Origin of the sequence: Streptomyces changchenzhani, assembly GCF_039766235.1 — a bacterium.
Lineage (GTDB): Bacteria > Actinomycetota > Actinomycetes > Streptomycetales > Streptomycetaceae > Streptomyces.
In genome coordinates this window covers 1,627,369-1,684,296 of sequence record NZ_JBDHNH010000001.1, presented here as the reverse complement: position 1 = coordinate 1,684,296, position 56,928 = coordinate 1,627,369, and the positions used below count along the sequence as shown (strand labels likewise).

General features: G+C 70.2%; 50 protein-coding genes and 2 pseudogenes (1 of these 52 only partly in view). 19 read left to right on the top strand and 33 right to left on the bottom strand.

What is annotated here, in order from left to right; all coding sequences use genetic code 11:
• The 7 genes from ABCR94_RS07910 to ABCR94_RS07880 all read left to right on the top strand — a co-directional run.
• Positions 1–410, top strand: partial view of a CoA transferase subunit A gene (locus ABCR94_RS07910; RefSeq protein WP_347118348.1) — the end only. Its footprint begins 418 nt before the window's first position; the window shows 410 of its 828 coding nt (coding positions 419–828); its start codon lies beyond the left edge, outside the window; it ends in the stop codon at positions 408–410.
• Positions 407–1,201: a CoA-transferase subunit beta gene (locus ABCR94_RS07905; RefSeq protein ID WP_347118347.1), complete on the top strand. Its 795-nt coding sequence runs from the start codon at positions 407–409 to the stop codon at positions 1,199–1,201. The genes ABCR94_RS07910 and ABCR94_RS07905 overlap by 4 nt, the downstream gene beginning before the upstream one ends.
• Positions 1,202–1,215: 14 nt before the next feature.
• Positions 1,216–2,004, top strand: coding sequence for a protocatechuate 3,4-dioxygenase subunit beta (gene pcaH, locus ABCR94_RS07900; protein ID WP_347118346.1), 789 nt, complete (start codon positions 1,216–1,218; stop codon positions 2,002–2,004).
• Complete coding sequence (gene pcaG, locus ABCR94_RS07895) at positions 2,001–2,531, top strand: protocatechuate 3,4-dioxygenase subunit alpha (protein WP_347118345.1); 531 nt, start codon at positions 2,001–2,003, stop codon at positions 2,529–2,531. Before pcaH ends, pcaG begins: the two co-directional genes overlap by 4 nt.
• Positions 2,518–3,963 carry a 3-carboxy-cis,cis-muconate cycloisomerase gene (gene pcaB / locus ABCR94_RS07890; protein ID WP_347118344.1) on the top strand — a complete coding sequence of 482 codons (1,446 nt, stop codon included), beginning with the start codon at positions 2,518–2,520 and terminating at the stop codon, positions 3,961–3,963. The genes pcaG and pcaB overlap by 14 nt, the downstream gene beginning before the upstream one ends.
• Positions 3,956–5,128: a bifunctional 3-oxoadipate enol-lactonase/4-carboxymuconolactone decarboxylase PcaDC gene (gene pcaDC, locus ABCR94_RS07885; RefSeq protein ID WP_347118343.1), complete on the top strand. Its 1,173-nt coding sequence runs from the start codon at positions 3,956–3,958 to the stop codon at positions 5,126–5,128. The genes pcaB and pcaDC overlap by 8 nt, the downstream gene beginning before the upstream one ends.
• Positions 5,129–5,248: 120 nt before the next feature.
• The gene (locus tag ABCR94_RS07880; protein WP_347118342.1) at positions 5,249–6,406 is read left to right on the top strand and encodes an alkaline phosphatase PhoX; all 1,158 of its coding nucleotides are present in this window, start codon (positions 5,249–5,251) and stop codon (positions 6,404–6,406) included.
• Positions 6,407–7,870: 1,464 nt separating this feature from the next.
• Here ABCR94_RS07880 and ABCR94_RS07870 read toward each other — a convergent pair.
• The 3 genes from ABCR94_RS07870 to dusB all read right to left on the bottom strand — a co-directional run bounded on the left by ABCR94_RS07870 (position 7,871) and on the right by dusB (position 14,616).
• Positions 7,871–10,126 carry a glycoside hydrolase family 20 protein gene (locus ABCR94_RS07870; RefSeq protein WP_347118341.1) on the bottom strand — a complete coding sequence of 752 codons (2,256 nt, stop codon included), beginning with the start codon at positions 10,124–10,126 and terminating at the stop codon, positions 7,871–7,873.
• A gap of 234 nt (positions 10,127–10,360) precedes the next feature.
• Positions 10,361–13,078 (bottom strand): pyruvate, phosphate dikinase, encoded by a 2,718-nt coding sequence (gene ppdK / locus ABCR94_RS07865; RefSeq protein ID WP_347118340.1) that lies wholly within the window; start codon positions 13,076–13,078, stop codon positions 10,361–10,363.
• A gap of 410 nt (positions 13,079–13,488) precedes the next feature.
• Positions 13,489–14,616: a tRNA dihydrouridine synthase DusB gene (dusB, locus tag ABCR94_RS07860; RefSeq protein WP_347118338.1), complete on the bottom strand. Its 1,128-nt coding sequence runs from the start codon at positions 14,614–14,616 to the stop codon at positions 13,489–13,491.
• 72 nt (positions 14,617–14,688) lie between these two features.
• On the opposite strand from dusB, the gene ABCR94_RS07855 reads away from it, so the two are divergent.
• A complete protein-coding gene (locus ABCR94_RS07855) occupies positions 14,689–16,200 on the top strand; it encodes an MFS transporter (RefSeq protein ID WP_347118337.1) in 1,512 nt (503 codons plus the stop codon).
• 39 nt (positions 16,201–16,239) lie between these two features.
• Here the strand turns inward: ABCR94_RS07855 and ABCR94_RS07850 are convergent, their stop codons facing one another.
• The 3 genes from ABCR94_RS07850 to ABCR94_RS07840 all read right to left on the bottom strand — a co-directional run bounded on the left by ABCR94_RS07850 (position 16,240) and on the right by ABCR94_RS07840 (position 18,440).
• A complete protein-coding gene (locus tag ABCR94_RS07850) occupies positions 16,240–16,500 on the bottom strand; it encodes a DUF6243 family protein (protein WP_347118336.1) in 261 nt (86 codons plus the stop codon).
• 234 nt (positions 16,501–16,734) lie between these two features.
• Entirely contained in the window at positions 16,735–16,947 is a 213-nt protein-coding gene (locus ABCR94_RS07845) for a hypothetical protein (RefSeq protein WP_347118335.1), read from the bottom strand.
• Positions 16,948–17,054: 107 nt separating this feature from the next.
• Complete coding sequence (locus ABCR94_RS07840; RefSeq protein ID WP_347118334.1) at positions 17,055–18,440, bottom strand: glycine--tRNA ligase; 1,386 nt, start codon at positions 18,438–18,440, stop codon at positions 17,055–17,057.
• 224 nt (positions 18,441–18,664) lie between these two features.
• Between ABCR94_RS07840 and ABCR94_RS07835 the strand changes: the two genes are divergently transcribed.
• From ABCR94_RS07835 to ABCR94_RS07820, 4 genes and pseudogenes are all read left to right on the top strand, one after another.
• Entirely contained in the window at positions 18,665–19,630 is a 966-nt protein-coding gene (locus ABCR94_RS07835; RefSeq protein WP_347118499.1) for a metal ABC transporter substrate-binding protein, read from the top strand.
• A 50-nt stretch (positions 19,631–19,680) separates the two neighbouring features.
• Positions 19,681–20,451 (top strand): annotated as a pseudogene (locus ABCR94_RS07830) (metal ABC transporter ATP-binding protein); the annotation flags it as partial.
• Positions 20,452–20,456: 5 nt separating this feature from the next.
• Positions 20,457–21,386: a metal ABC transporter permease gene (locus tag ABCR94_RS07825; RefSeq protein WP_347118333.1), complete on the top strand. Its 930-nt coding sequence runs from the start codon at positions 20,457–20,459 to the stop codon at positions 21,384–21,386.
• Positions 21,387–21,412: 26 nt separating this feature from the next.
• Entirely contained in the window at positions 21,413–21,889 is a 477-nt protein-coding gene (locus tag ABCR94_RS07820) for a Fur family transcriptional regulator (protein ID WP_347118332.1), read from the top strand.
• A gap of 66 nt (positions 21,890–21,955) precedes the next feature.
• Here ABCR94_RS07820 and ABCR94_RS07815 read toward each other — a convergent pair whose 3' ends face one another.
• Together ABCR94_RS07815 and recO are read right to left on the bottom strand one after the other, a co-directional pair.
• Entirely contained in the window at positions 21,956–22,822 is an 867-nt protein-coding gene (locus ABCR94_RS07815; protein ID WP_347118331.1) for an isoprenyl transferase, read from the bottom strand.
• 53 nt (positions 22,823–22,875) lie between these two features.
• Positions 22,876–23,622, bottom strand: coding sequence for a DNA repair protein RecO (recO, locus tag ABCR94_RS07810; RefSeq protein ID WP_347118330.1), 747 nt, complete (start codon positions 23,620–23,622; stop codon positions 22,876–22,878).
• 245 nt (positions 23,623–23,867) lie between these two features.
• On the opposite strand from recO, the gene ABCR94_RS07805 reads away from it, so the two are divergent.
• Positions 23,868–25,247, top strand: coding sequence for an FAD-dependent oxidoreductase (locus ABCR94_RS07805; RefSeq protein ID WP_347118329.1), 1,380 nt, complete (start codon positions 23,868–23,870; stop codon positions 25,245–25,247).
• A gap of 16 nt (positions 25,248–25,263) precedes the next feature.
• Here ABCR94_RS07805 and ABCR94_RS07800 read toward each other — a convergent pair whose 3' ends face one another.
• Positions 25,264–25,959 carry a TerB family tellurite resistance protein gene (locus tag ABCR94_RS07800; RefSeq protein WP_347118327.1) on the bottom strand — a complete coding sequence of 232 codons (696 nt, stop codon included), beginning with the start codon at positions 25,957–25,959 and terminating at the stop codon, positions 25,264–25,266.
• A gap of 207 nt (positions 25,960–26,166) precedes the next feature.
• Positions 26,167–27,933 carry a 2-isopropylmalate synthase gene (leuA, locus tag ABCR94_RS07795; protein ID WP_347118326.1) on the bottom strand — a complete coding sequence of 589 codons (1,767 nt, stop codon included), beginning with the start codon at positions 27,931–27,933 and terminating at the stop codon, positions 26,167–26,169.
• A 292-nt stretch (positions 27,934–28,225) separates the two neighbouring features.
• Here leuA and ABCR94_RS07790 point away from each other — a divergent pair, with 292 nt between their 5' ends.
• Genes ABCR94_RS07790 through ABCR94_RS07780 form a run of 3 tightly spaced genes read left to right on the top strand, consistent with a single transcriptional unit; the run spans position 28,226 to position 30,448 of the window.
• A complete protein-coding gene (locus tag ABCR94_RS07790; protein WP_347118325.1) occupies positions 28,226–29,287 on the top strand; it encodes a M4 family metallopeptidase in 1,062 nt (353 codons plus the stop codon).
• A gap of 25 nt (positions 29,288–29,312) precedes the next feature.
• Entirely contained in the window at positions 29,313–29,579 is a 267-nt protein-coding gene (locus ABCR94_RS07785) for a protealysin inhibitor emfourin (protein ID WP_347118324.1), read from the top strand.
• A 29-nt stretch (positions 29,580–29,608) separates the two neighbouring features.
• Positions 29,609–30,448, top strand: a complete 840-nt coding sequence (locus tag ABCR94_RS07780) for a GNAT family N-acetyltransferase (protein ID WP_347118322.1) — start codon at positions 29,609–29,611, stop codon at positions 30,446–30,448.
• A gap of 44 nt (positions 30,449–30,492) precedes the next feature.
• On the opposite strand, the gene ABCR94_RS07775 is transcribed toward ABCR94_RS07780, so the two are convergent.
• From ABCR94_RS07775 to hrcA, 19 genes and pseudogenes are all read right to left on the bottom strand, one after another.
• Complete coding sequence (locus ABCR94_RS07775; RefSeq protein WP_347118321.1) at positions 30,493–30,942, bottom strand: DUF4279 domain-containing protein; 450 nt, start codon at positions 30,940–30,942, stop codon at positions 30,493–30,495.
• 58 nt (positions 30,943–31,000) lie between these two features.
• Positions 31,001–31,951 carry a GTPase Era gene (gene era, locus ABCR94_RS07770; protein WP_521976389.1) on the bottom strand — a complete coding sequence of 317 codons (951 nt, stop codon included), beginning with the start codon at positions 31,949–31,951 and terminating at the stop codon, positions 31,001–31,003.
• On the bottom strand, positions 31,932–32,261 hold the full coding sequence (locus ABCR94_RS07765) for a hypothetical protein (protein WP_347118319.1): 330 nt from the start codon (positions 32,259–32,261) through the stop codon (positions 31,932–31,934). The genes era and ABCR94_RS07765 overlap by 20 nt, the downstream gene beginning before the upstream one ends.
• Positions 32,262–32,337: 76 nt before the next feature.
• Positions 32,338–32,694 (bottom strand): cytidine deaminase-like protein, encoded by a 357-nt coding sequence (locus ABCR94_RS07760; protein WP_347118318.1) that lies wholly within the window; start codon positions 32,692–32,694, stop codon positions 32,338–32,340.
• An 83-nt stretch (positions 32,695–32,777) separates the two neighbouring features.
• The gene (locus tag ABCR94_RS07755) at positions 32,778–33,131 is read right to left on the bottom strand and encodes an MmcQ/YjbR family DNA-binding protein (protein WP_347118317.1); all 354 of its coding nucleotides are present in this window, start codon (positions 33,129–33,131) and stop codon (positions 32,778–32,780) included.
• Complete coding sequence (locus ABCR94_RS07750) at positions 33,128–34,414, bottom strand: hemolysin family protein (RefSeq protein WP_347118316.1); 1,287 nt, start codon at positions 34,412–34,414, stop codon at positions 33,128–33,130. Before ABCR94_RS07750 ends, ABCR94_RS07755 begins: the two co-directional genes overlap by 4 nt.
• Entirely contained in the window at positions 34,411–34,908 is a 498-nt protein-coding gene (gene ybeY, locus ABCR94_RS07745) for an rRNA maturation RNase YbeY (RefSeq protein ID WP_347118315.1), read from the bottom strand. Before ybeY ends, ABCR94_RS07750 begins: the two co-directional genes overlap by 4 nt.
• Positions 34,909–34,920: 12 nt before the next feature.
• Positions 34,921–37,065 carry a PhoH family protein gene (locus ABCR94_RS07740; protein WP_521976385.1) on the bottom strand — a complete coding sequence of 715 codons (2,145 nt, stop codon included), beginning with the start codon at positions 37,063–37,065 and terminating at the stop codon, positions 34,921–34,923.
• Between the two features lie 133 nt (positions 37,066–37,198).
• Positions 37,199–38,332, bottom strand: a complete 1,134-nt coding sequence (locus ABCR94_RS07735; protein WP_347118313.1) for a carbohydrate kinase family protein — start codon at positions 38,330–38,332, stop codon at positions 37,199–37,201.
• Between the two features lie 123 nt (positions 38,333–38,455).
• The gene (locus ABCR94_RS07730) at positions 38,456–39,757 is read right to left on the bottom strand and encodes a glucarate dehydratase family protein (RefSeq protein WP_347118312.1); all 1,302 of its coding nucleotides are present in this window, start codon (positions 39,755–39,757) and stop codon (positions 38,456–38,458) included.
• Between the two features lie 109 nt (positions 39,758–39,866).
• On the bottom strand, positions 39,867–40,856 hold the full coding sequence (locus tag ABCR94_RS07725; protein ID WP_347118311.1) for an adenosine deaminase: 990 nt from the start codon (positions 40,854–40,856) through the stop codon (positions 39,867–39,869).
• 52 nt (positions 40,857–40,908) lie between these two features.
• Positions 40,909–41,817, bottom strand: a complete 909-nt coding sequence (locus tag ABCR94_RS07720) for a ribonuclease Z (protein ID WP_347118310.1) — start codon at positions 41,815–41,817, stop codon at positions 40,909–40,911.
• 10 nt (positions 41,818–41,827) lie between these two features.
• The gene (locus ABCR94_RS07715; protein ID WP_347118309.1) at positions 41,828–42,187 is read right to left on the bottom strand and encodes a histidine triad nucleotide-binding protein; all 360 of its coding nucleotides are present in this window, start codon (positions 42,185–42,187) and stop codon (positions 41,828–41,830) included.
• A gap of 118 nt (positions 42,188–42,305) precedes the next feature.
• Positions 42,306–43,259, bottom strand: a complete 954-nt coding sequence (locus ABCR94_RS07710; protein WP_347118308.1) for an ATP-binding protein — start codon at positions 43,257–43,259, stop codon at positions 42,306–42,308.
• Positions 43,260–43,365: 106 nt separating this feature from the next.
• Positions 43,366–43,587: pseudogene (locus ABCR94_RS07705) on the bottom strand (response regulator transcription factor); the annotation flags it as partial.
• A 12-nt stretch (positions 43,588–43,599) separates the two neighbouring features.
• A complete protein-coding gene (locus ABCR94_RS07700; protein ID WP_347118307.1) occupies positions 43,600–44,349 on the bottom strand; it encodes a 16S rRNA (uracil(1498)-N(3))-methyltransferase in 750 nt (249 codons plus the stop codon).
• A complete protein-coding gene (locus ABCR94_RS07695) occupies positions 44,346–45,446 on the bottom strand; it encodes a nitronate monooxygenase (RefSeq protein ID WP_347118306.1) in 1,101 nt (366 codons plus the stop codon). The genes ABCR94_RS07700 and ABCR94_RS07695 overlap by 4 nt, the downstream gene beginning before the upstream one ends.
• Before the next feature lie 96 nt (positions 45,447–45,542).
• Entirely contained in the window at positions 45,543–46,676 is a 1,134-nt protein-coding gene (dnaJ, locus tag ABCR94_RS07690) for a molecular chaperone DnaJ (protein WP_347118305.1), read from the bottom strand.
• Positions 46,677–47,693 carry a heat-inducible transcriptional repressor HrcA gene (gene hrcA, locus ABCR94_RS07685; protein WP_347118498.1) on the bottom strand — a complete coding sequence of 339 codons (1,017 nt, stop codon included), beginning with the start codon at positions 47,691–47,693 and terminating at the stop codon, positions 46,677–46,679.
• A 185-nt stretch (positions 47,694–47,878) separates the two neighbouring features.
• On the opposite strand from hrcA, the gene ABCR94_RS07680 reads away from it, so the two are divergent.
• Together ABCR94_RS07680 and ABCR94_RS07675 are read left to right on the top strand one after the other, a co-directional pair.
• Positions 47,879–48,601, top strand: coding sequence for an MBL fold metallo-hydrolase (locus tag ABCR94_RS07680; RefSeq protein ID WP_347118304.1), 723 nt, complete (start codon positions 47,879–47,881; stop codon positions 48,599–48,601).
• 26 nt (positions 48,602–48,627) lie between these two features.
• Positions 48,628–49,461, top strand: a complete 834-nt coding sequence (locus tag ABCR94_RS07675) for a DUF3097 domain-containing protein (RefSeq protein WP_347118303.1) — start codon at positions 48,628–48,630, stop codon at positions 49,459–49,461.
• A 254-nt stretch (positions 49,462–49,715) separates the two neighbouring features.
• On the opposite strand, the gene hemW is transcribed toward ABCR94_RS07675, so the two are convergent.
• The 3 genes from hemW to lepA all read right to left on the bottom strand — a co-directional run bounded on the left by hemW (position 49,716) and on the right by lepA (position 55,177).
• A complete protein-coding gene (gene hemW, locus ABCR94_RS07670; protein ID WP_347118302.1) occupies positions 49,716–50,948 on the bottom strand; it encodes a radical SAM family heme chaperone HemW in 1,233 nt (410 codons plus the stop codon).
• 182 nt (positions 50,949–51,130) lie between these two features.
• Positions 51,131–53,020: an AMP-dependent synthetase/ligase gene (locus ABCR94_RS07665; protein ID WP_347118301.1), complete on the bottom strand. Its 1,890-nt coding sequence runs from the start codon at positions 53,018–53,020 to the stop codon at positions 51,131–51,133.
• Positions 53,021–53,302: 282 nt separating this feature from the next.
• Positions 53,303–55,177 (bottom strand): translation elongation factor 4, encoded by a 1,875-nt coding sequence (gene lepA / locus ABCR94_RS07660; protein ID WP_347118299.1) that lies wholly within the window; start codon positions 55,175–55,177, stop codon positions 53,303–53,305.
• A gap of 215 nt (positions 55,178–55,392) precedes the next feature.
• Here lepA and rpsT point away from each other — a divergent pair, with 215 nt between their 5' ends.
• Entirely contained in the window at positions 55,393–55,659 is a 267-nt protein-coding gene (rpsT, locus tag ABCR94_RS07655; protein WP_347118298.1) for a 30S ribosomal protein S20, read from the top strand.
• Between the two features lie 235 nt (positions 55,660–55,894).
• Here rpsT and holA read toward each other — a convergent pair whose 3' ends face one another.
• On the bottom strand, positions 55,895–56,878 hold the full coding sequence (gene holA, locus ABCR94_RS07650) for a DNA polymerase III subunit delta (protein ID WP_347118297.1): 984 nt from the start codon (positions 56,876–56,878) through the stop codon (positions 55,895–55,897).
• Positions 56,879–56,928 lie beyond the last annotated feature (50 nt).

Sequence of the window (56,928 nt, the reverse complement as noted above, 5' to 3'; positions counted from 1 at the left end):
CCGTCTCCTGCCCCTTCACCGGCGAGGAGCTGGCCGCCGTCGCCGCGCTCAACCCGGACGTCACCGTGATCCACGCCCAGCAGGCCGACCACCTGGGCAACGTCCAGCTGTGGGGCCTGACCGGCGTCCAGAAGGAGGCCGCGCTGGCCGCCGACCGGGTGCTGGTCACGGTTGAGGAGATCGTCGACGAGCTGGCACCGCGGGCCGGCGGCGTCGTCCTGCCGACCTGGGTGCTGGACGCGGTCGTGCTGGTTCCCGGCGGCGCCCATCCCTCGTACGCCTCCGGGTACTCGGTGCGCGACAACGACTTCTACCAGGCATGGGACCTGATCGCCCGGGACCGCGACACCTTCACCCGCTGGATCGAGACACACGTACACACCCAGGTGGAAGGCACGGCGGCCCGATGAGCACTTCCTCCCCCTTCGGCCAGAGCTTCGGCCAGAGCTTCGGCCAGGACTTCAGCCAGGACGAGTTGATGGAGGTCAACGCGGCCCGCGCCCTCGCCGGGGCGCGTACCTGCTTCGTCGGCATCGGTCTGCCCTCCACCGCGGCCAACCTCGCCCGCGCCACCGTCAACCGGGACCTCGTGCTGATCTACGAGTCCGGCACGATCGGTTCCAAGCCGACCCGGCTGCCGCTGTCCATCGGTGACGGCGAGCTGGCCGAGACCGCGGACGCGGTGATTCCCGTCCCCGAGATGTTCAACTACTGGCTCCAGGGCGGCCGGATCGACGTCGGTTTCCTCGGCGCCGCCCAGGTCGACCGCTTCGCCAACATCAATACGACGGTCGTGGACCGCGGCCCCGGCAAGCCGGAGGGCCGCCTGCCGGGCGCGGGCGGCGCACCCGAGATCGCGGCCAACTGCGGCAAGGTGCTGATGGTGCTGCGGCACTCCACCCGCGGCTTCGTGCCGAAGCTGGACTTCGTCACCACGATCGGTCACGGCTCGGGCCCCGGTGACCGCGAGAAGCTGGGCATGCCCGGCGCGGGCCCGGTCGCCGTGATCACCGACCTCGGCATTCTGCGCCCCGACCCGGCCACCGCCGAGCTGGTCCTGACCGAGCTGCACCCCGGTGTCACCGTCGAGCAGGTACGGGCCGCCACTGGCTGGGAGCTGAGGAGTGCGCGGAACGTGGGCGCCACCGAGCCCCCGACCGTCGAGGAACTCACCGCACTGCGCGCCCTCAAGTCGGCGTGAAGGGAAGAAGACCGATGGTGTCCACCCAACCCGTCCAGCCCGTCCGGTCCACCCAGTCCGACATCGATGACGAACTCGCCCGGATACAGGCGCGGATACGTGCCACGGGCGCCCCCGCCGGGCACCATCCGCCACGCGACTTCCCGCCGTACCGCAGCAGCGTGCTGCGCCACCCGAAGCAGCCCCTGGTCGCCGTCGCCGGGGATCCCGAGACGGTCGAGCTCTCCGGGCCCGTCTTCGGCCACACCGACGTCTCGGAGCTCGACAGCGACCTGACCCGTGGGCACCAGGGCGAGCCGCTCGGCGAGCGCATCACCGTGTCGGGCCGGCTCCTTGACAGCGCGGGCCGGCCGGTACGCGGCCAGCTCGTCGAGGTCTGGCAGGCCAACGCGTCCGGCCGCTACGCGCACCCCCTCGACCAGCACCCCGCGCCGCTCGACCCCCACTTCACCGGCGTCGGGCGGGCGCTGACGGGCCAGGACGGCTCGTACAGCTTCACCACCATCAAGCCGGGCGCCTATCCGTGGCGCAATCACCAGAACGCGTGGCGGCCCGCCCACATCCACTTCTCGCTCTTCGGCCCGGCCTTCACGCAGCGACTGGTCACCCAGATGTACTTTCCGGGCGACCCGCTCTGCGCCTACGACCCGATCCTCCAGTCGGTGACGGACGACGCGGCGCGCGAGCGGCTGATCGCGGCGTACGACCCGGCGCTCTCCCGCCCCGAATGGTCGCTCGGCTATCGCTGGGACATCGTCCTGGACGGGCCGTCCGCGACCTGGATCGAGGAAGGCCGCACATGAAGCCGCTGCCCCCCACCCCCTCTCACACGGTCGGCCCCTTCTACAGCCACGCACTGCCTTTCCCGGGCGGCGGGGATGTCGCGCCGCCGGGCCACCCGGACGCGTTCACCTTGCATGGGTACGTGTACGACGGCCGGGGGGCGCCGGTCCCGGACGCAATCGTCGAGTTCTGGCAGGCAGCCCCGGACGGTTCCCTGGCCGGAGAGCCCGGGTCGATGCGCCGCAACGGCGTCGGCTTCACGGGCTTCGGCCGGGTCCCGACCGACCCGGACGGCCACTACACGCTCCGCACGCTCCCGCCGGGGGCGCCCGCGATCCCGTACCTCAGCCTGTGCGTGTTCGCGCGCGGCCTGACCCACCACCTGTTCACCCGCGCGTACCTCTCCCCGGCCCCAGACGCGCTGCTCGCCTCGCTGGAGCCCGAGCGCCGCGCGACACTGATCGCACAGCCAGAACCACATCGCACCCACCGCTTCGACATCCGCCTCCAGGGCGAGGGAGAGACGGTCTTCCTTGACTTCGCCTGACACGGCTTCGCCCGGTACGACTTCGCCTGATACCGGCCACCTCGACGAGGGCCTCCTCTCCCCCGTACGGGCGGGAACAGCGGCGGAGGCCGCGACCGGCGACCGGCCCCTGCTCCAGGCGATGCTGGACGCGGAGGCCGCGCTGACCCGGGCGCAGGGCCCGCGATGGGCAGCCGACGCGGTGACGGCGGCGGCGAGGGCCGACCGCTTCGACGTACGCGACCTGGCGCTGCGGGCCAGGTCGGGCGGCAACCCGGTGATCCCCCTGGTGGCCGACCTGACGGCGGCGGCGGGCGAGGAGGCGGGTGAGTACGTGCACCGGGGCGCGACCAGCCAGGACATCGTCGACACCGCGATGATGCTGGTGGCGACGCGCACGCTCCCCCTGATCACGGCCGACCTGACCCGCACGGCGCAGGCCCTGGCGACCCTGGCGAGGGAGCACCGGGACACCCCCATGCCGGGCCGCACCCTGACCCAGCACGCGGTCCCGACCACCTTCGGCCTCAAGGCAGCGGGCTGGCGAAGCCTGGCCCTGGACGCCCAGGACCGCCTGCGGGCATTGCACCTACCGGCCCAACTGGGCGGCGCGGCAGGCACCTTGGCCGGCTTCGGCGCGCCCACTGGCCCGCGCGGGGGTGGCCCGGGCCCGGGGGTGCAGCCCACCCCCGCCGTATCCCCCCTGACCCTCCTCACCACCTACGCCGAGGAACTCGCACTCCCCGTCCCCCACCTCCCCTGGCACACCCTCCGCACCCCCACCACCGATCTGGGCAGCGCCCTCGCCTTCACCTGCGTCGCGCTCGGCAAATTCGCCACGGACATCCGCATCCTCGCCCGGACGGAAATCGCGGAGGTCACCGAAGCCGCCCCCGGCGCCTCCTCCGCCATGCCCCACAAGTCCAACCCCGTGCACGCCACCCTGATCGCCTCCGCCGCCCAGCAGGCCCCCGCCCTCGCCGCCACCCTCCTCGCCTCGCTGGCCGCCGCCGAGGACGAACGCCCCGCGGGCGCCTGGCACGCCGAGTGGCAGCCCCTGCGCGAGCTGCTCCGGCTCGCGGGCGGCGCTGCCGCCCACGCGGCGGACCTGGCCGAGGGGCTCCGCGTCCACCCGGCCCGGATGCGCGAGAACCTCGCCCTCACCGACGGCCTGATCGTCAGCGAGCGCGTTGCCGCCGCCCTGGCCCTCACTCTCGGCAGAGCCCGCGCCAAGCAACTCGTGACCGCGGCCTCCCGCCGTGCGGCGGCCGAGCGCATCCTCCTGGCCGAAGCCTTGGCCGGCACGCTCCCCGCAGCCGACCTCTCCGGCCTCGCCGACCATCCCAGCCCCTCCGACCTCGCCGAACTGACCGACCCCACCCGCTACACCGGCTCCGCCGCGGCCCTGGTCGACCGAGCCCTGGAACGCGCCCCGGAGGCCCCCCGTGCCTGACGCCACCCGCCTCCCCCACCTGCGCCTGGACGGCCCCGCCGACGCCGCCCCACTTGTCCTGGGCCCCTCCCTCGGCACCTCCCTGGCCGTCTGGGAGCCCCAGCTGGCCCCCCTGATTCGCACCCACCGCGTGCTGCGCTGGGACCTGCCGGGCCACGGCGGCACCCCCGCCGACCCCGCCCTGCTCCCCCAGGACGGCACCGCCACCGTCGCCGACCTGGCGGCGCTCGTCCTGCGGGCCGCCGACGCCCAGGGGTGGGAGTCCTTCGCGTACGCCGGTATCTCACTCGGCGGCGCCGTGGGGCTCCACCTGGCCGCGCACCACCCGGAGCGGGTCTCCGCGCTCGCGGTGGTCTGCTCGGCCGCCCGCTTCGGCGACCCGGCGGCCTGGCGGGAAAAGGCCGACCTGGTGCGGGCCGAAGGCACCGGGGCCATGGTCGCGAGCCGCCCCGGCACCTGGTTCGCGCCCGCCTTCGCCACCTCGGGGGCGGCGCGGTCCCTCATCGCCGACCTGCGCGCCACCGACCGCGCGGGCTACGCCGCCTGCTGCGACGCGCTGGCGGCGTACGACCTGCGCGGCGCACTGCCCGCGATCACCGCACCGACGCTGGTCGTCGCGGGCCGCGACGACCCCGCGACCCCGCCCGCGCTGGCCCGCGAGATCGCCGACGGCGTGCCGGGCGCCGGCCTCCTGGAGGTCGCGGGCGCGGCCCATCTGGCCAACGTGGAGAAGCCGGAGGCCGTAACGGCCGCGCTGGTGGCGCACTTCGCCCCGCCCCCGGTCCGCGACGACGCGACCCGGCACGCGGCAGGCCTGGCCACCCGCAGGGAGGTGCTCGGGGGCGCCCATGTGGAGCGCGCGATCAGCCGCACCACCCCGTTCACGGCCCGCTTCCAGGACTTCATCACCCGCTACGCGTGGGGCGAGATCTGGACGGAGGGGACGCTGGACCGCCGCACCCGCAGCTGCATCACGCTCACCGCGCTCGTCGCCCTCGGGCACGAGGCGGAGCTGGCGCTGCATGTGCGGGCCGCGCTGACCAACGGCCTGACCCGCGACGAGATCGGCGAGGTCCTGCTCCAGACGGCCGTCTACTGCGGGGTCCCCGCGGCGAACTCGGCGTTCTCCGTCGCGCAGCAGGTCTTCGACGACCTGGACACGTGAGCCGGAAAACCAAGCACACCCCCTGACTCCACACCTTCCGCTCACCCGTTGTTGATGCCGCGTCAATTCGGGAGTCCTACATTCCGGGGGATTCACCGTCCCCCATCTCTGGAGTGAGACATGGAACGTCGTAACTTCCTGCGCGGCGCCGTCATCGGCACCTCCGTGGCGGCCTTCGGCGGCACCCTCTGGCGCGGCGCCGCCTTCGCCGCTCCCGCCCAGCCGGGCGCCGGCCCGTACGGCGCGCTGGGTACCGCCGACGCCAACCGCATCCGGCTGCCCGCCGGTTTCAGCAGCCGCGTCATAGCCCGCTCCGGCCAGCAGGTCGGCTCCACCGCGTACACCTGGCACAACGCCCCGGACGGCGGTGCCTGTTACGCGGACGGCACCGGCTGGATCTACGTCTCCAACTCGGAGATCAACCCTTCCGGCGGCGCGGGCGCGGTCCGCTTCTCCTCGGCGGGCGCGATCACCGGCGCGTACCGCATCCTGTCCGCCACCCGGCAGAACTGCGCGGGCGGCAAAACCCCGTGGAACACCTGGCTGTCCTGCGAGGAGGTCGACCGCGGTTACGTCTACGAGACCGACCCGTGGGGGGTGAAGGCGGCCGTACGCCGGGACGCGATGGGCCGCTTCAAGCACGAGGCGGCCGCCGCCGACCCCGTACGCAGAACGATCTATCTCACCGAGGACACGACCGACGGCTGCTTCTACCGCTTCACGCCCACCACCTGGGGCGACCTCTCCGCGGGCCGCCTTGAGGTGCTGAAGATGGGCTCGGGTACGTCCGGGCCCGTCACCTGGGCCACCGTCCCCGACCCCAGCGGTGCCTCGACCGCCACCCGCAACCAGGTGTCGGGTGCCAAGCGCTTCACGGGCGGCGAGGGCTGCCACTACGCCGACGACACCTGCTGGTTCACCACCAAGGGCGACAACCGCGTCTGGCAGTACAACGCGGCGGCCCAGACGATCGAGCTGGCCTACGACGACTCCCTGGTCTCCGGCACGGCCCCGCTCACCGGCGTCGACAATGTCACCGGCACGTCCTCCGGCGACCTGTTCGTGTCGGAGGACGGCGGCAACATGGAGATCTGCGTGATCACCCCGGACGACGTGGTGGCGCCGTTCCTGCGGATCGAGGGCCAGTCAGGATCGGAGATCACCGGGCCGGCCTTCTCGCCCGACGGGCTGCGCCTGTACTTCTCCAGCCAGCGCGGTACGAGCGGCAGCTCGTCCGGGGGCATCACCTACGAGGTGACGGGCCCGTTCCGGGCGTAGCGGCCGGCCGCTACGGGGCGTTGCACGGGCCCGCTCACGAGGCTTCGCCCAGCTCCCCTCCGCCGTGGCACCGCCCCGCAGCAGGGCGGTGCCCAGCGGGGTCAGTGAGTGCAGGACGGCGTTGCCGTGCCGCAGGGTGACGAGGAGGCCCGCCTCCCGCAGCACGCAGGCGTGCTGGCTCGCCGAGGCCAGGGACACCCCGGCCCGGCAGGCCAGTTCGCTGGTGGTGCAGCCGCTGCCGATGGCGCCCAGGATCGCCGAGCGGGTGGCGCCGACCAGGCGGGCGAGGGGCGGGCCCGGGTCCGCGCCCGTACCCGGGGACCCGGTGTGGGTCACCGGGTAGACCAGGACGGGCGCCAGCCGCGGGTCGCGGTAGACCACGGGCGTGCCCCGGCAGAAGAACGACGGCTGGAGCAGCAGGCCCCGCCCGTCCAGATGCAGCTCGCGGTCGACCGGGTAGTCGGCCTCCAGGACCGGCGGGCGCCAGCGCAGCACCGGCGGGAGCGAGGCGAGGAGTTCGTCGGCGCCGCCGTCGAGCAGGGCCCGGCCGCGGGCCGCCCGGTCCGCCTCGACATGGGCCTGGATGTGCGGCCAGTACGGCTCGACGGCCGCCCGGTGGTAGCCGCGCAGAGCGCCGTTGAGCCGGCCCACGGCGCTGCTGCGGCCCTCGGCGAGCGGCGCGAGCCGGTCGGGTGGGGCCGTGCGGTCCGTGGCGAGCAGGGCGAGTTCACCACGCAGCCGCTCGGGTGCGGTGGCCCGTATCGCTTCGAGACCCGTCTCCATGCCGTTCAGGCCTTCACGGGGGGTCAGGAAATCCGGGAAATAGCCCCGGTTGGGTACCACGGCGGCGAGCAGTCGTGTTTCACCTTTCAACCGTGTACGGGATTCCTTGCGCCATTCTCCGAAGACCTGCGCGCCGCGCCGGTCCCTTATTCGGTGAAAGCTGAGAATCGTTTCCCACAACGCGTCGGGCCGAGCGGCCAGCCGCACCCTCGACAAGTCCGCATCGGAGAAATGGACACGTAGCACCGAACCCCCACCTGTTGCATCCGCAATCGCCCCCCGCAACTGAGTATGCATGCCATCACAGGCCGTCACCACGGTCTTTCAGCCACAGATGAAACGTATCGCGGCATCCCTGTGCCGAACGAAATGCTGTACCGAGCCGGGCACGTAACCGGAGCGACCGAAAAAAGCACAGTGAAGGCCGTGGGGGGCTTTGCTGGGCTTGGCGGCGGTCGGCGAAGGTGCGGCTCCGTGGCCGGCAGGGGTATCAGGATGTGGTCGGCGGATGGGTGTCCGCCGACCACATCCTGCCCCGTTCCACCGGAGAACGGCGGGGAAAATGGCGGAATTGCACTGCCGTTGTTTCCTTTTGTTGCTTCGAGTTTCACTCCGGTGGTTCACGCCGTTAGACCAGCGTTCGCCCGGCCGGACGGATTCGGTGGTTGGGCAGTACACGGTTCAGCCGCGGACTTCGAAACGCCACAGGGAATATCCGTACCGCGTCTGCCGTGCGAGGCCCAGCATCCGCACGAACCGCGCCGCCACCGGCTCGATGTCCGCCGCGTCCTGCCCGGCGGTCCGTCGGCCGCGCCGCTCGACGACGCTCCGCCAGTGCGTGCCGTCCTCGGAGACCTGGACGTCGTAGTCGCGTCCGGCGGCGGCCTCCCAGTGGAGCAGGACGCGCCGCACCGTCCGTGTGGCCCCGAGGTCCACCGCGATCCACTGCTGGTCGGTGTACTTGGAGGCCCAGCGGGTGACCGGGTCGCCGTCGGTGGCGTACTGCGGGACCAGGGCCGCCGTCTCCGACGACGAGGCGGTGGTCGGCCCGCCGCGCGCCAGGTCGGGGGCGTCGTAGATGTCGAAGGACCAGAGCGTGTACCGGGTCCGGCCCGCCTCGCGTCCGCGGACCCGGACGTATCGCCCGGTCACCGGGGTGAACTCCAGCTCGTCCACCCCCGGCCCCGAACAGCCTCGCCGGGTGGCCACGGTCCGCCAGGCCGCCGCGTCGTCCGACACCTCGATGTCGTACGAACGCCCGTATTCGCGGCCCCAGTCCAGCCGTACCCGCGCGACGACCCGCACCTGCCCGAGGTCGACGGCCAGCCACGGCCCGCGCTCGCGGGCGCCGGACCAGCGGGTCGCCGGGTTGCCGTCGGTGGCGGCCGATGCGGTCCCCGAGGCCGTGGAGGATGCGGTGGCGGGGACGCCGAAGGAGATCTGGTCGGGTTCGGCGACGGCCGGGGCGACGGCCTTCAGCCCGGGGCCGAGGCCGACGCGCCGCCGGTGCAAGGTGAACTCGCCGTAGGTGACGCCCGCGGCGGCCCCGCTCCACATCTTCTGGCCGAGAACGCCGAAGGTCTTCTCCACCAGCCGGTGCACGTCCAGCTCGGTGTACTTCACCCGCACCAGGTCATTCCACACGGCGGACATCGCACCGCGCAGCTGTGGGTCGAAGGGCGTCAGGCTCTGGGCGCCGGGGAAGACATGCGGGGCCCAACTGTCGTACAGATAGCGACCGTCGAGCCCGCCCGGGTGGTAGTAGGTGGCGGACGGCACGATGTAGAGCAGTTGGTCGTTGGTGTTGACGATCTCGTAGCCGTCGGCCTTGGCGGCCCGCGGCCCGTACCAGCCGTTGCTCCAGCTGTGGATGGTCACATCACGGTCGTAGCCCGCCGCGCCGCCCGCGATGTCGGTGAGGCTGCCCCAGGCCCGCGGGTGCTTGCCGAGGGTGCGCAGATGGGTCGCCATGCCGTTGAAGTAGGCCCGGTAGTGCGGCTCAGGGCCGGTGTACTCGTCGGCCCCGTAGTGCACTTCGGGGCTGCGGAACCACGGGGTGAACGCGTCGAAGACCTCCTTCAGGAAGGGCAGCGTGTCCGGGTTGCCGAGGTCGAGCTGATCGGTGTTGGGGCCGCCGAGGCCGATGTCCGGGCGGAAGCGCACGAAGGAGCGGGCGTGCGCGGGGGCGTCGATCTCGGGGGTGAGCTGGACGGCGTGCGCCGCGGCGACGTCCTCGAAGGAGTCCCAGTCGGCGCGGCCGTACGAGCCGTCGGTGGCGGTGAGTCCGACCCACCGGGGGCCGTCGCCGCGCAGCCTGAAGGCGTCGTACGCCTTGGACCAGTCGCCGCCCGGCGGCCTGATCTCGTTGTCGTTGAGGTGCAGTTGGAGATCGTTGAGCTTGAACCAGCCCATGATCCGCAGATAGTCGCGGATGAACCCGGGGGTGAAGTAGCGCCGTCCGACATCCAGCATGAAGCCGCGCAGCCGGTAGTCGGGCCAGTCCCGGGCGGTGCCGACCGGAAGGCGGGCGCGGGCCCGGTCCCGGAGCAGGATCTGCAGGAGGGAGCGGGTGGCGTAGTACGCGCCGCTGTAGGCGGGGGCGGTGACGGTCACCGCGTGTGCGGTGACCGCGAGGGTGTATCCCTCCTTGGCGTAACGGTCGCCGCCGCCCGGGTGGCTCGCACCGGGATCGATGCGCAGCAGGATCTCGCTGCCCCTGGCGGGCCTGGCGGTGGCGCGCGGTGATGCGATGCGGATGCCGGTGAGGTCGGCGATCTCCTGGGTCAACTGCCGCGCGAGGGGCAGCAGTCGGGTGGCGTCGCGGGTGGCGGCCACGACGCGCGAGTCCTCACTGAGCCGATACGTTCCCGAGCCGCCGGTCCACTCCTGGAGCGCGGGTACCACGACGGGTCGGGCGTTGGTGCCGTCTGCGTTCACGGGGGCCTCCTCGGCGGCGTGTGCGCCCGGAGAGCGGCACATGCGCCTGGAAAGCACATTAGAGCGGCGGCACCTCCGCACAAGGTGCCGCCGCTCTTTTCACTGCGCCGGAGCCCGCCGACGGCTCATGAGGGTCGGAGTGAGCCGAAGGCGGCTCCGGTGGTAGGTGGTGCCGGGCCGATCAGGCCCGGCCCGGCCGGTGGACCCGGCCGGTTCGCCCGGCCGGCGTCGCGGCTAGCGCGAGTCGCTGGCCGAGGCCTGCGCCGCCGCGCGGCCGGCCTCCAGGCGGGCCACCGGAATCCGGAACGGCGAGCAGGACACGTAGTCCAGGCCCACCTCGTGGAAGAAGTGCACCGACTCCGGGTCGCCGCCGTGCTCACCGCACACGCCGAGCTTGAGGTCGGGGCGCGTGGCACGGCCCGCCTCGCAGGCGGAGCGGACGAGCGCGCCCACACCGTCGCGGTCGATGGTCTCGAACGGGGAGACCCCGAAGATGCCCTTCTCCAGGTACGCCGTGAAGAAGCTCGCCTCGACGTCGTCGCGGGAGAAGCCCCAGACGGTCTGGGTGAGGTCGTTCGTACCGAAGGAGAAGAACTCGGCGGCCTCGGCGATCTGGCCCGCCGTCAGCGCGGCGCGCGGCAGCTCGATCATCGTGCCGATGGTCAGCTTCAGCTTGGTGCCGGTGGCGGCCTCGACCTCGGCGATGACCAGGACGGCCTCGTCGCGGACGATCTCCAGCTCCTGGACGGTGCCGACGAGCGGAATCATGATCTCGGCGCGCGGGTCGCCCTTGGCGTTCTTGCGCTGCGCGACGGCCTCGGCGATGGCGCGTACCTGCATCGCGAACAGGCCGGGGATGACCAGACCGAGGCGTACACCGCGCAGGCCGAGCATCGGGTTCTGCTCGTGCAGCTTGTGCACGGCCTGCAGGAGGCGCAGGTCGTTCTCGTTGGCGTCCTTGCGGGACTCCGCGAGGGCGACACGCACCGACAGCTCGGTGATGTCCGGCAGGAACTCGTGCAGCGGCGGGTCAAGGAGCCGCACGGTCACGGGCAGGCCGTCCATCGCCTCGAACAGCTCGATGAAGTCGGCCTTCTGGAGCGGCAGCAGCGTGGCGAGCGCCGCCTCACGCTCGTCGTCGGTGTCCGCGAGGATCAGCTTCTCGACCATCTCGCGGCGCTCACCGAGGAACATGTGCTCGGTGCGGCACAGGCCGATGCCCTGCGCCCCGAAGCGCCGCGCCCGCAGGGCGTCCTCGGCGTTGTCGGCGTTGGCGCGCACCCGCAGCCGGCGCACCCGGTCGGCGTACGCCATGATCCGGTGCACGGCGGCGACCAGTTCATTGGCGTCGTCGGCGCCGGCGTGCATGCGGCCCTCGAAGTACTCGACGACCGGGGACGGTACGACGGGTACCTCGCCGAGGTACACCTTGCCGGTGGAGCCGTCGATCGATACGACATCGCCCTCTTCGATGACAATGCCGCCAGGCGCAGTCATCCGGCGGCGCTTGGTGTCGACTTCGAGCTCCTCGGCGCCGCAGACACAGGTCTTGCCCATGCCGCGGGCGACGACGGCGGCGTGCGAGGTCTTGCCGCCGCGGGAGGTCAGGATGCCCTCGGCGGCGATCATGCCGTTGAGGTCGTCGGGGTTGGTCTCACGGCGGATGAGGATGACCTTCTCGCCGGAGCGCGACCACTTGACCGCGGTGTACGAGTCGAAGACGGCCTTGCCCACGGCCGCGCCCGGCGACGCCGCGATGCCACGGCCGAGCTTCTCGGTTTTCGCCTCGTCGTCGAAGCGCGGGAACATCAACTGCGCGAGCTGCGCCCCGTTGACGCGCTGGAGCGCCTCGGCCTCATCGATCAGGCCCTGGTCGACGAGCTGCGTGGCGATGCGGAACGCGGCGCCGGCGGTGCGCTTGCCGACGCGGGTCTGGAGCATCCACAGCTGGCCGCGCTCGATGGTGAACTCGATGTCGCAGAGATCCTTGTAGTGGGTCTCCAGCGTCTCCATGATCTGCATGAGCTGGTCGTACGACGTCTTGTCGATGCCTTCGAGGTCGGCGAGCGGCACCGTGTTGCGGATTCCGGCGACGACGTCCTCGCCCTGCGCGTTCTGCAGGTAGTCGCCGTAGACGCCCTGGTGGCCGCTGGCCGGGTCCCGGGTGAAGGCGACGCCGGTGCCGGAGTCGGGGCCGAGGTTGCCGAAGACCATCGAGCAGATGTTGACGGCCGTGCCGAGGTCGCCGGGGATGCGCTCCTGGCGGCGGTAGAGCTTGGCGCGGTCGGTGTTCCACGAGTCGAATACCGCGTTTATGGCGAGGTCCATCTGCTCGCGCGGGTCCTGCGGGAAGTCGCGTCCGGCCCGGTCGGAGACGATCTTCTTGAAGCGCTTGACGAGCTTCTTGAGGTCGGCCGCTTCGAGGTCGGTGTCGAACACGACCTTCTTGGCCTGCTTGGCCTCCTCCAGCGCTTCCTCGAAGAGGTCGCCATCAACGCCGAGCACGGTCTTGCCGAACATCTGGATGAGGCGGCGGTAGGAGTCCCACGCAAAGCGCTCGTCGCCGCCGACCTGCTTGGCGAGCCCGGTGACGGACTTGTCGGAGAGCCCGATGTTCAGGACGGTGTCCATCATGCCGGGCATGGAGAACTTGGCGCCCGAGCGGACGGAGACGAGCAGCGGGTCGTCGGCCTGGCCGAGCTTCTTGCCCATCTTCTGCTCAAGGGCTTCGAGGTACGCGCTGACTTCGGCCCGCAGTGCCTCCGGCGCCTCGCCGCTGGCGAGGTAGACCTTGCACGCCTCGGTGGTGATGGTGAAGCCCGGAGGGACGGGCAGCCCGAGGTTGGTCATCTCGGCGAGGTTCGCACCCTTGCCGCCGAGCAGGTCTTTGAGGTTCTTGTTGCCCTCGGTGAAGTCGTAGACGAACTTCGGGAGATCTTTATTTTCCGACACGGGTCTCGACTCCTCGAGGACGCGGTGGCTGCCCTGACGGCGAGGAACATACCCAGATCGAAGGTGTCTGGGTACGTCCACTTGACCGTCATACGGTCTTAACCACTCGTCCGCCAGTAGATCGAAAGTGATCGCACTCCGGAGCCCACCCCCGACATGCGTTCAAGAGTTGTAGATGTAATGACCGAAAGCAGCGAAATGGCCGCTCACATCAACCCGGAGTCACTGTTGCGTACGGAAAACGAAGGAAAACAGGGTGGCACCCAGTGCCACCTTTTGAGAGGTGGACCCCCGCACCAATCGCTCATCTGAGCGACACCCCTATCAGGCGTGGCGAGAATCACGTCCCGATCCGGGCTCGGATCTCACCATCCAGACCCCCGCGTGGACGTTTTGTCCCCTCCGGGCTCTCAGCCTCCGGAAGTGTCCAGCTCCGCGTCCGCGCTCAGGCCCGAGCAGTCGTACGGATCCTTCAGCCAGCCGTCCGGCAGGACCACCCGGCCATTGCCCGACGTACGCCCGCGCGGCCCGTCGGCGCCCTCGGGCCATGCCTGGTCGAGATCCAGCTCGCTCAGGTGAGCGTCCATTTCGGCCAGGGATGAGGAGATCGCGAGCTTCCTGCGCATCTCCGAGCCCACCGAGAAGCCCTTGAGGTACCAGGCGACGTGCTTACGGAAGTCAATGACCCCACGCGTCTCGTCCCCGATCCACTCCCCCAGCAGCTCCGCGTGCCGCCGCATGACCGTGGCGACCTCGCGCAGCGGCGGAGTGGCGTACCCGTCCGTGCCCTCGAACCCGGCCACCAGGTCCCCGAACAGCCACGGCCGCCCCAGGCACCCACGGCCCACGACGACGCCGTCACAGCCCGTCTCGCGCATCATCCGCAGGGCGTCGTCGGCCGACCAGATGTCGCCGTTGCCCAGGACCGGGATCTCGGGCACGTGCTCCTTGAGCCGCGCGATGGCGTCCCAGTCGGCCGTGCCGCCGTAGTGCTGGGCCGCGGTCCTGCCGTGCAGGGCGACGGCCGTCACGCCCTCCTCGACCGCGATGCGCCCGGCGTCGAGGTAGGTGAGGTGCTCGTCGTTGATGCCCTTGCGCATCTTCATGGTCACGGGCAGCGCGCCCGCGTTCGACACGGCCTCGTTCAGGATCGCCCGCAGCAGCGGCCGTTTGAAGGGGAGCGCGGAGCCGCCGCCCTTGCGGGTCACCTTGGGCACCGGGCAGCCGAAGTTCAGGTCGATGTGGTCGGCCAGGTCCTCGTCCACGATCATGCGGACGGCCTTGCCGACGGTGACCGGGTCCACGCCGTACAGCTGCATCGAGCGCGGGCGCTCGGTGTCGTCGAAGCGGATCAGCTGCATGGTCTTCTCGTTGCGCTCGACCAGCGCCCGCGTCGTGATCATCTCGCTGACGAACAGGCCCTTGCCGCCGGAGAACTCCCTGCACAGGGTCCGGAACGGCGCATTGGTGATGCCCGCCATGGGAGCGAGCACCACGGGCGGCTGCACCACGTGCGGACCGATCTGCAACTGCGTCATCAGGGAGGTACCTCGTACGTGAAGGACAGGATGGAGCATCCATTGTCCCGCACCGGAGGTAGCGTCGAAATCATGCCCGAGCCCAGTCCCCGGCGGCGGCTGCTCGTGCTGGCGATCTGCTGCATGAGTCTGCTGATCGTCAGCCTCGACAACACGATCCTCAATGTCGCCCTGCCCTCCATGCGCGAGGAGCTCGACGCGAGCGTCGCCGGGATGCAGTGGACGATCGACGCGTACACCCTCGTCCTCGCCTCCCTGCTGATGCTTGCGGGCTCCACCGCCGACCGGATCGGGCGCCGCAAGGTCTTCGTGGCCGGTCTTGTCGTCTTCACTCTGGGCTCGCTGCTGTGCTCGCTCGCGCCGAACCTCGAAGCGCTCGTCGCCTTCCGGATGGTGCAGGCCGTCGGCGGGTCCATGCTCAACCCCGTCGCGATGTCGATCATCACCAACACCTTCACCGACCCGCGTGAGCGCGCCCGCGCCATCGGGGTGTGGGGCGGGGTCGTCGGAATCTCGATGGCCGCGGGGCCGCTGATCGGCGGGCTCCTGGTGGACACCGTGGGCTGGCGGTCCATCTTCTGGGTCAATCTGCCGGTGGGCATCGCCGCGCTGCTGCTGACCCTGCGGTACGTGCCCGAGTCGCGCGCCCCGAAGCCGCGCCGGCCCGACCCGGTCGGCCAGCTGCTGATCATGACGCTGCTCGGCTCGCTGACGTACGCGATCATCGAGGCGCCCTCGGCCGGCTGGACTTCGCCGCTGATCCTGTCCTTCGCGGCCCTGGCCGCGGCCTCGCTCGTGGGGCTGCTGGTGTACGAGCCCAGGCGGCCCGAGCCGCTGATCGACCTGCGGTTCTTCCACAGCGCGCCGTTCAGCGGGGCGACGGTGATCGCGGTGTGCGCGTTCGCTGCGCTCGGCGGCTTCCTGTTCCTGAACACCCTCTACCTCCAGGACGTACGGGGACTCTCCGCCCTCCACGCCGGCCTGTACATGCTCCCCATGGCGGCGCTGACCTTCGTCTGCGCGCCGCTCTCGGGGCGGCTGGTGGGCACTCGCGGGCCACGGCTCCCGTTGCTGGTGGCGGGCGTCGCGATGGCGGCCAGCGGGGTGCTGTTCGCGGCGTTCGAGGCGGAGACGTCCACTCCGCTGCTGTTCACCGGGTACGTCCTCTTCGGCCTGGGCTTCGGCATGGTGAACGCGCCGATCACCAATACCGCCGTCTCCGGAATGCCACAGGCCCAGGCGGGCGTCGCGGCGGCCGTCGCCTCCACCAGCCGGCAGATCGGCCAGACGCTGGGCGTCGCCGTGATCGGCGCGGTGCTGGCTGCGGGGGTGCACGGCAGCCGGTACGAGGACGGCTTCGTGGCGGCGAGCAGGCCCGCCTGGTGGATCATCGCCGGCTGCGGGCTCTGCGTACTCCTGGTCGGGGCACTGACCAGCGGCCGATGGGCCCGGGAGTCGGCCGGGCGCACGGCGGAACGGCTCGGGGAGCCGGTCGTGAACCGGGCCCCCGCACGGGCGGACGAACCGGCGCGTGACGAACCGGCGCGTACGGACAAAAGTGTGGGCCCGGACCACCTGAGGTGATCCGGGCCCACCGGGTCCTGATGTGAAGCGGGGCAGGCGTCAGGCCTTCTTGGGCTTGTCAGCCTTCTCGGCCTTCTCGGCCTTCTTGCCCGGCGCCGGCTCGTCCTGCGCCGTCGCCTCGCTGTTCTCCTCCTGGGTGGCGGCGGCGCGCTCGCGCATCTTGCGCACCAGCTCGTCCTTCTGGCTTGCGGCGCCCCGGCGGTCGGCGTTGCGCGTGGGGCCGTTGTCAGCGACTTCGGAGCGGGACATCCTCTTGCGCTGTCCGCCTACGCCGAGCAGGTTGTTGCGGCTCTTTGCCACGGGTTCTCCCGGAAATGTTGAGAATGAGAAGTGATCTGCGGAATCGTCTGGTGGGGGGCGGAGGTGGAGTCCGCCGCGCTCTCACTCGTAGATCTGGAAGAACATGCACGCAAGTTTACCGGGCCGTACGGGGCCCGACATCCATTTTTCCCTCCGGCACCCGGCGCACTCGGGTCCCGGACCCGTCGGCCCGGGTCGCGTGACCCGTGGGCCCAGCTCCCCGAGCCCGCCCGCTCAGCTCCCGGCGCCCCCCGGGTCGACCGTCGCCTGATGGGCCTCGGTGAGGTGCTCCTCGGCCTTGAGCCAGGGCAGGAACTGCGCCCCTTTGCGCCAGCCGCACGTGTCGCAGGTGAGCATCCGCTGCATTCCGGCCCGCTGGACGCGGACCACGTGCTCACGGCCGTGCTGATCCCATCTGCTCACTTTGCTGGCGGTGGTCGACGGCATCGTGCCTCCCTGGAACGCCTCCGGATCGCGTGCGCTCAGTGTGCACGAAGCCCCCGGTCCGAAAATCGGAACCGGGGGCCCAGTCGGTGCCCGTGACGCCTACGGCATCAGCAGCCGAGGAGACGGCCGCCGAGGTAGGACTGGATCTGGTCCAGCGAGACGCGCTCCTGCTTCATGGTGTCGCGGTCGCGCACCGTCACCGCGTTGTCGTCGAGGGTGTCGAAGTCGACGGTGACGCAGAACGGCGTACCGATCTCGTCCTGGCGACGGTAGCGGCGGCCGATGGCGCCGGCATCGTCGAACTCGATGTTCCAGTTCTTGCGCAGATCGGTCGCCAGGCCCTTGGCCTTCGGCGACAGGTCCGGGTTGCGCGACAGCGGTAGCACCGCGACCTTGACCGGCGCCAGGCGCGGGTCGAGGCGCATCACGGTGCGCTTCTCCATGACGCCCTTGGCGTTGGGCGCCTCGTCCTCGATGTACGCGTCGAGCATGAAGGCAAGCATGGCGCGGTTGACGCCGGCCGCCGGCTCGATGACGTACGGAGTCCAGCGCTCGCCGGCCTCCTGGTCGAAGAACGACAGGTCCTGGCCGGAGGCCTTGGAGTGCGCCTTGAGGTCGAAGTCGGTGCGGTTGGCCACGCCTTCGAGCTCGGAGAACTCATTGCCGCCGAAGTTGAAGCGGTACTCGATGTCGGCGGTGCGCTTCGAGTAGTGGGACAACTTGTCCGCAGGGTGCTCGAACCACCGCATGTTCTCCTCGCGGAGACCGAGCTCGCGGTACCAGCTCCAGCGCTGCTCCATCCAGTATTCCTGCCACTGCTCGTCCTCGCCCGGCTTGACGAAGAACTCCATCTCCATCTGCTCGAACTCACGCGTGCGGAAGATGAAGTTGCCCGGAGTGATCTCGTTCCGGAAGGACTTGCCCATCTGCGCGATGCCGAACGGCGGCTTCTTGCGCGAAGTCTGCTGCACCTGGGCGAAGTTGGTAAAAATACCCTGCGCGGTCTCGGGCCGCAGGAACGCCCGCGAGCCGGTGTCCTGCGTCGGGCCGAGGTGCGTCTCCAGCATGCCGGAGAACTGCTTGGGCTCGGTGAACTGGCCCTTGGTGCCGCAGTTCGGGCAGTTGATGTCGGCCAGGCCGTTTTCCGGGGCGCGGCCGTTGTGCTTGGCCTCGTACGCCTCGGTCAAGTGATCCGCGCGGTGCCGCTTATGACAGGCGGTGCACTCGGTCAGCGGGTCGGAGAACGTCGCGAGGTGACCGGACGCCTCCCACACCTCGGGGGCCAGGATCACCGAGGAGTCGAGACCGACCACGTCCTCGCGTGCGATGACCATGGAGCGCCACCACTGACGCTTGATGTTTTCCTTCAGTTCGACACCCAGCGGTCCGTAGTCCCAGGCGGCCTTGGAGCCGCCGTAGATCTCACTGCAGGGGTAGACGAAGCCACGGCGCTTGCTCAGGCTGACGATGGTGTCGATCTTGTCGGCGGCCACGGTGCTCTCTTCATTACGACGACGACGAACGGCGAATGCTTCAGATTACCGGCGGCCGTACCCCCCGGATCAAATCGGTACCTGACAGAGACTCGGCAGAGGGCGGGCGGGGACCCGGCGGGGGTCCGCCGGAGGGTCGGAAGTGGCACCGGCAGTGGCACCGGGAGCGGGATCACACCTCGCATTGTTGACAATCGTTTCCACTTTTGTTGAAAATGAGTGTCATGAACGTAAGACGACGCCTGATACCCACCACCGCTGCCGCCGGAGCGCTCGCGCTCGGTCTGATGACCCTCAGCGCCTGCTCCTCCTCCAACGCCGCCGACAAGAACAGCAACGGCAAGCTCGACGTGGTGGCGTCGTTCTACCCCATGCAGTTCCTGGCCGAGCAGATAGGCGGCGAGCACGTCGCCGTATCGACCCTGACCAAGCCCGGCGTGGAACCGCACGACCTGGAGCTCAGCCCGAAGCAGGCCGCGCGGCTCGGCGAGGCGGACTTCATCGTCTACCTCAAGGGCCTGCAGCCCGCCGTCGACGAGGCCGTCGAGCAGTCCGGCGTGAAGAACACCACCGACGCCGCCGCCCTCACCCACCTCGAAGAGCACGGCACCGAGGTCGGCCACGACGAGCACGCCGAGGAAGAAGAGGGGCACGACCACGGCGAGGCCGCGGGCGACCCCCACATCTGGCTGGACCCGGTGAAGTACGCCGAGGTCGCCAAGGGCGTCGGCAAGGCCCTGGAGAAGGCCGACCCGGACAACGCGGCGGCGTACAAGAAGAACACCAAGACCCTGACCGGCAAGCTCGACGGCTTGAACACGAAGTTCGAGAACGGCTTGAAGAACACCACGACCAAGACGTTCATCACCACGCACTCCGCCTTCGGCTACCTCGCCGAGCGCTACGGCCTGGAGCAGGAGGGCATCAGCGGCCTCGACCCCGACTCCGAGCCCAGCCCCGCCCGCATGAAGGACCTCCAGAAGATCGCCAAGCAGGAGAAGGTCTCCACGGTCTTCTTCGAGACCCTCGTCAGCGACAAGACCGCCAAGACCCTGGCCGGCGACACCGGTCTGAAGACCGACGTCCTGGACCCGCTGGAGGGAATTACGGACCGGTCGAAGGGCGCTGACTACCTCGCGGTCATGGAGTCCAACCTCGCCGCGCTGCAGAAGGCCCTCGGCGCGAAGTGACCCCCGCAATCCCCGCAGCATCGGACCCGTCAGCATCGGAGGCGCGCGCCATGAAGGCCACCAAGCCCGAGCCCGTCATTTCCCTCTCCGCGGCGTCGGCCACGCTCGGTTCGCGCCCGGTGCTGCGCGGGATCGACCTCACCGTGCACCGCGGTGAGGTCGTCGCGCTGCTCGGCGCCAACGGCTCGGGCAAGTCGACGGCCGTGCGTGCGGCCATCGGCCTGGTGCCGCTCACCGGCGGCAGCATCGACCTGTTCGGTACGCCGCTGCGGCGCTTCCGCGCGTGGGCGCGCATCGGTTACGTACCGCAGCGCACCACCGCGGCGAGCGGCGTCCCCGCGACGGTCCACGAGGTGGTCTCGTCGGGCCGCCTCTCCCGTACGAAGCTGCGCTGGCCCTCGAAGGCCGACCGCGCCGCCGTGCGCCGCGCCATCGAGCTCGTCGGGCTCGCCGACCGGGCCAAGGACTCCGTGAACGCCCTCTCCGGCGGCCAGCACCAGCGCGTCCTCATCGCGCGGGCTCTCGCATCCGAGCCGGATCTGCTGATCATGGACGAGCCGATGGCGGGCGTGGACCTGGCCAGCCAGGAAATCCTCGCCGAAACGCTGCGGGACCAGGTCGCCGCCGGGACGACCGTGCTGCTCGTCCTGCATGAACTCGGCCCGCTGGAGCCGCTGATCGACCGCGCGGTGGTGCTGCGCGACGGCTGCGTCACCCACGACGGACCGCCCCCCAAGGCCCTGGGCCAGCACGCGCTGCCGGGCCACGACCACGTACACCCCCATGCGGCTTCCGAGCCCGTCCGGACGGGACTGCTGACCAGATCATGGAGATCTTCGAAACAGCCTTCATGCAGCGGGCGCTGCTCGCCGCCGTCCTGGTCGGCATCACGGCCCCCGCCGTCGGCATCTACCTGGTGCAGCGCCGCCAGGCACTGATGGGCGACGGCATCGGCCATGTCGCGATGACCGGCGTCGGCCTGGGCTTCCTGCTGAACAGCAACCCGGTGTGGATGGCCACGCTCGTGTCGATCGTCGGCGCCGTCGCGATGGAACTGATCCGCTGGTACGGGCGCCTGCGCGGCGACCTGGCGCTGGCCATGCTCTTCTACGGCGGCATGGCGGGCGGTGTGCTGCTGATCAATCTGGCGCCGACCGGCTCCAACGCCAATCTTTCCTCGTACCTCTTCGGCTCGCTCGCGACGGTCTCGGACGCGGACGTCATCGCGATCTGCGCGCTGGCCGCCTTTGTGATGCTGGTCACGCTCGGGCTGCGGCGCCATCTCTTCGCGGTCAGCCAGGACGAGGAGTTCGCCCGGGTCACCGGGCTGCCGGTGCGGGTGCTCAACCTGCTGATCGCCGTGACGGCGGCGGTCACCGTCACCGTCGCGATGCGCGTCGTCGGGCTGTTGCTGGTCAGCGCGCTGATGGTGGTGCCGGTGGCAGCGGCGCAGCAGATCTCGCGGAGCTTCCTGGTGACGTTCGTGCTGGCGGTGGCCATCGGTACGGCCGTGACACTGGCCGGGACGGTGACCTCGTACGAGTACGACGTGCCGCCCGGCGCGACCATCGTGCTGCTGGCCATCGGTGTCTTCGTCGCACTGACCGCGCTGGCCACACCACTCGCGAGACGACGGGCACGGGTCCTGCGGGCGACGCGCCCGCAGGACACAGCCGAGTGCGGTGTCGAGGCGGTGGACGCGCGGCCGACGGGCCTGCCCGCCGCGCGTCGGCCCGCGGACGGCACCCTGGTCTGACCGGGAGCCCGGGGCGACCTGACAGAATGGCCCGACATACGTACGGGCGACCAGAGGAGGCACCTGTGACGACTGCGGGAACCCCATCCCCGGTGCGTGGCCGGTCCACCCGGCAGCGGGCCGCCGTAGCGGCCGCGCTCGACGAGGTGGACGAGTTTCGCAGCGCGCAGGATCTTCACGACATGCTCAAGCACCGGGGTGACTCGGTGGGGCTGACGACGGTCTACCGCACCCTGCAGTCCCTCGCCGACGCGGGCGAGGTGGATGTGCTGCGCACCAGCGAGGGCGAGGCGGTGTACCGGCGCTGCTCGACCGGCGACCACCATCACCACCTGGTGTGCCGGATGTGCGGCAAGGCGGTCGAGGTCGAGGGACCTGCCGTCGAGTCGTGGGCGGAGCAGATCGCCGCCCAGCACGGCTATGTGAGCGTCGCCCACACGGTGGAGATCTTCGGGACCTGCGCGGAGTGCGCGGCGGCCCCTTCCGGCACCCGGGAGTCCTGAGAGTCCCTGTCGGGTCCCGGCCGAGGGGCGGGGTCTCCCCCACCCCTCACCACGAGCCTCCGCCCGTCAGGCGGAGGCTTCGTCGTTGCCCGAGCCATCCTTGCCCGCGGAGCCGTTGCTGTCCGCCGAACCGGCGTTGGGCAGCGCGCCGCCGAACCTGCGGTCGCGGGAGGCGAATTCGTGGCAGGCGTCCCACAGGTTGCGGCGGTCGAAGTCCGGCCACAGGACGTCCTGGAAGACCATCTCGGCGTACGCGCTCTGCCAGATCAGGTAGTTGGACGTGCGCTGCTCGCCGCTCGGGCGGACAAACAGGTCGACGTCCGGCATGTCCGGGTAGTAGAGGTACTTCGCGAGGGTCTTCTCATTGACCTTCGACGGGTCGAGCTTGCCCGCCTTCACATCCACCGCCATGGCCGCCGCCGCGTCCGCGATCTCCGCGCGCCCGCCGTAGTTGACGCAGAAGTACAGCGTCATCGCGTCGTTGTCCTTGGTCTGCTCCTGGGCGACCTGGAGCTCCTCGACGACGGACTTCCACAGCTTGGGCATGCGGCCAGTCCAGCGGATGCGGATGCCGAGCTCGTCCATCTCGTCGCGGCGGCGGCGGATGACATCGCGGTTGAAGTTCATCAGGAAGCGCACCTCGTCGGGCGAGCGCTTCCAGTTCTCGGTGGAGAACGCGTACAGCGAGAGGTTCTTGACGCCCATCTCGATGCAGCCCTTGAGCACGTCCATGACGACGCCCTCGCCGACCTTGTGGCCCTCGGTGCGCGGCAGCCCGCGCTCCTTGGCCCAGCGGCCGTTGCCGTCCATCACGATCGCCACGTGCTCGGGGACCAGCTCACTCTGGATCCGGGGAGGCCGCGCGCCGGAGGGGTGCGGCTCCGGTGTCTTGTAGTCGCGCCGGTTTCGGCCCAGAATCCCGCGTCGTGCCATGAGCTTTCGTCTCCTCTTCCTCGGACCGACCGGCTCTCTCGGGCCGGCAGGTCCTACTTCTCCACGTACCGCAGCGAGCGCAGTCCGCGCTCCAAGTGCCAGTGCAGATAGGCCGACACCAGCCCGCTGCCCTCCCGGACATGCCGCGGCTCGCAGCTGTCCGCAGTCACCCAGTCCCCGGTGAGCAGCGCGCTGAGCAGGCCGACGGCCTCCGCCGAGGGTACGACGCTTCCGGGCACCCGGCAGTCGCCGCAGATGACGCCGCCCGCCGCGACCGAGAAGAACCGGTTCGGCCCGTCGAGGCCGCATCGCGCGCAGTCCACGAAGCTGGGCGCGTAGCCGTTGACGGCGAGCGAGCGCAGCAGGAAGGCGTCCAGGATGAGGTTGGGCGCGTGCTCGCCGCGGGAGAGGGTGCGCAGGGCGCCGACCAGCAGCAGATACTGCTGCACGGCCGGCTCGCCCTCATGGTCGGTGAACCGCTCGGCGGTCTCCAGCATCGCGGTGCCGGCGGTGTAGCGGGTGTAGTCCGTGACGATTCCGCTGCCGTAAGGAGCGATGATCTCGCCCTGGGTGCACAGCGGCAGTCCGCGTCCGACGAGCTCGCTGCCGCGCGAGAAGAACTGCACGTCGACGTGGGAGAAGGGTTCGAGGCGGGCCCCGAATTTGGACTTCGTACGCCGCACTCCGCGGGCGACGGCGCGCACCCGCCCGTGGCCGCGGGTCAGGAGCGTGATGATGCGGTCCGCCTCACCCAGCTTCTGAGTCCGCAGCACGATGCCGTCGTCGCGGTACAGGCTCATGAAGTTCATTGTCCCGTACGCCTGTGAGCCGCCGGACGCGCAGGGGGAAGCGGCCTTTCCGACCCATAGATCATCTTTATGGGGGCATAGCCGTAAGACGGGTACCGGGCTGAGGGTAGCCTTGCCAAAGTTGCGGATGAGACAGCGCTGTCGCCGTATCTGTTGCATCCGAGGCGCCCGATCACCGTGCCTCGCCCGCCGGCACCTGCCCCCGGTGGGACCCGATCGTTCGAAGGGAACCGCCCATGCCCCGCCCCCTGCGGGTCGCGATCGTCGGTGCCGGCCCCGCCGGGATCTACGCCGCCGACGCACTGCTGAAGTCCGATGCCGCAACCGAGCCCGGTGTCTCCATCGACCTCTTCGAGCGGATGCCGGCGCCCTTCGGGCTGATCCGGTACGGCGTCGCGCCCGACCACCCTCGCATCAAGGGCATCGTCACCGCCCTCCACCAGGTCCTCAGCAAGCCGCAGATACGGCTCTTCGGAAATGTCGACTACCCGTCCGACATCAGCCTCGACGACCTGCACGAGTTCTACGACGCGGTGATCTTCTCCACCGGCGCGGACGCGGACCGGGCGCTGGACATCCCCGGCATCGAACTGGCGGGCTCCCACGGGGCCGCGGACTTCGTGTCCTGGTACGACGGCCACCCGGACGTGCCGCGCAGCTGGCCGCTGGAGGCCGAGAAGGTCGCGGTGCTCGGCGTCGGCAACGTCGCCCTGGACGTGGCCCGCATCCTGGCGAAGACCGCCGAGGAGCTGCTGCCGACCGAGATCCCGCCGAACGTCCACGCGGGGCTGGTCGCCAACAAGGCCCTGGAGGTCCACGTCTTCGGGCGGCGCGGCCCCGCGCAGGCCAAGTTCAGCCCGCTGGAACTGCGCGAGCTCGACCACTCCCCGAACATCGAAGTCATCGTGAACCCCGAGGACATCGACTACGACGACGGCTCCATCGCCACCCGCCGGGCCAACAAGCAGGCCAACATGGTCGCCTCCACGCTGGAGAACTGGGCGATCCGCGACGTGGGCGAGCGCCCGCACAAGCTGTTCCTGCACTTCTTCGAGTCCCCCACCGAGATCGTCGGCAAGGACGGCCGGGTCGTGGGACTGCGCACCGAGCGCACCCGGCTCGACGGCACGGGCAACGTCAAGGGCACCGGCGAGATGCGCACCTGGGACGTGCAGTCCGTGTACCGGGCGGTCGGCTACCTCTCCGAGGAGCTGCCCAAGCTGCCGTTCGACTTCCTCACCGGCACCGTCCCGCACGAGGGCGGCCGGGTCGTTGAGGGCGGCGAGCACCTGAAGTCGACGTACGTCACCGGCTGGATCAAGCGCGGCCCGGTCGGCCTCATCGGCCACACCAAGGGCGACGCCAACGAAACGGTCGCCAACCTGCTCGACGACCACACCAACAGCCGCCTGGGCACCCCCGCCACCCCGGACACCGACGCCGTGGTGGGCTTCCTGGAGGCCAAGGGCGTCCCGTACACGACCTGGGAGGGCTGGGGCCGCCTGGACAGCGCGGAGAAGGCCCTGGGGGCGCCTGAGGGCCGCGAGCGCGTGAAGATCGTCGAGCGTGCGGCGATGGTCAGGGCCAGCCGGGAGCACGACACCGTCCAGGACTAGGACGGGCTAGGACGGGCTAGGACGGAGTGCGCGCCGCCGCGAGCAGTCGGGCCGTGTCGTCCTGGCAGATCAGCAGCGCGCCGCCGACGATCGTCAGCACCTCGCGCTCGGACGGGCTGTACGGGCCGTCGGCCAGGGCGATTCTGGCGCCCTGGAGCAGGATGGCCTCGCGGCCGGCCGGAGCGAGGTGCGGGGCGAGCGGTTCGAGTGCTTCGTGCAGCTCGATGGCGAGCGCGGCGCCGCAGGGCTCGGACGTCCCCTCGTACGAGCCGGGGAGGCGTCCGGTGTCGGCGGCCAGGGCCTCGATGAGGGTGGTGAGCTGGTCCTCGGTGCAGTCTTCGTATCCGGCGGCGCGGACCGCCGTGACAGCCGTTCTGCGGACCGTACGGGACTCGGTGCCGCCCGCGGCCAGGACGGCGAGGGCGACCGTGTGGACGGCGTCGCGGAGCATCGCGGAGAAGCGCACGGTGGTGGGGTGGTCGAGGGTGTCGGTGCCGAAGTGGTTCTGGCAGGCGGCGCATTCGACGACCGGTCCCGCGTAGCCGCGCGGCAGCAGCGGGATGCCGAGCACGGCGAAACGGCGACGGCCGGTGCGGCGGCGGAAGTTGCGGTCGCCACCACAATCGGGACAGAAGAACTCACCGTCACCGACAGTGGTCCAAGCGGTGCGAACGCCCCACACGCTCAGTTTTCGGCCATGGGCTGGCAGCACGTCGCACCTCCGTAACGCTCCGGCAACACTGCCGCATTGACGTGATGTTAGCCACACCAGTGATGCGGCGTCAGCACCCTGTCACCGCACGAGCGGGCCCCGCACACCCTCGTGGGCGCGCGGGGCCGGAAAAGCCTCAGGTCAGAGGGCGACGGCCAAGCCGGTCAAGGCTCGAACACAAGATGAATTCGCCCTGGCGCAAATCCCTCAGCGGGCCGCCCTGTTCACCGCGGAGACGACCGCCTTCAGCGACGCGCGCGTGGTGTTGGCGTCGATACCGATGCCCCACAGCACCTGGCCGTCGATCGCGCACTCGATGTACGAGGCGGCCTGGGCGCTCGCTCCCTCGCTCATCGTGTGCTCCTGATAGTCGAGCAGCCTGGCGTCCACGCCGACGGCGGCCAGCGCGTCGAAGAAGGCCGAAATCGGACCATTGCCAGTGCCGGTCAGCACGGTGTCCGTGCCGTCCACGACCGCCTCGACGGTCAGGGTGTCGACGCCGTCGGTGTCGGTGGTGGCCTGGCCCGAGCGCAGCTGGAGACGTCCCCAGCTGCCCGTGGCGTCCTCCGAGGTGGGCAGGTACTCGTCCGCGAAGGCAGACCAGATCGCCTTGGGCGTGACCTCGCCGCCGTCCGCGTCCGTCATCGCCTGGATGATCCGGGAGAACTCGATCTGCATGCGGCGCGGCAGGTCCAGCTTGTGGTCGTTCTTCAGGACGTACGCGATACCGCCCTTGCCGGACTGCGAGTTGACCCGGATGACCGCCTCGTAGGAGCGGCCCACGTCCTTGGGGTCGATGGGCAGGTAGGGCACCGCCCATTCGATCTCGTCCACCGTCTTGCCCTGGGCGGCCGCGTCGGCCGCCATGGCGTCGAAGCCCTTCTTGATGGCGTCCTGGTGGGAGCCGGAGAAGGCGGTGTAGACCAGGTCGCCCGCGTAGGGGTGGCGGGGGTGGATCTCCATCTGGTTGCAGTACTCGGAGGTGCGGCGGATGTCGTCGATCTGCGAGAAGTCGATCTGCGGGTCGATGCCCTGGCTGAAGAGGTTCATGCCCAGGGTGACCAGGTCGACGTTGCCGGTGCGCTCGCCCTGCCCGAACAGGCAGCCCTCGATGCGGTCCGCGCCGGCCATGAGCGCCAGCTCGGCGGCGGCGACGGCGGTGCCGCGGTCGTTGTGCGGGTGGACCGACAGCGCGATGAACTCGCGGCGCGACAGACGGCGCGACATCCACTCGAAGCGGTCGGCGTGCGTGGACGGCGTGGAGCGCTCCACGGTGGCCGGCAGGTTCAGGATGATCTCCCGGCCCGCCTCCGGCTGCCAGACGTCCATGACGCCCTCACAGACCTCCAGCGCGAAGTCCAGCTCGGTGTCGGTGAAGATCTCCGGGCTGTACTGGTAACCGAACACGGTCTCCGGGCCCAGCAGCTTCTCGGCGTACTCCACGACCAGCCGGGTGCCGTCCACGGCGATCTGCTTGACCTGCTCCTTCGAGCCGCGGAAGACGACCCGGCGGAAGGTCGGGGCGGTCGCGTTGTACAGGTGGACGGTGGCCCGGTGGGCGCCGCGGATCGACTCGACGGTGCGCTCGATCAGCTCTTCGCGGGCCTGGGTGAGGACGGAGATCGTCACGTCCTCGGGGATCGCGCCCTCTTCGATGATGGAGCGTACGAAGTTGAAATCGGTCTCGCCGGACGACGGGAAGCCGACCTCGATCTCCTTGTAGCCCATGCGCACCAGCAGGTCGAACATCTCGCGCTTACGAGCCGGCGACATGGGGTCGATCAGCGCCTGATTGCCGTCACGCAGATCCGTGGACAGCCAGCGGGGCGCCTTGGTGATGCGGGCATTGGGCCAGCTGCGGTCGGCGATGTCCACGGCCTCGTACGGGCCGTACTTGCCGATGGGCATGCCGGACGGCTGCTGGGTGTGCGTGGCGTTGGTGACCGGCGTGGGGCGGCCGACGGGGCTGTTCATTGCGTAGGGCTCCTCGGTGTCCAGCGGTGGGACGGCCGACTGTGTCGCTGCAGCACCAGACTCCGCGGGGAGGGGGTCGGCCTGTACTACAGACCCTCGCCGCGGCAGCTAAGGAGGAGCAGCCCGTAACGCATGATGTTCCGCAGCCTAGCCCAGGGGCGCCGAGGGCGCGGGTCCGTATCAGTATGCGATATCAAGCATGCGTAAGGGCGGAACAGTGACGCTTCACTCGATTTCACCAATCATGGTGGCAACTAGTGACAGCGGCATGACCTGGTGCCACATTGCCGCCATGAACGCCTTCCATCCCACTTTCTGCACCATCGTGCCGCCCCACGTCCTCGACAAGCTGGCCCAGGCCGAGGACCCCGCGCTCGCAGGCCCCGCCCGCCGCACACTCGAAGCGGACGCCGCCCGGCGCACCCACCGTCGACTTACCACGGTCCTCGGCGCACCTTCGGTGGCCCCGCCCAAGGGCGCCCCCGAGGGCAAACCGCAGCGGACCATCCACGACGCGAAGAACAAGACGGACCTGCCAGGACGCAAAGTGCGCGGCGAGGGCGACAAGCCCGGCAAGGACGCGACCGTCAACCGCGCGTACGCGGGCCTCGGCGCCACCTACGAGCTGCTGCACAAGGCCTTCTCCCGCAATTCGATCGACGGCAGCGGGCTGCCGCTCATCGGGACCGTTCACTTCGACGAGAAGTACGGGAACGCCTTCTGGGACGGCACCCAGATGGTCTTCGGCGACGGCGACGGCGAGATCTTCCTCGATTTCACCCTCCCGGTGGACGTCATCGCCCACGAGCTGGCCCACGGCCTGACCCAGTACACGGCGAACTTCACGTACTTCGGTCAGCCCGGCGCGCTCAACGAGTCCGTCTCGGACGTCTTCGGCTCCCTGGTCAAGCAGTACGTCAACGACCAGACGGCCGACCAGGCCGACTGGCTGATCGGCGCGGGCCTGCTGGCGGAGCGCGTCAGCGGGGTGGCCCTGCGCTCCATGAAGGCCCCCGGCACGGCGTACGACGACGACGTGCTCGGCAAGGACCCGCAGCCCGCGACGATGGAGGAGTACGTCCGTACCGGCCGGGACAACGGCGGTGTCCACATCAACTCCGGCATCCCCAACCATGCCTTCTACCTGCTCGCCGAGGCGCTGGGCGGCAAGGCGTGGGAGCGCGCGGGGCGGATCTGGTACGACACCATCACCAGCGGGGAGCTCCAGGTCGACGCGAGCTTCGCCGACTTCGCCCGGGTCTCCGTGGCCGCCGCGCACGCGCGTTTCGGCGACGGTGAGGAGCACGGAGCGCTGCTGAAGGCGTGGTCCCAGGTCGGGGTGCCTACCGGCTGAGCCGTATCCGTACTAGACAGGACCCATGCGTATTCAAGTGAGGCGCACGGGAGGATTCGCCGGCATCGAGCGCCATGCCGAGGTGGAGACCTCGGGACGGCCCGATGCCGGCGAATGGCACACCCTGGCCGACGAGGCGGTGGCCTCCGGCCGGGGCACGCCGCCCATCGGGGTGCCGGACGGATTCAGCTACCGGATCACCATCGACGGAAAGACCGTCTACTGCGCGGACCCACGGTTGAGCGAGGCCCAGCGCCGGCTCATCTCGCGGGTCCTCAAAGAAGGCGCGTAGCGGGGCTCCACGGTGATCTGATGCGCGGTATGACCCTTGTGACGACCGACGCCTCCGATGCTGCCGCGCTCGCCGAGTTCGAGCTCTACTACGACGCCGTACCGCGCTCCGGTGCGCGCGCCGAGGACTTCGGTCCGCTGACCCTGTTCGTACGCGACCCCGAGGGCGCGGGCTTTCCCTACTACGCCCGGCCGACCCGGGGGTGGACCGGCGCCCGGGTGACCGTGGAGGTCGTGGAGCGGGTCAGGGCGCGGCAGCGTGAGCTTGGCGTGCCCGAGACGTTCGAGTGGGTGCCGGAGACGGCACCGGACCTGCGCCCGGCCCTGGAGGAGAGCGGGCTCGTGGCGCAGGAGCGTCCGCTGATGCTCCTGGACGACAGGGGCGCGGTCCCTGCGCCGCATCCGCTGGTGCGGCTGCTGCGGGCCGACGACGCGGCCCTGCCCGGCGCGCTCGCCGTGCCCCATCTGGCGTTCGCCGAGCTCGGCACGGCGGTGGGGACGGCAGGCGCCGACGAGCTGGCCGCCATGATCGCCTCCCAGCGGGGCGACGGCTCGGTGGAGCGGATCGCCGGCCGGATCAGGGCCGGGCAGTCCGTGGTGGCCGCGGCCGTCGAAGACGGTGTGGTGCTGTGCTCGGGCCAGTACCTCCCGGTCGGTACGGTCACCGAGATCGTCGGCATCGGAACGCTGCCGTCGGCGCGGCGCCGGGGCCTGGCCGTCTCGGTCACGGCGGCGCTGACCTCGGACGCGCGGTCGCGCGGCATCGACACGATCTTCCTGACGGCCACGGACGAAGCGGTGGCGCGGATCTACGCGCGGGCGGGCTTCCGGCACATCGGGACGGCGATGGAGGCGGCGGTCGCGGAGTAGCCTGCGGGCGGTCGCGGTAGCCGACAGGCGACCCCGGACGGGCCTCAGACCCCCGCTTCGCCCTCGGGTCCGGTGAAGTCGTACTCGTCCACGGCCAGATCGGCCCCGGTGTCGACGAGGAAACGCAGCATCTCGGTGGACAGCAGCCAGCTGTGCGTCCCGACCTCGGTGGCCGAGTTCCGGTACTCGCGCACCACTTGAAGGACCGCCCCGCCGTCCTCGCCCTCTTCCTTGGCGAGTTGGGCGGCAAGGGCGCCGATCTCGTCCCGGTAGATCATCAGCCGCCCCAGGACCCGCTCCATCTGCTCGTCGACAGGGAGGTCGGGGTCCCGGCACTCGACGACCCACCTGTGGTGCCTGGGCACATCGTGTTCCGGGAACTTGCTGCCGCGGACCGAGGTCCCGTCGGGGGTGAGACCGAGCCGGGCGGTCATCGCGTCCGCCGTCGTCTCCTTGCTGAAAAGAGCGAAGTAGACGTACTGATCGAGGTGCATCGCGTGACCGTACCCGTTGGCACGGTCACGCCCTCGGCCGATCGAGCCAGTGAGTGTCTTAGAAGCCCAGCTTGCGCAGCTGCTTCGGGTCGCGCTGCCAGTCCTTCGCGACCTTGACGTGCAGGTCGAGGAAGACCGGCGTACCCAGCAGTGCCTCGATGTGCTTGCGGGACTTCGTCCCGACGTCCTTCAGGCGCTGGCCCTTCGGGCCGATGATGATGCCCTTCTGGCTCGGACGCTCGATGAACACATTCGCGTGGATGTCCAGCAGCGGCCGGTCGGCGGGCCGTCCCTCGCGCGGCAGCATCTCCTCGACGACCACCGCAATGGAGTGCGGCAGCTCGTCGCGCACACCCTCCAGCGCCGCCTCACGGATCAGCTCCGCGATCATGACCATCTCGGGCTCGTCGGTGAGGTCGCCCTCCGGGTACAGCGGCGGGCTCTCCGGCATCAGCGGGATCAGCAGATCGGCGAGCAGGCCGACCTGCTCGTCGGTGACGGCCGAGACCGGAACGATCTCCTGCCACTCGAAGCCGAGCTCCTTGGAGAGCTGGTCGAGGGCGATGAGCTGCTCCGCGAGCTGCCGCGAGTCGACCAGGTCCGTCTTGGTGACGATCGCGATCTTCGGGGTCTTCTTGATCCCGGCGAGTTCCTTGATGATGAACTTGTCGCCGGGGCCGAGCTTCTGGTCGGCGGGCAGGCAGAAGCCGATCACGTCGACCTGGGACCAGGTCGTGCGTACGACGTCATTGAGCCGCTCGCCCAGCAGGGTGCGCGGCTTGTGCAGCCCGGGGGTGTCGACCAGGATCAGCTGCGCCTCGGGCCGGTGCACGATGCCGCGCACGGTGTGGCGGGTGGTCTGCGGACGGCTGGAGGTGATGGCCACCTTCTGGCCGACCAGAGCGTTCGTCAGGGTGGACTTGCCCGCGTTGGGGCGACCGACGAAGCAGGCGAAGCCGGCTCTGTGGGGGGCTTCGGATGCGTGGGTGCTAGCGCTCATGCGGCCCATTCTCCCCGATCGCCCGCGCCGCGCTGACCAGAGGCCCGAGAAGCACGGCGCGCACGGCGGCGTACGAGCCCCCGGCGGGTCCCGTCCCGGCCGGCGGGGGCACGACAGCGAGCGCGGAGGCGGGGCCGGGAAAGGGGACGGCGGCGCGCTCGCGCCTCTCGCCGGTCCCGGCGCCCGTCAGGAGCCTGACCTCGTCCCCTTCGGGCTTGGGCGCTCCCGCCCGGGGGTCCCCGGAGCACACCTGGCGGCCGGGCGGCGGCCCGGCGGGGATCTTCCTCAGCCCGCGGGAGAGCGGCTCACGGGAAATCACCTCGCGGGCCGAAGAGTCCCCCGGCCCTCGGCCTTCAGCCCGCTTTTCGCGCGAGAGCGTGTGGGCCCGGTGCCCTTCAGCCCGCGGTGACCGTAGCCCGCAGCTCCCCGTCCGGGCCGGCCACCAGTACCGGCGCCGCGGGGCCGCCCAGGTCGCGTACCGCCGCACGGTCCTCGTCGGACGCGCTCCGCGCTTCGGTGACCACGGCTGCGGCCTCCAGCGACTTCGCGCCGCTGGCCACGGCCATCGCGACGGCGGTCCGCAGCGCACTGAGCTTCAGCGAGTCAAGATCCACGGTCCCGGCGACGTACGTCCGCCCGGTCTCGTCACGCACGGCCGCGCCCTCCGCGACGCCGTTGCGCGTACGTGCGCTGCGCGCCAGCGTGATGATCTTGCGGTCCTCGGGGCCGAGCTCGGTGTTCTGCGTCGTCATGACCCGAGCATAAGGAGCACAGGCGCTCAGCCCACGACCGGGTACATCGAACCGGGCCGGGCCACGGCGTTGAGACAGCTGGTTCAGGGCCGGTCGAGCCTCAGGCGCTCCGCCTTGGGCAGACCGGCCACCACCAGGTCGTACGAGTCCTCGATCAGCTCGCGGACCGTGCGGTCAGGCAGGCCGTCGACGGTGACCGTGTTCCAGTGGCGCTTGTTCATGTGCCAGCCGGGAACGATCGCCGGGTGCTCCTCGCGCAGCCGAACCGCGATCTCCGGCTCGCACTTGAGGTTGACCTTCAGGGGCTCACCGTCCAGGGAGCTGAGGGCGAAGAGCTTGCCGAGGACCTTGAAGACCGAGGTCTCCGGGCCGAACGGGAACTCTTCGACCGCCGCGTTGAATTCCAGGCAGAACGCCCTCAGCTCCTGCGGGGTCATTTTGTCGCCTTCTCTTCGGTCGGCTCGACGAGCACCGTGACGATCTTGTTGCGGCGGCCCGCCGGGGACTCGGCGGTCAGCCGCAGCGCGCGGCCGTCCGGCAGGTCGACGACGGCCGACGCGCCCGCGATGGGGACGCGGCCGAGCGACTTCGCGAGGAGTCCGCCGACGGTCTCCACGTCCTCGTCGTCGAGCTCGTCGATGCCGTAGAGCTCGCCCAGGTCGCCGATGTCGAGGCGGGCGGTGACGCGGTAGCAGCCGTCGCCCAGGTCGTCGACGGGCGGCAGTTCACGGTCGTACTCGTCGGTGATCTCGCCGACGATCTCTTCCAGGATGTCCTCGATGGTGACGATGCCGGCCGTGCCGCCGTACTCGTCGATGACGACCGCGACATGGTTGCGCTCCTGCTGCATCTCGCGCAGCAGATCCCCGGCGTTCTTCGTGTCGGGGACGAATACGGCGGAGCGCATCGCGGTGGAAACCAGGTCGGACTCGGAGTCGCGGTTGATGTGCGTCTTCCTGACCAGGTCCTTGAGGTACACGATGCCGACGATGTCGTCCTCGTTCTCGCCGGTCACCGGGATGCGGGAGAAACCGGAGCGCAGGGCGAGGGTGAGGGTCTGGCGGATCGTCTTGTAGCGCTCGATGGAGATCAGGTCGGTCCTGGGGACCATGACCTCGCGTACGAGGGTGTCGCCGAGCTCGAAGACCGAGTGCACCATGCGGCGCTCGTCGTCCTCGATCAGGGACTCCTGCTCGGCCAGGTCGACCATCGCGCGCAGCTCGGCCTCACTGGCGAAGGGGCCCTTGCGGAAACCCTTGCCGGGCGTCAGCGCGTTGCCGATGAGGATCAGCAGTTGCGGGATCGGGCCCATGATCCGGGCGAGCGGCAGCAGGACGTACGCCGCCGCGGTCGCCGTGTTCAGCGGGTGCTGGCGGCCGATGGTGCGCGGCGAGACGCCCACGGCGACGTACGACACGAGGACCATCACCGCGATGGCGATGGTCAGCGCCTCCCAGGTCTCGTTGAACTCGCGCAGGCAGACATACGTGACGAAGACACCGGCGGCCATTTCGCAGGCGACCCGCACCAGCAGCGCGACATTCAGATAGCGGACCGGGTCGGCGGCGACCTGCGCCAGCTTGGCGCTGCCGCGCCGGCCCGCGCGGGCGGCCTCGTCGGCCCGGAACGTGGAGACGCGGGCGATACCCGCCTCCGCGCACGCGGCGAGCCAGGCGACGACGACCAACAGGACCGCGCCAGTGATCAGTTGCGCGGTCATGAAACGGTCGGTGCGGGCGACGGGCCGGTCATGCCCTGGTCCGAGCGCCAGCCGTCGACGATCGCGGCCTGCAGGCCGAACATCTCGGCCTTCTCATCCGGCTCCTCGTGGTCGTAACCGAGCAGATGCAGCACACCATGGACGGTCAGGAGCTGAAGCTCCTCGTCCATGGAGTGCTGCGTCTCGGCTTCCTCACCCTGGGACTTGGCGATCTCCGGGCAGAGCACGATGTCACCGAGCAGGCCCTGCGGGGGCTCCTCATCGTCCTTGATCGGCGGACGCAACTCGTCCATCGGGAAGGACATGACGTCGGTCGGACCAGTCAGATCCATCCACTGGATGTGCAGCTGCTCCATGGCGGCGGTGTCCACGACGATCACCGAGAGCTCGGAGAGCGGATGGATACGCATCCGGGTGAGCGCGTAGCGGGCGATGTCGAGGATCGCCCGCTCGTCGACCTCGGTTCCGGACTCGTTGTTGACATCGATCGACATGGTGCTGGGTTACTACTTCCCGTTGCGGCTGTCGTACTGCTCGTACGCGTCGACGATACGGCCGACGAGCTTGTGCCGGACGACATCCTGGGAGGTGAGCCGGGAGAAGTGGACGTCGTCGAGGCCCTCCAGGATGTCCTGGACCTGACGCAGACCGCTCTGGGTCCCGCTCGGCAGGTCGACCTGGGTGACGTCGCCCGTGATGACGATCTGGGAGTCGAAGCCCAGCCTGGTCAGGAACATCTTCATCTGCTCGGCGCTGGTGTTCTGCGCCTCGTCGAGGATGATGAACGCGTCGTTGAGCGTGTTGTGGGTCAGCAGGTAGTCCTGAGTGACGTACAGCGAGTCCTCCGCGGCGACCTGAATACAGACGGCCTCCTCGCGGCCCGCGGGCTCGATGCTGTCGATGAAACGCATGGGGCGGCCTCCGCCGCCGTTCGCGTGGTATATCTCGCGCTTACGGGAGAGGCGAAAGGGCTCGATACCTTCAGGGAGACGGATGTCGATGATGTGGGCATCGCGGCGGTACACACCCCGAGCGCTGCCCTGTTCGCGCCCCTCGGCCATACGGCGCCGAGTGTAGGCCACGCCGCCCAGCGACTGCACGAGAGAGAGCACGTCGTCACGGAGCAAGATCGACGTCGTCGTGTACTGGATACGGCAAGTGCGGTCGGACTGGGTGACCGGGCCACCGTCGGTGTCCAGGAGCCCCTGCAGTACGGCCAGTCGGACCTCGGCTGAGTTGTAGAGGTAGTCATCCGGTACGAACTTCGTGCATGACCTTGTACCGAGCAGGTCCAGCTCGCGAAGCATCTTGGCCGCCGGGGTCACCCGGGTGATGACTTCGCCGACAATCCCATCCGGAGCAGGCACGCGGGTCAGGAAGTAGTCGTAGCGCTCTTTCCAGCGGAGTCCGATACCAGGAAGCGCTGCTTCCAGAGCGAACCGGAGCTCCGGGTCTGCGGTGGTGAACGACGGCGTGACCGACCCTGTGATGCAACCATCACCTAGCAGCAGTCCTAGCGCGTACGGGTCCATGGAGACCTCGCGCTCGGGGAAGCTGACGGGTGCGGTGAGCATCGGCAGCTCGTAACGCCGGGCATGCGCAGCACGCAGGTTGCCGATCATGTCCTTGGTCTCCAGGACCCGCCACGGCTTGTCCCGACGCTTGTCCGCCGCCGTACGGACCGTCCACAAATGCTCACCGCAGCACAGGGTCCAGGAGCCGTCCTGGGCGGACACCCGGTAGATATCCCTCTCTCCCTGTGGATAGACACCCAGAACCGGGGTCGGCTCGCCATTCGACCCAATGACGAGGTCGCCTACTACGAGGTCGCCGATGGGGCGCCAACCGCTAGGCGTGAGCACGTTCGTAAAGACAGGTTGACTTCTACCTCTCATATAAGCCAGCGGCGCCACCTCGATCGTCCCCGCCGCCATCAGGCGCGGGATCGTCTCGGGGTCGAGCATGTCGTGCAGTGCGTCGTAGAGCGGGCGCAGGTACGGGTCGATCTTCTCGTAGAGCGTGCCGGGCAGGAAGCCGAGCCGCTCGCCCGCCTCGACGGCGGGCCTGGTCAGGATGATCCGGTTGACCTGGTGGGACTGGAGGGCCTGGACCGCCTTGGCCATGGCGAGGTACGTCTTGCCGGTGCCTGCGGGGCCGATGCAGAAGACGATGGTGTGCTTGTCGATGGCGTCGACGTACCGCTTCTGATTGAGCGTCTTGGGGCGGATGGTGCGGCCGCGGCTGGAGAGGATGTTCTGTGTGAGCACCTCGGCCGGGGTCTCGGTGGTCGCCGTGCCGTCGCCGTTGCCGATTCCGCCGGCCCTGAGCATGGCGATCGAACGTTCCACAGCGTCCTCCGTCATCGGCTGCCCGGTGCGGAGCACCAGCATCATCTCGTCGAACAGGCGCTGGATCAGGGCGACTTCCGCCTCGTCACCGAGCACGCTCACCTGATTGCCCCGGACATGGATGTCGACGGCAGGGAACGCCTTCTCGATCACGCGCAACAGGGCGTCACCGGAGCCCAGGAGGGTCACCATCGGGTGCATCGCGGGGACCGCGAAGCGGGCTCGCGCCTGGTCCGGCGCGGGGGGCGGGGCGGCAGCTGTCGGGGATTCTTCAGGTGTCTGGGCTGTGGGTGTCTGAGTCATGGGCCGGCACAAAGGCCTGCGCATACCTCCCGCTGCAGGGTTCTCGCTGCTCGACAACCTCTGGAATACCAAGCGTACGTCGGCCCACTGACAAGGCCGAGGGCTTTTCGGGCGCGCCCCGAATACTGGTGTCCTACGCGGGCGTGCGGAAGCCGATCGTGGGCACCGCCCTGCGCAGCGGCCACGGGCGGCCCGCCGCGGGCAGCAGCCCCTCCAGGAACGCGTACCGCCGCAGCGCCTGCGGGTCCGGCGCGTCGCAGGCCTGCACTTGCCGCCACCAGGCCGCGATCTCCCACCAGCCGGGCGCCGACAGCGAACCGCCGAACTCCTGCACCGACAGGGCTGCGGTCAGCCCGGCGAAGGCCAGCCGGTCGGCCAGCGGCCAGCCCGCGAGCGTGCCGGTGACGAAGCCAGCGACGAAGACGTCGCCCGCGCCGGTCGGGTCGAGGGCCTCCACGGCGATGGCGGGCACCTGCGCGGTCTCCCCCGTGGAGCCGTCCACGGCGTACGCGCCCTCTACGCCCAGCGTGACAACGGCGACCGGCACCTTCTCGGCCAGCGCGCGGGCCGCGGCGCGCGGGCAGTCGGTGCGGGTGTAGCGCATCGCCTCCTCGGCGTTGGGCAGGAACGCCTCGCAGTGCTCCAGGTCGGTGAGGCCCGCCAGGTCCCAGCGGCCCGTGTCGTCCCAGCCGACGTCGGCGAACACCTTGGCGCCGCTGCGCGCGGCGGCGGCGATCCACTCTTCGCTGCGACCGGGGGCCAGGGCGGCGATGGCGCCACGCGCGCGTGGCGGGCACTGCGGGAAGGGTCCCGGGCCCGCGGGCGGCGGGGCCTCGTGGCCGTGGGACACCATGGTCCGTTCGCCCTCGTAGGCCATGGAGACGGTCACCGGGGAGTGCCAGCCGGGCACCGTCCGTGACATGCCGAGGTCGATGCCCTCGCCCTGCGCGAGGGCGTCCCAGCAGTACTCGCCGTAGTGGTCGTCGCCGAAGGCCGCGGCGAGGGACGTACGCAGGCCGAGGCGGGCCAGGGCGGTGGCCATGTTGGCGACGCCGCCGGGGCTCGATCCCATGCCGCGCGCCCAGGACTCGGTGCCGCGCACCGGGGCGCGGTCCAGGCCGGTGAAGATGATGTCGAGGAAGACCGTGCCGGTGAGGAAGACGTCGCAGCACGGGCCGTCCGGGGAGCGCAGCCCGTCCAGCGGATCGAGGCTGCTCGATCCGCCGGACTGTCCGGCGTGGTCACTGCTGGCTGCGTGCGTTCTCACCGTGCGCTCCCCTGGGGTGATGCCTGGTGGTGCGGATTCAGGCCAGTGTGCCCGATTCCCGTCCAGAGGGGCCTGCGGCAGTGCGTCGGGGGTGTGAACGGTCCCGTCGGCGCCCGCCGCGCGTCACCAGCGCGGCAGCGGCGGCGCCGTCCAGTGCTCGTACCCGTCGGCCGCGCGCATCGCGGCGGCGTCGTCGCGGTCGCGCATCGCGCCGTACGCCGCCACGTCGAGCCAGCGGCGGTGCAGGTGCTCCAGGGCGTCGCGGTCGAGCTCGACGCCGAGGCCGGGGGCGTCGGAGACCGTCAGGCGGCCCTTCTCGAAGGTGTGGCGCCGGGTGATGACGTCCTCGGTCTGCCACGGGTAGTGGCTGTCGCAGGAGTGGTCCAGGTTGGGGACGGTGGCGGCGACATGGGTCATCGCGGCGAGGCTGATGCCCATGTGGGTGTTGGAGTGCATGGACAGGCCTACGCCGAAGGTCCGGCAGATCGCGGCCAGTTCGCGGGTGTTGCGCAGGCCGCCCCAGTAGTGGTGGTCGGAGAGGATCACCTGGACGGCGTCGGTGCGGAAGGCCTCGCGTATCTCGGGGAAGGTCGTCACGCACATGTTGGTGGCGAGCGGCACGTCCGTCCCGGCGGACACCTCGGCCATGGCGGGGGTGCCGGGCGCCGGGTCCTCCAGGTATTCGAGGACCCCGGCGAGCTCCTTGGCGACCTTGAGGGAGGTCTCGGTCGTCCAGGCGCCATTGGGGTCGAGCCGCAGCGGGTGGCCGGGGAAGGCCTCGGCGAGGGCCCGGACGGCGGCGATCTCCTGCTCGGGCTCGAAGACGCCGCCCTTGAGCTTGAAGGAGCCGAAGCCGTGTTCGCGTACGAAGCGCCGGGCCTGCTCCACGATGCCCGCCGGGTCGAGCGCCGCGCCCCAGTCGTCGCTCTCACCTGCGCCGCCGGGGTGCTCGGCCCAGCGGTAGAAGAGGTACGCGCTGTACTCGACGTGGTCGCGGACCTTGCCGCCGAGGAGGGTGTGCACGGGCTGCCCGTACGCCTTGCCCAGGATGTCCAGGCAGGCCACCTCGAAGGCGGAGACGACGGACAGCCGCAGCTTGTCGGCGGTCTGTACGCCGCGCAGTCCGCCGACGTCGATGGCGTGGTCCTCGCGCGCGTGGTCGACGCCGACCCGCTGCGCGAGGGTGAACAGGCCGTTGAGGTCGGCGGCGTGGTGGCCGGGCAGCAGCTCGGCGTACGGCCGGGCCAGCTCCAGGTATTTGGTGTCGCCGTACGTCTCGCCGACTCCGGTGACCCCGTCCGCCGTGACCACCTCGACGACCAGGCGGGGGGTGTACGGCTGGTGGACCCCTTGGACGTTGAGCAGGGGTGGGTCAGAGATGAGAACGGGTGTCAGCCGGACTTCGGTGATGGTCAGGTCCGCCACAGCTAGTCATCTCCGTATGTAAACGATGTCCACGTATGAGGATGCAGCGTAGGGAGGCGCACCGAAGTGCGTCAACGGTCCGGACGCAACGGCCGTTGCGCCATGGCTGTCAGAAGACGTGGGCGTCGACCTCGGCGAGATACCGGGCGCGGCGCTCCTCGTCGTGGTCGAGGAAGGCCGCGAGGAAGGAGTTGCGCGCCAGCTCGCGCAGTTGCTCCTGGCCGAGCCCGAGCGCCTCGTGCACGGCGTGGAAGGTGTCCCCGACGTAACCGCCGAAGTAGGCCGGGTCGTCGGAGTTCACCGTGACGAGCAGCCCGGCCGCCATCATCTCCCGCAGCGGGTGCTGTTCCAGGATGTCGATGGTCCGCAGCCGTACGTTCGACAGGGGGCACAGCGTCAGCGGCACCCGGTCCCGTACCAGCCGCTCCACCAGCTCCGGGTCCTCCATGGACCGCAGCCCGTGGTCGACACGCTCGACGCCCAGGACGTCCAGGGCCTCCCAGATGTACGCCGGAGGGCCCTCCTCGCCCGCGTGCGCGACCCTGCGCAGCCCCAGGGCGGCGGCCGTCTCGTACACCTCGCGGAACTTCGACGGCGGGTGCCCGACCTCGGCGGAGTCCAGGCCGACGGCGGCGATCCGGTGCAGATGCGGCTTGGCGTCCGCCAGGGTCGCCAGCGCGGACTCGGCGCTCTCGTCGCGCAGGAAGCACATGATCAGCTGCGTGGATATGCCGTGCCGCTGCTCGCTGCGGTCCAGCGCGCGGGCCAGCCCCTCGATCACGGTGGCAATCTCCACACCGCGCGCGGTGTGCGCCTGCGGGTCGAAGAAAATCTCCGCGTGCCGCACACCCTGCTGCGCGGCGCGCGCCAGATAGGCGTCGGCGAGCTCCTCGAAGTCTTCCTCGGTGCGCAGCACGGCCATCAGCGCGTAGTACAGGTCGAGGAAGGTCTGGAGGTCGTCGAAGAGGTAGGCGCGGCGCAGCTCCTCGGTGTCGGCGTGGGGCAGCTTCACCCCGTTCCGCTCGGCGAGGGCGAAGGCCAGCTCTGGTTCGAGGGTCCCTTCGATGTGGAGGTGGAGTTCGGCCTTGGGGAGGTGCATGAAGGTTCTTCTCGTCGGGGTCGATCGGGGTCGATCGGGGTGGCGTGGTGGTTCAGGGGCTGCGCTTGGGCAGCGGCACTCTCAACAGGTCTGCGGCGACGGTCAGTTCACCGGCGAACCCGGCCTCGCGGGCCTGGCGTTCGAAGGTGTCCGGGTCGCTGTAGCGCTGCGAGAAATGAGTCAGGACGAGGTGGCGTACGCCCGCGTCACGTGCCACCCGCGCCGCCTGGCCGACGGTCAGGTGGCCGTGGTCGACGGCCAGCTTCTCGTCCTCGTCGAGGAAGGTCGACTCGATGACGAGCATGTCGCAGCCGTCGGCGAGCGCGTACACACCGTCGCACAGCCGGGTGTCCATGACGAACGCGAAGCGCTGTCCGGGCCGCGCCTCGCTGACCTGGTCGAGCGTGACACCGCGCAGCTCCCCGTCGCGCTGCAGGCGGCCGATGTCCGGCCCTGCGATGCCGTGCTCGGCGAGCAGCGCGGGCAGCATGCGGCGCCCGCCCGGTTCGGTGAGGCGATAGCCGTACGACTCGACGGGGTGCGAGAGCTTGTGCGCGTCGAGGACGTAGGTCGGCGCGGTGGCCAGTACGCCGTCGGCGGCGACCGGCGCCTCGGTGAGCTTCACCGTCTCGCGGTAGGCGGTGGCGTACCGCAGCCGGTCGAAGAAGCACTGCCCGCTCGCCGGGTAGTGCGCGGTGACGGGGTGCGGGACCCGGTCGAGGTTGATGCGCTGGATCACGCCGGCGAGGCCGAGCGAGTGGTCGCCGTGGAAGTGCGTGACGCAGATCCGGTTCAGGTCGTGCGCGGCGACTCCGGCGCGCAGCATCTGGCGCTGGGTGCCCTCGCCGGGATCGAAGAGGATGCCCTCGCCGTCCCAGCGCAGCAGATAGCCGTTGTGGTTGCGGTGCCGGGTGGGGACCTGACTGGCGGTGCCGAGGACCACCAGCTCTCGTGCGGACACAGGTTCTGCCCTATCCGGGCGGCCAGTTGAGGCCGCGCCCGCCGAGCACATGGGCGTGCGCGTGGAAGACGGTCTGGCCCGCGCCGCTGCCGGTGTTGAAGATGACCCGGTAGCCGGTGGCCTCGATCTTCTCGTCCGCGGCGACGGCGCCGGCCTCGCGCAGCATGTCCGCCGCGATCTGCGGCTCCGCGGCGGCGAGCGAGGCGCCGTCCGGGTGGTGCACCTTGGGGATGACCAGGACGTGCGTCGGGGCCTGGGGGTTGATGTCGCGGAACGCGACGGTGGTTTCCGTCTCGCGGACGATCGTCGCGGGCACCTCACCCGCGACGATCTTGCAGAACAGGCAGTCCGCCTGTGGTTCTCCCGCCATGGTCCGTGGCCTCCTCGGTCCGGTCAGGACGTGCCGATCAGGATGTACCGATCAAGTATGTCTGATCCGGTACCCGGAGACCGTCGGCTTCCCCGCGCCCCTCGGCGGCCCCGGCCGCTCAGCAGTCGCTCCCCGCGGCCCGCACCCACGGTCCGCCGAGTCCCGCCAGCCGGACCTGCCCGTACTCCCGGTGCGCCAGCGGCAGTCGGTAGGTGCCGCTGTCCTCGCGCAGCACCACCGACGCGTCGACGAGCGCGGCCAGTTCGGCGCCGCCGGTGAAGACCGTATTGACCTGGTCGCCGGTGAAGCTGCCGGTGAACGACGAGAGCTTGGCCCACAGCAGCCGCTCGGCGCGGCCGCACAGGTCGTAGCTCCAGTCGATCGCGTTCAGCAGGGTGCGGTGCCTGGCGGGCTCGCTCGGACCGTGTATCAGTACGTCGAACCGCTCACCCGGTGTGCACAGGCTCCCGTACAGCCGCTGCGGTTCGGTCGCGCGCAGGCTGCGCGACGCAAGCAGCACACTCAGCGGGTCGCCGTCGAGCCGCTCCGCCAGCATCCGGCTCCAGAAGCTGGACAGCGCGACGCCGTGCACCTCGGCCTTCTCCCGCAGGAGTTCCACCGTCCGCTCGCTCGGCAACGGGCTTACCGCGACGGTCTGTTCACCCGGTACGCCGAGCGGGGAGCGGCTGGTGGTGAGGATCTGCAAGCGCGGGCAGTGGTCGTGCAACCGCCCCACGAGATAGGCGCAGCCGGACCGTACGTGCTCACAGGTGTCCAGTACGAGCAGTCCGCGCCGCCCTGCCAGCAGCCGAAGCACGACGTCCGTGGGGTCGGGCCCCGGTGTCGCCGCGGCGTGCAGGGAGGCCGCGACGGCGTGCGGGACCAGCGCGGCGTCGCCGCAGGCGGCGAGGTCGGCTTGGTGGACGGGCAGCTCCACCGCCTGGGCGACCCGGGCCGCGAGGTGGGTCTTGCCGACGCCCGCGGGGCCGGTCAGGGTGACCAGGCGGGTGGTGGCGAGGCGCGCGGTGAGGTCGGCGACGAGGGGATGGTCGGGGTCGGTCGTTGCGGACATGTGGTCACTGTGGCCGGAGGTCTCGCGCTCGCGCGTGGACATGGACCAAAGATCCGTACATCTAGTTCCGCCGGGCCCCTGCCTAGGTAGGGGCGTTCCGCCCGCTCTACCTGGGCAGACCCGTCTTGTCCGCGCCCACCAGGGCGGCGATCTCCCCTCGGGAGGCGAAGCCGAGTTTGGCGAGGATGTGCTCCACATGGGCGTCGGCGGTGCGCTTGGAGATGACCAGCTGCTCGGAGATCTCGCGGTTGGACATGCCTCGGTGCACCAGCGCCGCGACCTCGCGTTCGCGGCGGGTGAGGGCCGCGAGCGAGGGGGACTGTGGGGGAGGCGGACCGGGTCAGGACCAGCGGCCGGTGCGCCCGAGGAGCAGCGCGGCGGCGGCGGTTCCTGCGGTGGAGGTACGCAGCACACTCGGACCAAGCCGGTACGGCGCGGCCCCGGCCTGCGCGAAGAGCGCCAGCTCGTCCGGGGAGACGCCCCCTTCGGGACCGACGACCAGCACGATCGTTCCCGCGTCGGGGAGTTGGGCGGTGGCCAGCGCCTCGCTGCCCACCGACGGGTCCTCGTGCAGGACGGCCGCGAAGTCGGCGGTGGCCAGAAGCGCGGCGACCTGCTTGGTGCTCATGACGTCGGCGACCTCGGGGAAGCGCACCCGGCGCGACTGCTTGCCCGCCTCGCGGGCCGTCGCGCGCCACTTGGCCAGGGCCTTGAGGCCGCGATCGCCCCTCCACTGGGTGACGCAGCGGGACGCGTGCCACGGCACGATCGCGTCGACCCCGGTCTCCGTCATGGTCTCGACGGCCACTTCGCCGCGGTCGCCCTTCGGGAGTGCTTGCACGACGGTGAGGCGGGGCGCGGGCACCGGCTCCTCGGACACCGAGTCCAGCCGGACCACCAGCCGGTCCTTGTCCTCGGCCGCCAGTACGACGCCATCCGCCCGGCCGCCGCGGCCGTCCGTCAGGACGACGTCCTCACTGGCGCGCAGCCGCTTCACGGTGACGGCGTGCCGCCCCTCGGGCCCGTCGAGGACGAACGTGCCCCCGGGACCCGGGGGCAGCTTCTCGACGATGAACACCGGCGCGGTCATGACTGCTCGCCGCGCTTCACCGGCGCGCAGACGTCCCGCAGGGCCAGTTCGGCCCGTGCGGCGTCGGCCTCCGCCGCCAGAACCTCGACCAGCTGTCCGGCGGGCATCTCGCGTGCCATCCGGTGCCCCTGGCCGGCCCACAGGGCCATGCCCTGGGCGTCGCCCGCCTTGGCGGCGGCCTTGCGCAGGCCCGAGGTGATGTGGTGCACCTGAGGGTAGGCGGCGGGGGCGTACGGGCCGTGCTCGCGCATGAAGCGGTTGACGAGGCCGCGGGCGGGGCGGCCGGAGAAGGCGCGGGTGAGTTCCGTGCGTACGAACAGCGGGTTGGTCATGGCCTGCTTGTGCAGGGCGTTCGCGCCGGACTCGGGACAGACCAGGAACGCCGTGCCGAGCTGCGCGGCCTCCGCGCCCAGCGCGAGGACGGCCGCGATCTGCGCGCCGCGCATCAGGCCGCCCGCCGCGATGATCGGCAGCTGTATGGTCTCGCGGACCTGCGTGACCAGGGACAGCAGGCCGAGCCCGGTGCCGTCGGTCTCCGGGTCGTCGCGGTGCGTGCCCTGGTGGCCGCCGGCTTCGATGCCCTGCACGCACACGGCGTCGGCGCCGGACCACTGCGCGGCCTGGGCCTCTTCGGGGGTGGTGACCGTCACGACGGTGAAGGTGCCGACCTTGGCGAAGGAGTCGAGGACGGGACGGGCGGGGCAGCCGAAGGTGAAGGAGACGACGGGGACGGGGTCGTCGAGGAGTATGGCGAGCTTCGCCTCGTAGCCGTCGTCGGAGCCGCCGTCGGTCTCGCCGAGGGGGGTCTCGTACCAGCCGGCCTCGCCCGCGAGCTGATGGCGGTACACCTCGATGGAGGCCGGGTCTGCGGAGTTGGGCTGCGGCATGAAGAGATTGACGCCGAAGGGCCGGGCCGTCAGGCCCCGCAGCTGCTTGATCTCCTCGTACATGCCGTCGGCGGTCTTGTAACCGGCAGCCAGGAAACCGAGACCACCGGCCTCGGAGACCGCTGCGACCAGCTGAGGACACGATGCGCCGCCCGCCATGGGGGCCTGCACGATCGGGGAGCGACAGAGGTCGGTCAGTGCGGAGGACATGAACGCATCGTTTCATGTCCTCCGCACTCCGCCGAATCAGGCCGTGCACCCCGCGAGGCGCGCGGCACTGACGGCCGGGCGCGCCCCACACCGGGGTCACCGGCCGTTGAACGCATCCTTCAGCCGGGAGAACAACCCCTGCTGCCCCGGTTGGAACTGCCCAATGGGGCGTTCCTCGCCGCGCAGCTTCGCGAACTGGCGCAGCAGGTCCTCCTGCTGCGGGTCCAGCTTCTGCGGGGTCAGCACCTCGACGTGCACGATCAGGTCGCCCCGGCCGCCGCCCCGCAGGTGCGTGATGCCACGCCCGTGCAGCGGAATCGACTGGCCCGACTGCGAACCGGGCCGGATGTCGATCTCCTCGATGCCGTCCAGCGACTCCAGCGGCACCTTCGTGCCGAGCGCCGCCGCCGTCATCGGGATGGTGACCGTGCAGTGGAGATCGTCGCCTCGCCGCTGGAACACCGCGTGCGGCAGCTCGTGGATCTCGACGTACAGATCGCCCGCCGGACCGCCGCCGGGGCCGACTTCGCCCTCGCCGGCCAGCTGGATCCTGGTGCCGTTGTCGACACCGGCCGGGATCTTGACCGTGAGCGTCCGACGGGACCGTACCCGGCCGTCGCCCGCGCACTCCGGGCACGGCGTCGGCACGACCGTGCCGAAGCCCTGGCACTGAGGGCAGGGCCGCGAGGTCATGACCTGGCCCAGGAAGGACCGGGTGACCTGCGACACCTCGCCACGCCCGCGACACATGTCACAGGTCTGCGCGGAGGTGCCGGGCGCGGCGCCCTCACCGCTGCAGGTCGTGCACACGATGGCCGTGTCGACCTGGATTTCCTTGGTCGTGCCGAAGGCCGCCTCGTTGAGGTCGATCTCCAGCCGGATCATCGCGTCCTGGCCGCGTCGTGTCCGCGACCTCGGCCCGCGCTGGGACGCCGTTCCGAAGAAGGCGTCCATGATGTCCGAGAAGTTCCCGAAGCCGCCCTGGCCGAAGCCGGCGGCTCCGCCGCCCGCCTGTGAGAGCGGGTCGCCACCGAGGTCGTAGACCTGCTTCTTCTGCGGGTCCGACAACACCTCGTAGGCGGCGTTGATCTCCTTGAAGCGCTCTTGTGTCTTGGGGTCAGGATTGACATCCGGGTGCAGCTCGCGTGCGAGCCGACGGAATGCCTTCTTGATCTCGTCCTGGGAAGCGTCGCGGCGCACGCCGAGTACGGCGTAGTAGTCCGTGGCCACTTACGACTCTGCCAGGATCTGTCCGACGTAACGTGCCACTGCGCGTACCGCTCCCATCGTTCCGGGGTAGTCCATGCGGGTCGGTCCGACCACGCCGAGTTTGGCGACTGCCTCGTCGCCCGAACCGTAGCCGACTGCGACGACGGACGTGGAACTCAGCCCCTCATGGGCGTTCTCATGACCGATTCGTACGGTCATGGTCGAGTCTGTTGCCTCACCCAGCAGCTTGAGGAGCACGACCTGCTCCTCAAGCGCTTCCAGCACCGGCCGGATGGTGAGAGGGAAATCATGTCCGAAGCGGGTGAGGTTGGAGGTGCCGCCGATCATCAGCCGCTCCTCGGTCTCCTCGACCAGAGTCTCCAGCAGAGATGACAGCACCGTCGAAACGGTTCCTCTGTCGTCCGTGTCGAAGGATTCCGGGAGATCCTGCACCAGTTGCGGTACGTCCGCGAAACGGCGCCCGACGACCCGGCTGTTGAGCCGGGCACGCAGGTCCGCCAGCGAGGTCTCGCCGAAGCGGGCCGGGCAGTCGATCATGCGCTGCTCGACCCGGCCGGTGTCCGTGATGAGCACGAGCATCAGGCGGGCGGGTGCCAGTGAGAGCAATTCCACGTGGCGCACCGTCGAGCGCGTGAGCGAGGGGTACTGCACGACGGCGACCTGCCGGGTCAGCTGCGCGAGCAGCCGGACCGTGCGGGCCACCACGTCGTCGAGGTCCAGTGCTTCGTCCAGGAAGCTGTGGATCGCGCGGCGCTCGGGCGACGACAGGGGCTTGACCCCCGCGAGCCGGTCCACGAACAGCCGGTAGCCCTTGTCCGTCGGAATCCGCCCGGCGCTGGTGTGCGGCTGGGCGATGAAACCTTCGTCCTCCAGGGCGGCCATGTCATTGCGGACCGTGGCCGGGGAGACACCGAGCTTGTGCCGCTGGGTGAGCGCCTTGGAGCCCACGGGCTCCTCGGTCCCCACATAGTCCTGGACGATGGCGCGCAGCACCTCGAGTCTGCGTTCGCTGAGCATGGCGCACACCTCCAGCTGTCGGTCGTCGGCTTCTGCTTGGCACTCGCTGCGGGTGAGTGCCAGCAAATCTCCCTGGCCAGTGTACGGCGGGGAAGTACGCCCCTAGCAAGGGCAGCCGGTCACGATGTCGCACGACGGCGCTGTTCAGCGGGCGGAATGACCCTGGGTGGGTCTAGCGTCGCGGTATGGACGTGAGTTGGGAAGAGGCAGGGTGGGAGCAGCTGGCGCATGGGGTGGGGCGGCGGCGCCTGCCGAGGTGGGACGCGACGGTCGGGCTGGTCGCGGGCACCGGCCGGGCCCTGCTGATCGATACCGGTTCGACGCTCAGGGAGGGCGCCGAGCTGCGCACCCGGGCGCAGGCCCTGCTCGGTCACCGGGTCACGCATGTCGCGCTGAGTCATTCCCACTTCGACCATGTGCTGGGCACGGCGGTGTTCTCGGGCGCCGAGGTGTACGGGGCGGCGGGCCTGGACGAGTTCCTCGGGCGGAGCCGGGACGCGCTGCGCGACAGCGCGGTGCACCACGGTGTCGCGGCGGCCGAGGCCGCGGAGGCCGCCGATCTGCTGGTCGCGCCGCAGCACACCGTCTGCGGCGACTGGACACTGGACCTGGGCGGCGGCCGTCAGGTGCTCCTGGTGAACGTGGGCCCCGGGCACAGCGGTCACGACCTGGCTGTCCTGGTGCCCGGCAGCCCCCGGGTCGTGTTCTGCGGCGATCTGGTCGAGGAGTCGGGCGAGCCGCAGGCCGGTGCGGACGCGCACCCGTCGCGGTGGCCGGCCGCGCTGGATCGGCTGCTCGCGCTGGGCGGCGAGGACGCGGTGTATGTGCCGGGGCACGGGGCGGTCGTCGACGCGGCTTTCGTACGCGCCCAGCGGGACGCTCTGGCGACCCGCTTCGGCGTGTCCTGACGTCATCCCGGGGATATCGTCGGCCGATGCGCAGTCGACAGTACGGGCCCGATCTCACCCCACCGTGGAAGAAGACCGCCCCCGCTCCCGAAGTGGCCGCCGAGCACGATCTTGTCGTGGAGGAGGTCACCACGGGCTTCTGCGGCGCGGTGGTCCGCTGCGAGAAGACGGCGCAGGGCCCGACGGTCACCCTGGAGGACCGCTTCGGCAAGCACCGGGTGTTCCCGATGGAGCCGCGCGGCTTCCTCCTGGAGGGCCGCCCGGTCACGCTGGTACGCCCCACCGCGGCGCCCCCGTCCCCCTCCCGCCCCACCCGCACGGCCTCGGGCTCGGTCGCGGTGCCGGGGGCGCGTGCGAGGGTCGCGCGCGCCGGGCGCATTTACGTGGAGGGCCGCCACGACGCGGAACTCGTCGAGCGGGTCTGGGGCGACGACCTGCGCATCGAGGGCGTGGTCGTGGAGTACCTGGAGGGCATCGACGACCTCCCGGCGATCGTCGAGGCCTTCGCCCCGGCTCCCGACGCCCGGCTGGGCATCCTGGTCGACCATCTGGTCCCGGGTTCGAAGGAGTCACGCATCGCGGCGCAGGTCTCGGACGCGAGCGTGCTGGTGGTCGGTCACCCGTACATCGACGTGTGGGAAGCGGTGAAGCCCTCCGCGGTCCCGATCCCCGCCTGGCCGAGGGTGCCGCGCGGCCAGGACTGGAAGACGGGCGTGTGCCGGGCGCTGGGCTGGCCGGAGAACACGGGGGCGGCGTGGCAGCGCATCCTGGCGTCGGTCCACTCGTACAGGGACCTGGAACCGGAACTGCTGGGCAGAGTGGAAGAACTGATCGACTTCGTCACGGCGCCCACACCGTAATTCCAGCCCCTCCGGGCAGGACCCCGCGGACCGACCCAACGGGCCTGGAGGCGCCCCCGAGCCTCCCGAGCCAAAATTCCAGCCCCTCCGGCGTTTGAGGAGCGGGGGTCCGGGGGCGGAGCCTCCGGTTTCGGGAAGGGGCGGGGAGGGGACCAGCGCCGCAGGCAACCCGCACCCCGACCCCGCACCCACGCCACCACCACCGCCGAGCCCGCCGCACCAGAGGCGCCCGCGCCCCCGCGCCCCCGACGGAGTCAGTCCACCAGGTCCCGGACCACCGCGTCCGCCAGCAACCGCCCCCGCAGCGTCAACACGGCCCGCCCCGCCGCGTAAGGGGCAGCCTCCAGGAGCCCGTCCCTTACCGCCCGCTCCGCCGCCTCACGCCCCGCGGGGGCCAGCAGCGAAACCGGGCAGCCGTCGACCAGCCGCAGCTCCAGCAGGATCCGTTCGACGCGCCGGTCCTCCGCCGGGAGCACCTCGCGCCCCGCCCCGGGCGACCGGCCCTCCCCCAGCGCCTGCGCGTACGCACCGGGGTGCTTGACGTTCCACCACCGCACACCGCCCACGTGGCTGTGCGCGCCGGGGCCCGCGCCCCACCAGTCCGCGCCGCGCCAGTACAGCTCGTTGTGCAGGCATCTCGCGGCCCGCGAAGTAGCCCAGTTCGACACCTCGTACCACTCGAAACCGGCCGCGGACAGCGCCGACTCCGTCATCAGATACCGGTCCGCGTGCTCATCGTCGTCCGTCATGGGGACCTCGCCCCGCCGGATCCGCCGCGCCAGCTGGGTCCCCTCCTCCACGATCAGCGCGTAGGCGCTGACGTGGTCGGGCCCGGCCCCGATCGCCGCGTCCAGCGACGCCTGCCAGTCCGCGTCGGATTCCCCGGGCGTGCCGTAGATCAGGTCCAGGTTCACATGCTCGAAGCCCGCCGCACGGGCCTCCGCGACACACGCCTCGGGGCGCCCGGGGGTGTGCGTACGGTCGAGCACCTTCAGCACGTGCTGCTTCGCGCTCTGCATCCCGAACGAGACCCGGTTGAAGCCACCGTCCCGCAGGGCCGCGAGATAGGCCGGGTCCACCGAATCCGGGTTCGCCTCGGTCGTGATCTCGGCGTCGTCGGCCAGCCCGAACTCGTCACGGACCGCCCGCAGCATCCGTACGAGATCACCCGCCGCCAGCAGCGTCGGCGTACCCCCGCCCACGAAGAGGGTCCGTACCGGCCGGGGATCGTCGCCCAGCACCTTCCGGGCGAGGCGGATCTCGTCGATCAGCGTGTCGGCGTAGTTGTCCCGGGAGGCCAGCGCACCGCCCGAACCGCGCAGCTCGGTCGCCGTGTAGGTGTTGAAGTCGCAGTAGCCGCAGCGCGTCGCGCAGTACGGAACATGCAGGTAGAAGCCGAGCGGTCGCTCGCGCGCACCGGCCAGGGCGTGCGCGGGCAGCGCCCCGTCTTCGGGCACGGGCTCACCATCGGGCAGTACGGAAGGCATGCCCCCAGTGTCCCAGGCCGCCGTGGGTCCCGGCGCCGCCCAGACCAGGGCGGAACCAGGGGCAACCCCTCACAGTGCCTGAAGCACCAGCAGCGCCACATCGTCGTCCGGCGGCATCGACGAGAAGTCGTACACCTCGCGCATGATCCGCTCGGCAACCCCCTGCGCGCTGAGCCCGGCCATCAAGCCTCGCGCGACCCCGCGTACATGTCCTCGATCAGGTGCTTGTACTCACGCTCGACAACCGGCCTCTTGAGCTTGAGGCTGGGCGTCAGCTCGCCGTGCTCGATGTCCAGGTCGCGCGGCAGCAGCCGGAACTTCTTGATCGTCTGCCAGCGCTGCAGTCCCTCGTTGAGCCGCTTCACATAGCCGTCGATCAGCTCCAGAACCTCCTTGGAGGCCACCACATCGGCGTACGACTTGCCCTTCATGCCGTTCCCCTCGGCCCAGCCGAGGATCGTCGGCTCGTCGAGGGCGATCAGCGCGGTGCAGAAGTTCCGGTCGGCGCCGTGCACCAGGATGTTGGAGACGAACGGACACACCGCCTTGAACTGGCCCTCGACCTCGGCCGGCGCGATGTACTTGCCGCCCGACGTCTTGATCAGGTCCTTCTTGCGGTCCGTGATCTTCAAGTACCCGTCCACGGACAGCTCGCCGATGTCCCCCGTGTGGAACCAGCCGTCCGCTTCAAGGACTTCGGCGGTCTTCTCGGGCAGCCCGTGGTAGCCCTGCATGACGCCGGGGCCGCGCAGCAGGATCTCGCCGTCGTCCGCGATGCGCACCTCCGTGCCGGGCAGCGGCTTGCCGACCGTGCCGGTGCGGTAGGCCTCACCGGGGTTCACGAACGAGGCGGCGCTGGACTCGGTGAGCCCGTACCCCTCCAGGATGTGGATACCGGCGCCGGAGAAGAAGAAGCCGATGTCGGGCGCCAGCGCGGCCGAGCCCGAGACGCAGGCGCGCAGGTTGCCGCCGAAGGCCTCGCGGATCTTGGTGAAGACGAGCACGTCGGCGACCTTGTGCTTGGCGGTCAGCGCGAAGGGCGCCGATGCCGTGCCCGTACGCCGGAAGTTGTCCTGGGTGGCCTTGGCGTACTCGCGGGCGACCCCGGCCGCCCACAGGAAGATCTTGTACTTGGCGCCACCACCGGCTCGCGCCTTGGCTGCGACCCCGTTGTAGACCTTCTCGAAGATCCGCGGCACCGCGGCCATGTACGTCGGCTGGACGATCGGCAGATTTTCGATGATCTTGTCGATCCGGCCGTCCACGGCGGTGACGTGCCCGACCTCGATCTGCCCGGAGGTCAGCACCTTGCCGAAGACGTGCGCGAGCGGCAGCCAGAGGTACTGCACGTCCGTCGCGGTGATCAGGCCCGTCGCCACCGTGGCCTTGGCCATGTACGACCAGCAGTCGTGCGGCAGCCGTACGCCCTTCGGGCGGCCCGTGGTGCCCGAGGTGTAGATCAGCGTCGCGAGCTGGTCAGCCGTGATAGCGGCCACCCGGTCCGTGACGGCCTGCGGGTTCTTCTCCAGGTACGCCGCCCCGCGCGCCTCCAGGTCCGCGAGCGAGAGCACCCAGCCCTCGGGGTCGCCCTCGACGGGCTCCGCGCCCTCGGGGTCGATGACCACGACATGGGCGAGGTTCGGCAGGTCGGCGCGCTTCTCGCGCGCCTTGGCCAGCTGCTTCGCGTCCTCCGCGATCAGCACCCGGCTCTCGGAGTCGGCCAGGATGTACGCCGACTCCTCGGCGTTGGTGGACGGGTAGACCGTCGTCGTCGCGGCCCCCGCGCACATCACGCCGAGGTCGGCGAGGATCCACTCGACGCGGGTGTTGGAGGCGAGGGCGACCCGTTCCTCCGGGCCGACGCCCAGCTCGATCAGCCCGGCCGCGATCGCGTACACCCGCTGGGCGGCCTGGCCCCAGCTGAGCGACTTCCAGTTGTCCGGGCCCTGCCCGGAAACGGCAGGTACTGGATACCTGTAGGCCTCCGCGTCGGGCGTGGCGCCCACGCGCTCAATGAAGAGGGTCGCCACGGACGGCGGCCGGTTCTCGATCAAGGTCTGTGTGTCGCTCACGACGTCCTCCGGGCCTGCGGCATCTTGCATGACGGCTGGCTTGTTTAACTGGCGAGTAACCTACGAGTCGTGATCAGAGTAAGGCGCTCGCGTTCGGCGCGTAAGAGGCTGCGGGTCGTAGCTTTCATAACAGAACGGACCCGTTGCGGCTCGACGCCACGGGGCACTCCGCACGGGCGGTCGCGCGCGACTCGCGCCGTGACGTATGCCAGGTCTCCCCCCTCGGCGTGAACGCGAAAAGCGCCCCCCGAAACCGGAGGGCGCTTCCGCTGGGCGGCGAGGCTACTTCTTGGCCTTGCTCTCCCCCGCGGATTCGTCGGTCGACAGCACCATGATGAAGGCGTCCTGCGGGACCTCCACATTGCCGACCATCTTCATCCGCTTCTTGCCTTCCTTCTGCTTCTCAAGCAGCTTGCGCTTGCGGGAGATGTCGCCGCCGTAGCACTTGGCGAGGACGTCCTTGCGGATGGCCCGGACGGTCTCACGGGCGATGACCCGCGAGCCGATGGCCGCCTGGATCGGCACCTCGAAGTTCTGCCGGGGGATGAGCTTCTGCAGCTTGGCGACGAGCCGTACGCCGTACGCATAGGCCTTGTCCTTGTGCGTGACGGCGGAGAAGGCGTCGACCTTGTCGCCGTGCAGCAGGATGTCGACCTTGACGAGCGACGCGGCCTGCTCACCGGTGGGCTCGTAGTCGAGCGAGGCGTAGCCGCGGGTCTTGGACTTCAGGTTGTCGAAGAAGTCGAAGACGATCTCCGCGAGCGGCAGCGTGTAGCGGATCTCGACGCGGTCCTCGGAGAGGTAGTCCATACCGAGGAGCGTGCCGCGACGGTTCTGGCAGAGCTCCATGATCGCGCCGATGAACTCGCTGGGGGCGAGGACCGTGGCCCGCACGACCGGCTCGTGCACCTTGTCGATCTTGCCCTCGGGGAACTCGCTCGGGTTGGTGACGATGTGCTCGGTACCGTCCTCCATCTCCACCCGGTAGACCACGTTGGGTGCGGTGGCGATGAGCTCAAGGCCGAACTCGCGCTCAAGCCGCTCACGGACCACATCGAGGTGGAGCAGGCCCAGGAAGCCGACGCGGAAGCCGAAGCCCAGCGCCGCGGAGGTCTCCGGCTCGTACACCAGGGCGGCGTCGTTGAGCTGGAGCTTGTCGAGGGCCTCGCGCAGCTCCGGGTAGTCCGAGCCGTCCATCGGGTACAGGCCCGAGAAGACCATCGGCTTCGGTTCTTTGTACCCGCCGAGCGCCTGGGTCGCGCCCTTGTGCATGGAGGTGATCGTGTCACCGACCTTGGACTGACGGACGTCCTTCACGCCGGTGATGATGTAGCCCACCTCGCCGACACCGATGCCGTCGGACGGGGTCATCTCCGGGGAGGAGACACCGATCTCCAGCAGCTCGTGGGTGGCGTTGGTCGACATCATGCGGATGCGCTCGCGCTTGTTGAGCTGGCCGTCGATGACTCGGACATAGGTGACGACGCCACGGTAGGCGTCGTACACCGAGTCGAAGATCATCGCGCGGGCCGGGGCATCCGCGTCACCGATCGGGGCCGGCACGTCCCGCACCACCCGGTTGAGGAGCGCGTCCACGCCGACGCCGGTCTTCGCAGAGACCTTCAGGACGTCCTCCGGCTGGCAGCCGATGAGGTTCGCCAGCTCCTCGGAGAACTTCTCGGGCTGGGCGGCCGGCAGGTCGATCTTGTTGAGCACCGGGACGATGGTGAGCTCGTTCTCCATCGCGAGGTAGAGGTTGGCGAGGGTCTGCGCCTCGATGCCCTGCGCGGCGTCGACCAGGAGGACCGTGCCCTCGCAGGCCGCGAGCGAACGCGAGACCTCGTACGTGAAGTCCACGTGGCCGGGGGTGTCGATCATGTTGAGGATGTGGGTCTTGCCCATGTCCCCACCCTCGGTGGTCGCCCAGGGCAGCCGTACCGCCTGGGACTTGATCGTGATGCCACGCTCGCGCTCGATGTCCATCCGGTCGAGGTACTGAGCACGCATCTGCCGCGCATCGACGACGCCGGTCAGCTGGAGCATCCGGTCAGCGAGCGTGGACTTGCCGTGATCGATGTGCGCGATGATGCAGAAATTGCGGATCAGCGCCGGGTCGGTACGGCTCGGCTCGGGCACGTGGAGAGGAGTCGCGGGCACGCAGGGTCCTGATTCTTGAGACGCCGGGCGTCTCGCTCGGTCGATGTGGATCGAGATGGGGATCGATACGTAGCTCCCATGGTCCCACGGACCGGGGCCGGTGCTCGGTTTGGGCCGCCTGGTGGGCCACTGGTACTCTGGGCAGCTGTGCCTCGTGACCGTCTCAGGTGGCGAGGTACTCATCGAGGATCCAACGAACCTGTAGAGGCTCTTTCGTGGCGAACATCAAGTCCCAGATCAAGCGGAACAAGACGAACGAGAAGGCGCGCCTGCGTAACAAGGCCGTCAAGTCTTCGCTCAAGACCGCTGTCCGCAAGGCCCGCGAGGCCCTCGTAGCCGGTGACGTGGACAAGGCCAATGTGGCCGTCCGTGAAGCGTCGCAGAAGCTCGACAAGGCCGTTTCCAAGGGTGTCATCCACAAGAACGCCGCCGCCAACAAGAAGTCGGCGCTGGCGTCCAAGGTTGCCACCCTGCAGGCCTGAGCACTTTCTTCGCATGACCGCCGGTAAGGACTCAGCGGGCCCTCTCTTCCGCTCCTGATCCGGCACCTCCGCGCCGCACACGGACGCGTTCGCCACGCGCGTGCGGCGCACCAAGCTTTCACAGGCTTCCGGCAGAGGCCCCGGCCGCCGTCCCTCACAGGACGGCGGCCGGGGCCTCTGTCGTTTTGTGGTTCTCGTTGTCCGTTCCCGGTTACGTCGCTAAGCCGCTACGTCGCTACGTGTTTCGGGCGGACCGGGCCACCGCGACCACAGCCTTTTCCAGCGCGTACTCCGGGTCGTCGCCGCCGCCCTTCACGCCCGCGTCGGCCTCGGCGATGGCCCTGATCGCCAGGGCGACACCGTCCGGCGTCCAGCCGCGCATCTGCTGCCGGACGCGGTCGATCTTCCAGGGCGGCATGCCCAGCTCGCGCGCGAGGTCGGCGGGGCGACCGCCGCGGGCGGAGGACAGCTTGCCGATGGCCCTGACGCCCTGGGCGAGGGCGCTGGTGATCAGGACGGGGGCGACGCCGGTGGACAGCGACCAGCGCAGCGCCTCCAGCGCCTCGGCGGCCCTGCCCTCCACCGCGCGGTCGGCGACCGTGAAGCTGGAGGCCTCGGCGCGCCCCGTGTAGTACCGGCCGACAACGGACTCGTCGATGGTGCCCTCGACGTCGGCCACGAGCTGCGAGACGGCGGCGGCCAGCTCGCGCAGATCACTGCCGATGGAGTCCACCAGGGCCTGGCCCGCCTCGGGGGTCGCAGAGCGGCCCAGGGCACGGAATTCCGAGCGTACGAACGACAGGCGCTCGGCGGGCTTGGTCGTCTTGGGGCAGGCCACCTCGCGGGCTCCCGCCTTGCGGGCGGCGTCCAGCAGCCCCTTGCCCTTGACGCCTCCCGCGTGCAGGAGGACCAGGGTGATCTCCTCGGCGGGCGCATCGAGGTAGGACTTCACGTCCTTGATCGTGTCGGCCGCGAGGTCGTGCGCGTTACGCACGATGACGACCTTCCGCTCGGCGAAGAGCGAGGGGCTGGTCAGCTCGGCCAAGGTGCCGGGATGGAGCTGGTCGGAGGTGAGGTCGCGCACGTCGGTGTCGGCGTCGGAGGCGCGAGCAGCCGCCACCACCTGCTGCACGGCGCGGTCGAGCAGCAGGTCCTCCTGCCCCACGGCGAGGGTGAGGGGGGCGAGCGGGTCGTCGGTCGAACTCTTCCTGGTGGCCATCGTGGTCCAGCATCCCACGAGCCACTGACAGCGCTGTGACGGTCGTCGGG

What these genes read in the sequence shown, in the direction of transcription:
- ABCR94_RS07905 (WP_347118347.1), top strand. Translation starts at nt 407, where the DNA reads ATGAGCACTTCCTCCCCCTTCGGCCAGAGCTTCGGCCAGAGCTTCGGC.
- pcaH (WP_347118346.1), top strand. Translation starts at nt 1,216, where the DNA reads ATGGTGTCCACCCAACCCGTCCAGCCCGTCCGGTCCACCCAGTCCGAC.
- pcaG (WP_347118345.1), top strand. Translation starts at nt 2,001, where the DNA reads ATGAAGCCGCTGCCCCCCACCCCCTCTCACACGGTCGGCCCCTTCTAC.
- ABCR94_RS07880 (WP_347118342.1), top strand. Translation starts at nt 5,249, where the DNA reads ATGGAACGTCGTAACTTCCTGCGCGGCGCCGTCATCGGCACCTCCGTG.
- dusB (WP_347118338.1), bottom strand. Translation starts at nt 14,616, where the DNA reads ATGACGCAGTTGCAGATCGGTCCGCACGTGGTGCAGCCGCCCGTGGTG.
- ABCR94_RS07855 (WP_347118337.1), top strand. Translation starts at nt 14,689, where the DNA reads ATGCCCGAGCCCAGTCCCCGGCGGCGGCTGCTCGTGCTGGCGATCTGC.
- ABCR94_RS07845 (WP_347118335.1), bottom strand. Translation starts at nt 16,947, where the DNA reads ATGCCGTCGACCACCGCCAGCAAAGTGAGCAGATGGGATCAGCACGGC.
- ABCR94_RS07835 (WP_347118499.1), top strand. Translation starts at nt 18,665, where the DNA reads ATGAACGTAAGACGACGCCTGATACCCACCACCGCTGCCGCCGGAGCG.
- ABCR94_RS07825 (WP_347118333.1), top strand. Translation starts at nt 20,457, where the DNA reads ATGGAGATCTTCGAAACAGCCTTCATGCAGCGGGCGCTGCTCGCCGCC.
- ABCR94_RS07820 (WP_347118332.1), top strand. Translation starts at nt 21,413, where the DNA reads ATGGCCCGACATACGTACGGGCGACCAGAGGAGGCACCTGTGACGACT.
- ABCR94_RS07815 (WP_347118331.1), bottom strand. Translation starts at nt 22,822, where the DNA reads ATGGCACGACGCGGGATTCTGGGCCGAAACCGGCGCGACTACAAGACA.
- recO (WP_347118330.1), bottom strand. Translation starts at nt 23,622, where the DNA reads ATGAGCCTGTACCGCGACGACGGCATCGTGCTGCGGACTCAGAAGCTG.
- ABCR94_RS07805 (WP_347118329.1), top strand. Translation starts at nt 23,868, where the DNA reads ATGCCCCGCCCCCTGCGGGTCGCGATCGTCGGTGCCGGCCCCGCCGGG.
- leuA (WP_347118326.1), bottom strand. Translation starts at nt 27,933, where the DNA reads ATGAACAGCCCCGTCGGCCGCCCCACGCCGGTCACCAACGCCACGCAC.
- ABCR94_RS07790 (WP_347118325.1), top strand. Translation starts at nt 28,226, where the DNA reads ATGAACGCCTTCCATCCCACTTTCTGCACCATCGTGCCGCCCCACGTC.
- ABCR94_RS07785 (WP_347118324.1), top strand. Translation starts at nt 29,313, where the DNA reads ATGCGTATTCAAGTGAGGCGCACGGGAGGATTCGCCGGCATCGAGCGC.
- ABCR94_RS07780 (WP_347118322.1), top strand. Translation starts at nt 29,609, where the DNA reads ATGACCCTTGTGACGACCGACGCCTCCGATGCTGCCGCGCTCGCCGAG.
- ABCR94_RS07775 (WP_347118321.1), bottom strand. Translation starts at nt 30,942, where the DNA reads ATGCACCTCGATCAGTACGTCTACTTCGCTCTTTTCAGCAAGGAGACG.
- era (WP_521976389.1), bottom strand. Translation starts at nt 31,951, where the DNA reads ATGGGCCGCATGAGCGCTAGCACCCACGCATCCGAAGCCCCCCACAGA.
- ABCR94_RS07760 (WP_347118318.1), bottom strand. Translation starts at nt 32,694, where the DNA reads ATGACGACGCAGAACACCGAGCTCGGCCCCGAGGACCGCAAGATCATC.
- ABCR94_RS07755 (WP_347118317.1), bottom strand. Translation starts at nt 33,131, where the DNA reads ATGACCCCGCAGGAGCTGAGGGCGTTCTGCCTGGAATTCAACGCGGCG.
- ABCR94_RS07750 (WP_347118316.1), bottom strand. Translation starts at nt 34,414, where the DNA reads ATGACCGCGCAACTGATCACTGGCGCGGTCCTGTTGGTCGTCGTCGCC.
- ybeY (WP_347118315.1), bottom strand. Translation starts at nt 34,908, where the DNA reads ATGTCGATCGATGTCAACAACGAGTCCGGAACCGAGGTCGACGAGCGG.
- ABCR94_RS07740 (WP_521976385.1), bottom strand. Translation starts at nt 37,065, where the DNA reads ATGACTCAGACACCCACAGCCCAGACACCTGAAGAATCCCCGACAGCT.
- ABCR94_RS07725 (WP_347118311.1), bottom strand. Translation starts at nt 40,856, where the DNA reads ATGCACCTCCCCAAGGCCGAACTCCACCTCCACATCGAAGGGACCCTC.
- ABCR94_RS07715 (WP_347118309.1), bottom strand. Translation starts at nt 42,187, where the DNA reads ATGGCGGGAGAACCACAGGCGGACTGCCTGTTCTGCAAGATCGTCGCG.
- ABCR94_RS07710 (WP_347118308.1), bottom strand. Translation starts at nt 43,259, where the DNA reads ATGTCCGCAACGACCGACCCCGACCATCCCCTCGTCGCCGACCTCACC.
- ABCR94_RS07700 (WP_347118307.1), bottom strand. Translation starts at nt 44,349, where the DNA reads ATGACCGCGCCGGTGTTCATCGTCGAGAAGCTGCCCCCGGGTCCCGGG.
- ABCR94_RS07695 (WP_347118306.1), bottom strand. Translation starts at nt 45,446, where the DNA reads ATGTCCTCCGCACTGACCGACCTCTGTCGCTCCCCGATCGTGCAGGCC.
- hrcA (WP_347118498.1), bottom strand. Translation starts at nt 47,693, where the DNA reads ATGCTCAGCGAACGCAGACTCGAGGTGCTGCGCGCCATCGTCCAGGAC.
- ABCR94_RS07680 (WP_347118304.1), top strand. Translation starts at nt 47,879, where the DNA reads ATGGACGTGAGTTGGGAAGAGGCAGGGTGGGAGCAGCTGGCGCATGGG.
- ABCR94_RS07675 (WP_347118303.1), top strand. Translation starts at nt 48,628, where the DNA reads ATGCGCAGTCGACAGTACGGGCCCGATCTCACCCCACCGTGGAAGAAG.
- hemW (WP_347118302.1), bottom strand. Translation starts at nt 50,948, where the DNA reads ATGCCTTCCGTACTGCCCGATGGTGAGCCCGTGCCCGAAGACGGGGCG.
- holA (WP_347118297.1), bottom strand. Translation starts at nt 56,878, where the DNA reads ATGGCCACCAGGAAGAGTTCGACCGACGACCCGCTCGCCCCCCTCACC.